This is a genomic window from Neobacillus sp. SuZ13 (assembly GCF_030123365.1).
In the GTDB taxonomy this organism is placed as follows: Bacteria; Bacillota; Bacilli; order Bacillales; family Cytobacillaceae; genus Neobacillus.
Map to the genome: position 1 here is coordinate 3,823,872 of NZ_CP126107.1, position 41,129 is coordinate 3,865,000.

Here is a 41,129-nt window from a genome sequence, read left to right on the forward strand (position 1 = left end):
AGGGCACGATGGATCGTTCTAATTGATTCATCGTCATTCCTCCCGCTGTAAAAGTCTGACATCCCCATACAACCGAGACCAAGTGCCGATACTTCAAGCCCCGATTTCCCTAACATTCTTTTCTGCATCCTTTACCATCCTCTCATGATTATCCTTCTTTGTGACAACAACGTATTTATGCTGTACATGTTTCCTTTCTTTTAACCTAGATCCCTTTATTTATGTAAGGCTTAGTCTGTATTAACATAATTATATCAACTTGAAGAATTTTCCACCAACAAAACACTATTTGGGGTTACTTTTCTTCCTCTAATTCATTATGGTCTTGGTAAAATTGGACGGCCACCCCGCCACACAAAAAAGGACTACCTCCCTTGAGCTAGTCCTCTTCCATTATTTTACAGAATCCGTTTAATTGATTCCACAACTTGGTCAATCTCGTCTTTTGTCGTATACCTTCCTAAACTAAAGCGGATGGCACCCATTCCAACTTCTTCAGAAACACCCATTTCCTTTAAAACCGGGGATAGTTCAATACTGCCGGCATGACAGGCTGATCCTGTGGAAGCAGCTAACTGAGGGATCGCATCTAACAGCGCCTGACCCACTCTTCCCACAAAACTGACATTTAAGGTATTAGGCAGGCGGTCCTTCGGATGGCCATTCAATACTACCTGATTGCCTATCTTCTCCTTTAATTGTATCCAAAAATAATCGGTTAAATCTTTTATACCACAATCTTCTACGTGTTGTTTAGCCATCTCACAGGCCTTTCCTAAGCCCACCGCTAATAAAGTATTTTCGGTACCTGCCCTAAGGCCAAACTCATGGCCCGCTCCATGGATAAGTGGTTCTAGATGGAATCCCTCTCGTATATACAACGCGCCAATTCCTTTTGGTGCATAAAGTTTATGGCCGGCAATCGTTAGCATATCCACTTTCAAATCATTCACATTCACCGGAACTTTTCCAACCGATTGGGAAGCATCCGTATGAAAAGCAAGCCCAAATTGTTGAGCTAATTCCCCTATCTCCTTTATTGGCTGCAAAGTACCAGTTTCATTATTTGAGTGCATAATTGAAATCAAAATGGTTTCTTCGGTAATTTCTTTTTTTATTGCTTCTAGTGTAACCTTCCCATCCCGATCAACGTCTACATAGGTGACCTTTGCCCCAATTTGTTCAAGAAATTTGCAAGGATTCATAATCGCAGGATGTTCAATTTTAGAAGTAATGATATGATTGCCTTTATGCCGATTTTTAAAATAATATCCTTTTAATGCCAGGTTATTGGCTTCACTGCCCCCGCTTGTAAAAATAACCTCTCTAGGAGAGCAGCCAATTAATTCAGCCACTTGTGTTCGGGCTTGAAGTAATAATTCTTTTACGGGTAACCCTGCCCAGTGTAAGGCCGACGGGTTACCATAAAATTGATCTAACAATGGCTTCATTGCCTCGGCTACTTCAGGAGAAATCGGTGTACTAGCATTGTAATCAAGATAAATTTTTTCCATCAATTGATCTATTCCTCTCCCCTTAGATAGAAACTGGAACTTTAACACAGCTGTTTATAAATTCTTTGAACACATTATTCATTTCATGGTTCGTACTCGCCATCGATTCAGGATGCCACTGAACACCAACTGTAAATGTGGTTGGATAGATATACTCCACTGCTTCAACAATCCCATCGGATGATTGAGCAACAACTCGAAGGTCATTGGCCACCTTATCAATGGCTTGATGATGGAGACTATTCACACGTACTCGTTCAGAACCGACCATTTCGAATAATTTACTATCGGTGGCGATGGTCACCCAGTGAGTATCTCTGCTTCTATCAATTTTCTGGTTGTGTTGGATTGGTTCCTTGACTTGACTTGGGATGTCCTGGATTAACGTACCACCAAGGGCAACATTTAAAATTTGAACGCCTCTGCAAATGGCAAGGATCGGAATATTGTTTTTAAGCGCATATCTCACCATCGCGATCTCTGCCACGTCTCGCTCTGGAGTAGTTGGACCTAATTGTTGATGGGGATCCTGGCCAAAAAGTTTTGGGTCAACATCCTCTCCTCCACTGAGAATAATACCATCGCATAAGGCAATCGTTTCTAATGCAATCTCAGGATTAATATAGGGAAGAACGATAGGTATTCCACCATTGGCAGCAACACTTTTATGATAATCATGGTGCACATAGACACCTTCCATATATTCGTTATGTTTTACATAGGCACCTGTAATGCCGATAACTGGTTTTTTGCTCATATTTTTTCCCCCTTAACAAGCTAACATCATTATTTTATCATAATCATTCTATAAGATTGTATTTTTGCAAAAGCTACTATTTAGAACTTCAAAAAAAATTTACATAAACTTCAATTGATCTTCATAGATTACTATGTATGGCTTATATAAAATAATATAAAGATTGTCAAAGGATGGAGATAAAATGGAGTATGTTCTTTACAATGGCAAGAAATATTTAATCCTTTATAAGTACACGTCGGGATTTTGCGAAATTAAGGAAGTCAATAGTCTACATAATATACAATTGGTTCATTCATCCGAATTAACAAATTTACATTAAAAAAGCTGAAAAAGGGTATGTACCCTTTTTCAGCTTTTTTTACTTAATTGTTGGCGACAATAGAAGAGATGATATGCCGCGAATTCCATTCTCCTTCAGAAAAAGCAATGATTGGGTACCTTTTTGGAAAAAGCATTTGTGTAATTTCATCAATGGAGCGGCCTTCTTTGTATAGATTTTCTACTTTGCCAGATAAATTCTCAAGGTAATCTAATTTTTGTATCATCCTGCTTTTTCCATCCTTAATATAACCACTATGACAACAAAACAGCGATTGAAAATTAAGACTGAGCAGTGTGCGAATGGAATTGATGATCACTGGAATAGATTCGCTATCCATAATGACCTTCGTTCTCGTTGTAACGAACAAATCTCCTGAAAATAACCGGCCGGATTCTTCATGAAAAAATGAGACATGATCCTCGGCATGCCCTGGTGTATAGATGACTTTCCATTCTTGATTGCGTGATTGAATTTTCTCCCCAAGTGGCAAGGCATCAAAGGCCGTTCGCACCCCCCAGGTAAGTTGTCGATACTTTGGATAGGGACAATGCTGATTGCAAATAGAAATACCGTTTGGATGAACAAAGATTGGCACCTGTTTATGCTTTTGGATCCATGGCGCTAAACCCGAGTGGTCTTCATGGCTATGCGTTAATGACACCAAATCAAAATCATGCTGCTCATAAATTGGAATCAATTCTGTTTCAAGGCATTGGGTCCCTGTATCAATTAGCATTCCATCAACCAAAAAAGAATAAACCGTTCCTAATTTGATACCCGAGCTTTGAACATTCCCCTCTATGCATATAACGTCCTCATTTGTAAACACGTTTACCATAATCGACAATCCTCCTTTTTTGAATTTTCTAAATAATTACTACAACTGTATCGAAAAATGAATGAATAATCAATCATATTTTCTTGAAGAAATTTACACCTACGAATGAATATTTCGCCACATTTTCTCAAATTATATGATAAAAAAGGTGGGGTTCTCATGAATAATTGGCATCTGATTTTGGCCGGAATTGTCTTGTTAGTCTTAATTGTCGGGTTAGTTGTTACATTGGGTACTGGTAGAATGGTAAGTACTAAATCGGGGGAATTTGATACTCCAATTAATGAAGGCACACAAAGACATCCTTATTTATTGAATCCAGTTTTTCTTGTCTGGATTATCGCAATGACAGCTATCATCATTTATATCATCTATCTTGGCTTTAATTACTATTGAAAAAAAATCAAGCGAAAGGACCTCGATTTTCTGGAGGTACCTTTCGCTGCTTTTGTTTTATTCTGCTGGAGCATGTTCCACGGCGATTTGGTATGCATCCAATATCGCTTCACTTTCGGAAGGATCATTAATACCAACTAAATCTTGATTCCCTTCCTCTCCTTCTATTTTCATAACGATGGTTTCATCCTCAGCCTTTAATAACGCATAGGATTCATCCTCCATATCAAACAATGCTTCAACAGCATATTCTTTAAGATTCCCTTGATTATCTTCGATCGTTATAAAATCACGTGGTTCATCACGTTTCATCGAATCTCACCTCAACATTTATTGTTCCCTTTAAAAAGAATAGGTTAGATGGAAATTTATACTTTTTACTATCAAAAGGAAATTGGGCAAACTAAAAATACTAGCCTTGAGTAAGGAGACCATTATGGCAGACAAAATTATTGAAACCATTTCACCAGAAATGCAACAAGAAATTGAACGGGTTATCATGCATATGACTTTCACGAAAAATTTTCGCTCAGCTACTGCTGAAGAGTGGTATCTTTTCTTGCCCGGCTACCAAGATCCACGATCAGGCGGGGCAGCTGGAAAAGCCATGATTCATTATAATCTATACGGAAATCGAGAAATTTTTATTAATACTACAGTGATTTTTGACGATCCTGCGCTACATAAACCTAATGCTCACCCGCTCGTCTACGCGATTGCGGATGAACTGATTAATCGGCTCGTTGGTTATGCTGACACCCTGCTTTCAGTTCATGCCGGTGAAAATTCATATGATGCTGAGTATAAACAGAAATAAATGTTTAGAACTAGAATTATGTGGCTTATAAGCGTGAACAAGTTTTGAATTTTTCGACATTATTCTATATAAACTGCTTTTCTTTCTTGTTAAAATAATAAACAAATATCAACCTTCAAAAAGAAAGAGGTTTAAGTGTGTCACATAATCAAAAAAATTCAAAAGCTTGGTTGCAGAGCTACGTCGATTCACCAGAAAAGCAGCAAAAGCTATATCGCCGGACATTGTTCATTGTCGTCATGTCACAAATTTTTGGTGGGGCTGGACTGGCTGCTGGTATTACTGTTGGTGCACTCCTTGCCCAAGATATGTTAGGGACAGATCGATATGCAGGCATTCCGGCGGCATTGTTAACGTTTGGCTCTGCTGGAGCAGCGCTGCTGATTGGTCGCGTTTCGCAACGGTTTGGCCGTCGAATTGGTCTTGCGGGAGGTTTTTTAACTGGTGGGATCGGTGCAGTTGGAGTCATTGTTTCGGCCATTACTAGTAATATCTATCTTCTCTTTGCCTCACTCCTCGTCTACGGTGCGGGATCTGCTTCAAACTTACAAGCACGCTATGCAGGAGTAGACCTAGCTAAACCTGCTCAGCGTGCGACAGCCGTTAGCATTGCCATGGTATCAACGACCTTCGGGGCTGTGGCAGGACCAAACTTGGTGGACGTCATGGGCCGATTTGCTGTCTCTATTGGTATCCCTGCACTTGCTGGTCCTTTTATTCTAGGGGCGGCAGCCTTTTTATTTGCAGGGTTAGTCCTTTTAGCTTTTCTCCGCCCAGATCCTTTAATTGTTGCCAACGCCCTTGCAGATCGTCAAGTCATAGACAAGAGTCAGCCTATTGAGAAACAATCTAGTAATTTGGCAATAAATAACCGAGGAATTATTGTCGGAGCTACCATTATGGTGTTAACGCAAATTGTCATGACCTCGATTATGACGATGACACCTGTTTACATGAAACATCATGGACATGGTCTAAGAGAGGTTGGCATGGTCATCGGCTTCCATATTGGCGCGATGTATCTTCCTTCTCTCGTCACAGGTATTCTCGTTGATAAAGTCGGTCGGACCGCAATGGCCATCGCTTCGGGTGCTACACTTCTTGCGGCAGGCATACTAGCTGCCAGCGCACCTTCAGATTCCATGCTTCTCCTTATCGTCGCCCTTTCTTTACTAGGACTTGGCTGGAATTTTGGTTTAATAAGCGGCACCGCACTGATCGTCGACTCCACTCATCCCTCAACTCGTGCCAAAACTCAAGGAACGGTAGATGTCTTAATTGCTTTAGCAGGGGCCTCTGGGGGAGCCCTATCCGGAATGGTGGTCGCACAAACAAGCTACGCAGGGCTTTCATTCGCAGGTGGAATTCTTTCCCTTATCCTTATTCCAGTGGTTATCTGGTCTCGTAGTAATCAAAAAATAAAGGAAATAAGCTGAGGAGAAGAAAAAGGATTTCTGGAAATGACATCCTATTTCTTTTTGTTATTTTGAAAAAAATATTTAAAAATTCACTATTTCACAATTAAATTTATTTTCGGAATTTTATATGTGTGGTATAGTCATAGAAAAGAAAAAATGGAGTGATAAAAATGAAACTGCAAGTCCAACGTGCTTATAATTTCAATGCAGGCCCTTCTGCATTACCCATTTCTGTTTTAGAAAAAGCTCAAGCAGAACTAATTGATTTTCGAGGTACGGGCATGTCTGTCATGGAACTTAGTCACCGCAGCAAAGCTTATGAAGAGGTACATAATCAGGCGATTGACAGCCTAAAAGAGCTTTTGTCCATTCCTGATACGCATGAAGTACTCTTCTTGCAGGGTGGGGCAAGTCTTCAGTTTTCAATGATTCCAATGAATTTTTTACAAACGGGTAAAAAAGCGGCATATGTCATGACTGGTTCTTGGTCAGAGAAAGCTTTCACCGAGGCAAAACTATTTGGTGAGGTTTACCATGCGGCTTCTACGAAAGAAGGCAACTACCGCAGCATTCCTGCACTTGATCAATTACAGTACGATTCAACCGACGCTTATGTCCATGTAACTTCAAACAATACGATTTATGGTACACAATGGAAGGACTTCCCAGACACTGGTGATGTTCCATTAATCGCAGACATGTCAAGTGATATTCTGTCTAAGCCAATTGATGTCAGTAAGTTTGCCCTTATTTATGCAGGCGCACAGAAAAACCTTGGCCCTTCAGGCGTAACCGTTGTGATTATTCGCAAGGATTTGCTAGAACAAGCCAACACAAATATCCCAACGATGTTAAATTACAGCACTCATTCTAAAAATAATTCATTGTATAACACACCGCCAACTTTCGGCATCTATATGCTTGGAGAGGTGCTAAACTGGGCGCGTGAATTGGGTGGTTTGGATGCCATTGCAAAGCTGAATGAGAAGAAAGCTAACTTGATTTATGAGACAATCGATGCAAGTAATGGTTTTTACATTGGTCATGCCACACCAGAAAGCCGTTCCCTTATGAATCTTACATTCAACTTAGCGTCAAAAGACTTAGAAAAGAAATTCCTCGAGCAAGCGAAACAGGAAGGCTTTGTCGGCGTAAACGGACACCGCTCAATTGGCGGATGCCGAGTATCAGCCTATAATGCGGTTCCAGTGGAAGCCTGCCAGGCATTCAAAGAGTTCATGATTAAATTCCAATCAGAAAATAGTTAAGATTTCTGCACTTCAAAAAGACCAGAGGAGATGTCCCCTCTGGTCTTTTTTACTATGATTATCTACCGTTAACTACTTCTTTCAATATTTCATACGAACGTTTTTGTTTTTCTGTGTCATAAATATACGATACAGCCATGAGTTCATCGACGTGATATTTCTCTTGGAATGCAGTCCACTGTTGGCGGACAGTTTCTTTACTTCCGATTAATGTCACACTCTGCTTCGTGGCAGCCATTTCTTTTTCCATCGGAGTCCAAATCTCATCCAAGCTTTCAACTGGCGGCTGCAATGGATTTTGCGTTCCACGGACAACATTTAGGAAAAATTGCTGCATTGTTGTCGATAAAAACTGGGCTTCATCATCTGTTTCAGCAGCAATAACATTTAAACAAACCATCATATATGGTTTATCCAAATATTCTGAAGGCTGGAAACGACTTCTGTAGATTGACATCGCTTCTTCCATGAATCTTGGAGCAAAATGGGATGCAAATACATATGGCAGTCCCAAGCTTGCCGCTAGATACGCGGAATCAGTCGATGATCCAAGGATATAAATCGGAATGTTCGTGTCAACACCAGGATAGGCTTTCACATAACTTTGCTGTTCTACTGGGCCAAAATAAGTAAGCAGTGCATTCACATCATCCGGGAAGGTGTAGACAGAATCATTTTTCGAACGTCTTAAGGCGCTTGCCGTCATCATATCTGTTCCAGGTGCCCGCCCAAGCCCCAAGTCGACACGATTGGGATAGATTGTGGCTAAGGTGCCAAATTGTTCTGCTACCACAAGCGGCGAATGATTTGGCAGCATGATTCCGCCAGACCCTACATGAATGGTATTTGTATGTTCTAATACATGCTTGATTAAAATCGATGTCGCTGAACTGACAAGTGTCGCTGTATTATGATGTTCTGCGATCCAATAGCGTTGATAGCCCATCGTTTCAACCGATTGTGCAAGTTCAACCATTGACTCAATCGCTTGGCTAGGAGTTTGCCCCTTCCGGATTGGAGCTAAATTTAAAACAGATACCGGTATCTGAGTAGTTGTCATTATTTTCATTCCTTTCCCTAAAGAGAATACTACTATAGTAACAATAGGAATGAAGAAATCAAAAATAAATGCTTACCTTCTTTTGTCTGTTCTAATGATTTTTCTACTGGATTAATTGACGCTAACTATCTTTACACCAAAAATTGAAAAAATTGGCATTTTAATCAGAAAACTCGCCCGCACTATGTAATAGAAAATGCATATAAAATTGTATGCTATTTAAATATAGCAATTTTATGAATTAATCCCCTGGTACAGGAGCGATTGATATTACTCTAGTACCAAGAAAAGAAAAAGGAGGTGTTTATTTTGCCAAAACCACACAAAAAGCATCAACATGTACAAGCCCAAGACAATCAATCTCAGACTGATGGACAAGACTCTCAAGCTCAAACTGAAGAAACAAACACTCAAGCTCAAACTGAAGAAGCAAACACTCAGTCCCAAAATGAAGAAGCAAACTCTCAAGCTCAAGCAGATAGTGAAGACTCTCAAGCGCAAGCTGATAGTGAAGACTCTCAAGCTCAAGCTGATAGTGAAGACTCTCAAGCTCAAGCTGATGGAGCAGACGCTCAAGCTCAAAATAATCAAGCCAATAAGAAAGGCCCTGGTTCTCCAAAGGGAAAGAAGAAAAATGACTAATTGCGAAACTGGAGAGAATAGGTAATAACTGGTGATAAGTTGGTGGCAAAAGTTTATCTTTTTGCCACCAACTTATCACCCTCCATATATCACTAGCCTTAATGGATGCCTTCTGGGATATATTTAATAATTGTTATTTATGGGGGGATTAACATTGATTGTTTTTCTATTAGGGATTTTTTTCTACATTTTCTTGGTTCCACCGACAAAGTATAGTAAGTCAGCAAAACAAGCGAGGATAAACGACGACATGAAAGGATCCCAAATAAACCTTGGGGTGGAACAAGATATTTAACCTAGAATTGATTCTCATGTTTATCATTTTTTTATCAGTAATTAGTTTAATTATTTGGCGACCTAAAGGGCTCAATGAATGGATCCCTACAGCTATTGGAGCAGCGATTACTATTTTTTTAGGAATTGTGCCTTTAGATGATATTTATAAAATCCTTGATATCGTTAGTGGAGCGTCTATTACCATTTTATCAACGATTATTATGTCTATCGTATTAGAGAGCATTGGTTTCTTTAATTGGGTTGCATTCAATTTAGTTAAAAAAGCAAAGGGTTCAGGTACTTTACTTTACATTTTTGTAAACCTAATTTGTTTTTTAACGACCATCTTTTTTAATAATGACGGAAGTATATTAATTACTACTCCGATAATAATTCATATGACAAAATACCTCAAACTTAAACCCCATCAAAAAATTCCATATTTACTCTCAGGAGCATTAATCGCAACCGCTTCCAGTGCCCCGATTGCAATTAGTAATATATCAAATTTAATTGCATTGAAAATTGTTGGGATAGATTTAAACAGCTATATAGAAATGATGTTTATACCATCTATGATTGGTATTGTCACAATTGCAAGCTTGCTTTATTTATACTATAAGAAGGCTATTCCCAAAAAGATTACACAAAACTTCACTGATCCGCTTACGGGCCAAATAAATATAAAGATTGATTGGTGGATGTTTAGGGTATGTATGGTCATTGTTGTAGCAGTAAGAGCCAGTTTCTTTATCTTAACACCATTTGGTATTCCAATGGAGTGGATTGCATTGGCAGGGGCCATTTTAATAATTATGATTAGGTGGTATAAAGCAGGAAAAGGAGTAAAAGATGTCATAAGTAAAACCCCATGGCATATACTCATTTTTGCTTTTAGTATGTATGTTTTAGTATACGGTCTTCAGAATGTTGGATTAACATCCTTTTTAGTAACATACTTTCAACCCCTAGTAGAGAGCAGTCATTTAAATGCTAGTCTAACAATGGGTATTTTATTAACGTTTTTGTCAAATTTATTTAATAATTTACCTGCTGTGATGATAGGTACATTATCACTCACTGATATGGGATTAGACCTGCATACCTTACAACTATCTTATCTGGCAAATGTTCTTGGCAGTGATATTGGTTCATTAATAACCCCTGTAGGAACTCTTGCCACCTTAATATGGATGTACATTTTAAAAAGCAATAGAATTAGATTTACGTGGGGTCAGTATATTAAAGTCGCTGTACTCGTTATACCAATTGGATTAATTACAAGCTTAGTAGCTTTATATTTCTGGAATGAATGGTTTATCTTCAAATAAGGCTCTTTTCATAAACTTTGTTGTTTTTTGGAACTTAATAAGGGTCAAAAACTTAAGTTTGCAGGCAATTTCCGCAATAGTTTTTACGGAAAGATGCCACGAACCATATAGTTATACGTGTTGATGAACTTTAACGAAAAACAACATTCTTTGCGAAAATAGCCTCCAATAGGGAATTGGCAATATGGACTTGTTCTCAAAGGGTTAGCGTCAAACTTATCCCACCTCGCTACATCTTTTGATTCCATCATTTGACTCCTCTCATTACTTTGATACTAACGTAATTCAAACCTGAGTATAATTTCAACTTTCGGGTCAGCCCAACCTCAAAAAAAAGGTCTGGCCCAGATGAACCAGGACTGACCTTTTATTCCGTAACTAATAATTTTTCCATCTCTATTATTTTTTTAAGATATTCAAATTCATTGTTTTCGAGAATATCGATTTCATTGTTAGTGGCCAATAGAATTTGATTGCGGCACTTGGATATTCTTTGAATCATCGGGTGTATCGTCAGGCTTGATAAATTTACAAAATCGTATACGTCTGTTAAACAAACCGGCAGTTTATAGCCCTTATTGCTGCTGGCAATTAACAGACCGCTATCCCGGAGCTTGGAGACGATGTTCGACCTGAAGTAATGATGATTGATTTTGTTCACCCGAATGGCATTAAGATTATCGAGAATTTCTTGCGTGTAGACATATTCATTTGGGTTTTCTCGCAGATTAAAAAGCAAAAATTTGAGAAAATCAATCCTAATTTTTTCATCCATGTCTTCACTGTTTTTATTTTTCTCCAGGTAATGAAGGGTTAAATTCACCGATTGTTGAAAAATAACCTCATCAAACTGAGAGTCCTGATTCCTAGATATGTAATCATGTAAATAATTTTTATAGTTTTGAGGCCATAAATTCATTGCGATGATTTTCTTTTTAATGATTTTATTAAAATGCGGATAATGTTCCGAGTACTGGGTTTGATCATACCCTTTCGCAATCGTCCCAGCGATTATATTAGCCAATTGGAGGAGAAGCTCTGATGAATTGTTGTTGAATCCAAAGGTGGAGTAGTTAAATAAATCTGGAATACTTTTTTCGGTGATATAGGATTTAAATTCAGTCATGAATTCTTTCGTTCCCTTTTCAACAAGAACAAGGTCAAGTTGATCAAAGGTTCGCTGTAAGTCATCATAAATCAAACGATTCATGTATTTAATGAATGTCTTTTCAAACGTGATGCCGTTATCTTCTCTAATTTTTCTTTTGTCGACGACATACGCATAGATATTAAAAGGTAAATCCTTCAGTTCATTTAATAGCTGAATTCTTTGATGAGGGTCGTCGATTCTGGCAGATTGCATTTCTTCACTTGAAAAGTATTTTTGTCGAACCTTCTCGACTTCCTGCTCTAACCATTCTTTATTAGACTCTTTTGCTAGAATAGCAACGATAATAAAGTGGGTTGATACTTTATTACTTTCAAAATCAAAACTATAATCACCTGATTCGTCAATAAACGCAAATTGGATATCGTTCATTCTCCCCACCTCACCCCAATTTCTTATATTCTTAATTCAACAAAATAGTCTCTAAAACCTTCTAAAAATTATTTTTCACCTGATAAATCTCAGGATTAAGTTGATAGCCCGCATGTACAACGGTCTTTTCCGAAAACAATCGAATAGGAAGAAGGAAATTCTTGATTCACCCGTTGGACTTCGCGGGCGAATTCTACTTCATTTTTAGGAACTTGCGATAAGGAATCCGCCTTTTTCTGCGAATCAACATGAGCTCCTGGTGGAACAAAGCTGCCCGGCTTAAGTGTCACACCACCGGTAACAATGGCTCCGGAGGCAATGAAACTGCCCTCTCCGACCCTGGCATTATAAACAATAGACTTAAAACCAATAAATACTTTTTGATCAATCTGACAAGGACCATGGATCAGCGCCCCATGGGCACAGGATACCTCGTCACCAATATAAATTGAATATTTCTTTTGGTTTACCTCCATCTGTTTGTTTTTTAAGCCGTGAAAGATTACCCCATCCTGTAAATTACAGTTGCTTCCGATGTAAAATGGCGTCCCTTCATCTGCGCGGATACTGACAAAAGGGGCGACAAACGTATTATTTCTAATCGTGACATCGCCTACTATATAAGTGAATGGACTTAAAAAGACTGTATTATTGATTTTTGGATAAATGGGTGTTGGATTTGTTGATGTTGGGGGATTTGCTCCGACAAAGTAACTATACATATTAAAAGCACCATTTATATTATTGTGATAATTCCACATAATAAATTCCCCTTTCTTAGCACTTGCCTCCATACTACATATACGTAGGATAATAAGATACATACCATATACTTGGTCATTCCGTTCAACAAAAAAGACAGTGATCCCCAAATCACTGCCCTTTCCATGTTATTCTTTTGATAGTTTTACAGATTGTTCGCCCTGCTTACCCATTTCTTTTTCTAACTGCTCCATCCGTGCATCGATCGTGCTGTGGAAAAAGGATTGGTTCACTTTTTGTTCTAATCGTTCAAGATAGTTTTCGATATCTTTAAACTTGGATGAAAATTGGTCCGAGTATGAACTTGAATCTGAAACCTGATTTATTTTGAGATTAGCCCTTGTGACATTTTCCCGACCCATTAATTCCATCCGGCGCAGATGCATATCCTTTACCTTATGTTTCATTTCATCGTGCTTTCTTTCTAATTCACTTAACTGCTCAGTGACTTGTGCAAGAGATGTCTTAAGCCGCTCTGCACGTTCAGCATATTGCTGATGCTCTGCTGAGGCAAATTGAAAGAGTTCTGTTTCACCAGCGTTTGAAGCAATCTCTGCTTGGTACTTCCTTTTTTCTGCACGTTCTGTTGCCTGAAGGTATTCTCGCGTAAATTCTTCCTTCAAACTTGCTTGACGTTCGATTAGTTTACCAACTTTCTCAGTCTCTTGCTCACACTCTTGAAGATATTGATTAAGTAAAGCAATTGGACTTTGTTTTTCCTTGATTTGACGTGCTTCATTCAAATCAGCAATAATGAGATCTTTAATTTTAGTCAATAAGTTTGCCATTTTCATTTTCCCCTTTGATTATTATTTTTTTAATTCATTCCATTGTTTATCAAAATTTTCAAATGGATCGGACTCCTTGTTCACTGGTGGCTTTTTATTTTTATGCCATTGTTTATAAACAAGAAAAAGTACATAAGCTGCACCTACCCCGATAAGTGCTGGGATATGGTGGATGGTTGCTGATAAAACAATTAAGCCGATGATGATTAACCCAATTTTCCACCCTGTACTTTCAGCCTTCAAAAACTGTTTATAAATGAAGTAAAGAATCACTAGGCTGACAATTAACCCTACCATCGGACCAATGGTTTTTAGTAAAATAAGTGCAGCAATCCCGCCTACTAACAGTAAACCAAATTTTTTCATGTTATTATCCTCCTTCGTTTCATTTCAATTGAACACTGAGCATTTCCATACTGTATCTTGATTTCATCTTACCTTTTTTCAGGGTCCTTCATAATTGCGCTTTAGCTTGATTTTTCACTAAGACTTAAGACGTAGATACGATTGGACTGCATAACAAAAAAGCCCACACTCTATTTTGACAATGCAAGTGAGTAGGAGCTCTCAGTGATTTTTGTGGAAATTTAGTACTATAGCATGGTCTTTTAAAAAAACAGAAAGGTCAAACTTTTATTTCGACAGCTATCTGGTATAATTAAAATATTACCATTCCAACCATATTATGGTGTAATACTAAAAAGCATTTACCAATAGGTAGATTCTTTTTTATATAATCTTTTTTTAGGAGGTTATCTATGTATAAAATCAAGAATAAGGAAAAGCTATTCATTTACACTGGTCCAGATGGTTCAGGCAGAAAAACGGTTGCCAAAATGGTAGCCACCGCTTTTGATATGGAGACTGTTATCTCCTACACCACTCGCTCCCCTCGTCACTATGAAACGAATGGGGAAGACTACCATTTTATTAACGAAGAAACATTCAAAAAGATGGAAGATAAACAGGAATTTCTTGAAAGTGTCGAAATCGATGGTATCCATTATGGCATTCGCGAAGAGGATATTGTTAAAGCATTCGAATCTCACAACCTCGTATACCTCACATTAAATCCCGAAGGAACCGAAAAATTAAAACAAATGTACGGTGATCGTGTCATGCGCTTTTTCATCTATGCCGACCGCGATACGGTTATTGAGCGACAAAAGGAACGACAAGATAATGATCAAGACATTGCCCGCCACATGGCCCATTATGACGAAACCATGAACTACAAAAACAGCTGTGAACATGCCTTTGAAAATTATGATTCGCCGCAGATTTCCTTTCAAGTCAGTGAAGTTATTGAAGAATTTCTCGAAAGAGGTTTTATCGTTACCGATTATTAAATAAAAATAAAGGTGTCAGGCACCGATTGGTGCCTGACACCTTTATTTTTATTTGCTTGTTAACTTTTCAAGTTCATTAAATACGGCCTCATAATCTTCTTTTTTGTCCGCTTTAAATGAGGTGTTTATGTAGGTTATTACGCCTGTTTTATCCACCACGAAGACTGAACGAATCGCTGTTCCGCCTTTTTCGTTAAATACATAGTAACTTTTACCGTTTCTTTAAACCAATCGGATAATAATGGGTACGGCAGGGTTCCCATACTAGTCGCGAAGACTCTATGGGAGTGGATATGGTCCACACTAATCCCAAGTACTTCCGCATCTAATTGCTCAAATCTCTTGTAATCCTCTTTCCAAGAGGAAATTTCCTTAATTCAGCCAGGCGTAAAGTCCATCCCATAAAAGGCAACGACGATGTTTTTCTGCCCGCGATAATCAGACAAGGATATCTTTTCCTTTGTCGTAGCCGATAAAGTAAAGTCTGGGGCTGTATCACCGATGTGCAATGACTCTTCCATGAAACTCTCCCTCCTTTTTTAGTGATTCCTGAACTCATTTATTTTCCTTTATTGCTAGCTGAATCCTGTATCGGTGTATGCTGTGGCCGCTCGGGATACGTAGCTTTTCCTTCCTCTGGACCGGTAAGGTCATTTCGTTGGTCGAGAACTTTTCCCGTATATTCGATTGGGTTATTCTTTGGCATTGTCTCACCTCCGATTGAAAACCGTAATTATCTTCGTTAGCTTTTCTTATTTGGAAATTTCAACTTCTGCTCAGCTTCACTCATGTTCGGATTACTTCTGGGCTGGCTTTTGTTCAAGGCTTTCTTTAATTCAATGGCGACGATCATCGCCTGTATTGTATTTTTGGTCCACACTGTTCCCTCCTTTTGGTTTTATTATGGACCTAAACAGAAGGTTCATTCTCTGTTCTAACGATGAGCCAAATAAAAAGAACTCTGAAAAACAAATTACCTTTGTTTCTCAAAGTTCTTGGTTAATTAATATATAAAACTACTCCTGCAATTTAACTTTTACTTTCCTTTGTCGCTTAGCCTCGCCATCTGTCTGATGATCCTTTTTATAAAAAAGGAAAGAATGAGGGCTAATAGTGACAGGATGGATACGACCATAAAGGCGACATTGGCCCCATACATATCCGGATAAGAAATCTCAGGACGCGTCTCGGCATTTTCCGCTGTCGTTGTCATAACCGTGACAAGAATGGCGGTCCCAACAGAGGTCGCGATCATTTTCATCGTATTATCCACTGCCGCTCCATGAGGGATTAATTGCTTCGGTAATTGGTTTAAGGCAGATGTTGCGACTGGCATCATAACCATTGAAAAACCAAACATCCTGATTCCATATAAGACTGTTATATAGGTCATCGTCGTCGAAGGACCTAAATTTGTAAAAGCAAACGAAGATGCTGTCATAATCGTTAAACCAATCATTACTAACCATCTTGCACCGATTTTATCAAACACTCTCCCTATAATTGGTGCCATCAATCCACTAATAAGCGCCCCAGGTAATAGTGCGATTCCTGCCTCCACTGCCGTAAATTCGCGCATCCGTCGCATAAATAGAGGGATGATCGTCTCTGCCCCTATCAGTCCCATAAAGCCAATCATTCCAATAATAATCGCAAACGGGAAAACAGAATACTTAAATACACCAAATTCAAGCATAGGATGTTTCAGTCTTAACTGTCTTGTTATAAATAGTACCAGTGACAATCCTCCGATTCCTAATGTTAAAAGCGTAGTCGGGTTTGCCCATCCATAATTTCCAGCACAAGTAAATCCATATAACAAGTCGCCGAAACCTAGTGTAGATAACAGGATAGAAATAACATCCATTTTCGGCTTTGATACTTCAGTTACATTTTTCAAAGCAAAAAAGCAACAAGAATATCAATAAGAGCAATCGGCAAAATGATAAAAAACAGGACTCTCCATGAAAATTGTGATGTTACCCATCCTGAGAGTGCCGGACCAATTGCCGGCGCAAAGGAAATGACTAAACCGACCAATCCCATTGCGGCACCACGTTTATTGACAGGAAAAATCATTAGAAATACCGTTGTCATTAACGGAAGCATAATCCCTGCCCCGCCAGATTGTATAATCCTTCCTAATAATAGTAGTTCGAAGTTAGGAGCTATTCCGCCTACAAGGGTTCCCACGGCAAAAATGCTCATTGCCGAGATAAATAGTCGCCTCGTGGTAAACCGTTCTAATAGAAAGGCACTAATCGGAATCATTATCCCATTGACTAGCATAAATACCGTCGTCAGCCACTGAGCGCTGTTAGCAGTGATATGCATTTCTTCCATAATTGGAGGTATTGCTGTGATCATTAAAGTTTGATTTAAAATAGCAATAAAAGCTCCTGCAAGCAAAAGCGCAACGATCGTTGACTGTTTATTTCTTGATATCGCCATCTATCCATCCCCCAATCCTATTTTATTTCTTTATGATGGTAAGTTTCGCTGTTAACCTAAGCAAAAAACGTACTTTTACAGATTAACCGATTTATCCAATAAGTTCCAATCAAATGCATTTTGTTTTATCCTCTATCCATTTGCGACCAGCCACAAAAAGAGCCCTTTCCCCACTATGAGGAAAGAACTCCATATTTAAGTATGTTAATTGACTCGCTTTGGACCTGCCCAGAACATTTCTCTTAACCGAAATTTTTGTAGTTTACCGGTTGCTGTTTTTGGTAATGCCTCGACGAAGTCTACCGACTTCGGTGCTTTAAAGTGAGCTAGGTGCGAACGGCAGAACTGAATGATCTCGTCTTCGGTTACCTTTGCCTCCGGCTGTAAGACGATTATCGCCTTGGGAACCTCGCCCCATTTCTCATCAGGAATCGCTATAACCGCCGTCTCTAAGACTGCTGGGTGCTTATAAAGAATCCCCTCCACTTCTGTTGAGGAAATATTTTCTCCACCTGAAATAATCAAATCTTTGGCACGGTCACGTATTTCAATAAATCCATCTGGATGTGTAACGGCTAAATCTCCTGTATGGAACCACCCATCCTTGATCGCTGCCGCAGTTGTCATTGGATCCTTGTAATAACCTGCCATGACGACGTTGCCGCGTGTAATAATTTCTCCTAATTCTTCACCGTTCCAGGCTACTTCTTCTCCGTCTTGGTGAACAACCTTGGTTTCACCATTGAAAGCAAGTTCAATCCCTTGTCTCGCCTTGATGGACGCTTGTACATCCGCCGGCATTGTATCGAATTCCTTCTTCCACTCACAATAAAGAATGAATGGAGAGGTTTCCGTTAGTCCATAGACATGGATCATATTTAAGCCAAGGATTTCTTGTGCTTTATGAATCAAAGCGTGACTGGTGGCGCCCCAGCTGTCGCCATCCGAGGGTTAGTAGTAATGTTAATTTCTTTAGCCTTTGGCTCATTAACTAGCATATTTACGACCGTCGGCGCCCCGCATAAGAGGCTGATATTCTTTTTATCAAATAATTCAAGAATAAGTGACGGGTCCACCTTTCTTAAACAAACATGGGTCCCGCCTGTCGCGGTAATTGCCCAGACACCTCCCCAGCCATTGGCATGAAACATTGGTAATGTATGAAGATATACATCATCATAGTTGACGCCTAAATGATACATGAAATTAGCTGAATTCAGATAATTCCCACGATGGGTAAGCATGACTCCCTTTGGTTTAGAAGTCGTGCCACTGGTGTAGTTCAATGTTAGCAGTTGATTTTCATCGATATCTACTTCCGGAAGTGTAAACGTTTCCAAAGTATGGTTCAGAAAAGCCTCATAATCGATACCTTTTAAGGATGTTTCCTGCCCTGGTACCGAAACAATAATGATTTGCTCAAGGGAAAGATGATGGACTATTTTTTCAATGGGTTCGCAAAATTCTTCATCGATTATTAACATTTTGGCATCACTGTGGCGAATGATATACTCCAAATCATTCGCTGATAGCCGGTAATTCAGCGGTACCATGACCGCACCAAGCTGGCAAATGCCATAAAAGCACTCCAGCATGTAATGAGTGTTGGGCGACATCACTGCGACATGATCACCTTGATTGATTCCTGCTTGATGCAATGCGGCGGACAGCTGATCGACGCGCTTTCCGAATTCCTGGTATGTAAATTCTTTGTCTCCATCGATAATGGCTGTTTTATTCGGATAATACTTGACCGCCCTTCGTTTCCAGTCTAACGGGGTTAATGGGGAAAACATTTAACCAACTCCTCTATTATTAATGAGAGTGATGGGTAATTTTTTCGCGTATTGATCCCTTTGATGTTTACATCACAAGTCTATTCTCGTCCCTAAAATAACCATTTGTCAATTGATAAATTGATTTTTCTGAATATTATTTTCCTGAATTCTTGAACAAAAAAATCGAGTGGAGATGTTCATCCCGCACTCGATGTTTTTACTTCTTAATTTTGTAATTTTTATGGTTGACTATGGTTGTTAGTGGCTCATCTTTCTCCTTTGAGAAACCATATTGGACCATAACAGAATTTTCCCTTATCCCAGAAACGACACCTTCAAGGTTCTTTCCATCCCGTTGAAAGGAAATTGTATCGCCTAACTTTGCCGTTGCCATTCCATCACCTCGACAATATAGTATCCATAATTTCTCGAAAACATACTTTTCAAATGATGGATCATTACAAAAAAACAAGCCTTTGTATGCTCAAAGGCTCCGTGGGTTATTGTAGAAACCACTAATGTGCCATCGTGCCCTCTAGGAACATTTCGTTAATGGTCTTTCTAAAACCCCATATAATATCAGATAACATATCCAGGTCAATATCAATTTCTTTAATGTCCCAATAATTTTCATTTTTACGGTGGTAGGTAAAATTTCCTTCTGGATACTTCATAATCGTAAGTGTCCCTTTTGGACTATCCGTGTTTAATGTAAGATAATATTTCGTACCATCCAGGTGAGCATATCTCTCAAAGTCATGAAGAAATCCAGTTATTTCACTAATTCTCAAAATCATCACTATTCACTCCCGATCTCTTATTCTTAAAAACAATGTGTGAAAAAGTAACGTGAGGAATGGGGATAGAACACTACACCAATAAGGTTATTGTATTGATTATAGAAGGAAAAATATGTTATTTCAACTTAAATGTTAAATATCCAAGCATTTTTTCGTGATATTGGTGTCAGGCACCACTATTTCTCAATTAACTATAAAATTTGGAATCCCATTTTTGTGTGAAAATCTGATATAGTTGTCATTATGATGGAATGGAAAGGAATTTTGCTATTATGAAATGTATTTCAATTGATCTAGATGGTACATTATTAAACTCTCAGCATGAAATTTCTGTGGAAAATGAGAAAGTTTTAAATGAATTAAAGTCCCAAGGTCACTGCCTGATTTTGAATACAGGCCGGGCTTATGCAGATGTCATTAAATTAAAAGCTGTTCAAAATATGGAGATTCCGATCTTTTGTATCAATGGGTCCGTATTATATTCAGAAAGTAGAGAACTAATGTATGAGGCTACCCTACCTATTTCAACCTATAAAACTATTTTGGAGAAACTAAAAGGACTAGACGTTGGTATACTTGTTTATACAAATTATGGAGGTTTTCCCTCAACATTGCCGCCATTACATGGAAAAAGTAAAGAGGAGCTGGATCGTCTTTTTCAAACATTTAATTATGATGAAATACTTGAAAAAGACAATCTTAAAATCTATAAACTTATTGCATTGGTCCATCCTGATCAAGTAGAAAAAATCGAAGAAGTTAAAGTCGCTTTGGCCGGCAAATTCGATATTTCTATGGCCTCTTCTTTTCCAAATAATGTGGAAATGACCTCAAGTGAAGCCCATAAGGGAAAAGCATTATTACGTTACCAGCAAATGATGAACCTTTCTTTTGAGGAAATTATTGCTTTCGGTGACGGCGGTAATGACCTCGCACAGTTTGAAGTCGCGACCACGTCTGTTGCAATGGGTAATGCCCCTTCCCAGGTTCAACAAAAAGCCGATATCATTACAAAAACTAATGATGAAGATGGATTTTCCTATGCTGTCCGTGAGCTTTTACAGTTATTGGATGCGGAAGAAAAAATACTATAATGAAAGATTTTACTTTTTCATTTGATTGTGCACAATTTGTCGGTTAATTTTCTTACGGTCTGTTAGACTTGTTCAGTCATTTAACATAGTGGAAAGCATACCCTTCTTACTAAAGGAGGGATTTTTTATGAAAAGAGAATTCGCAAATAAAACATCATCCAGATCTTCTGGTATTTTTGGACTTATTTTTTGTTTTATTGGAATTGGATTTATGTTTATCAACGTATTGATTGGATCGATTATCGTTATTCTTGCCCTCTTCATTTTTCTAATTATGTATTTCTTTGGCTATGACACCACGGTTATTTGTCATGAAAAAGGGTTTACTGTCACTATCGCGAGCCAAAGAAAAGGTACATTTGTTAATGAGTATACTTGGGAGGATGTAACGGACACCCTGTATTATGAGAAAGAATCGGCAGGTGAAAATAATACTACCACATGTTATTTCCAGGTAAAAACAGGAAACGAAATCGCCTTTAATGTATATCAGATGAAGAACTTCCATGAACTCATTGAACTATTTAACCAAAATACAGCTCACCTTGCATACTTTTGGGAAAAACCAACAGGCATGCTTAAAACAGGTTATCAAAAACAAACACGTGTTCCAAATAATTAGTAAAGGTGTCAGTCACCATGTGAATTCTTCACATGGTGACTGACACCTTTATGTTTTTAGACATTAAAGTGCATTAGGGGTGGTATGAGGAGAGCCCCCCAAATTAAGGTAATTAATGCTGCAAAGATCATGGCTAGGGATGAGAAAGTTGCTTCTTGTTTCCCGTATTCAAACGCTTTGTTTGTTCCTGCACCATGTGCGCCCATACCTAATGCAAGACCTTTAGCAATAGGTGTTTTAATGGATAGTCCTTTAATCACTGATGGACCAACAATGCTGCCAATAATTCCAGTTAAAATGACGAAAACAGTTGTCAAGGTAGGCAGACCGCCAATCTCCTTTGAAACCTCAATCGCAATCGGCGTTGTAATCGACCTTGGCAGCATCGATGTGATAAAGTCATATTTTAAGTGAAACAATTTCGACAAACCAAAAGTAGAAAAGATTGCCACTAGTGATCCGGAGGTAATACTGATAATAATCGTACCCACATATTTTTTAATAATCTTTAAGTGTTTATAAATCGGTACGGCAAACGCAACGGTTGCTGGTCCGAGTAAATGTGATAACCATTTTGTATCCTCTAGGTATTGATTGGCGGAGACATGAGCAACTGAAATCAAGATGATCAATAAAATAGGTGCCAGCAATAAGGGATGGAAAAAGAACAGGTTCCATTTGGTATGGACCTTTTTCGACAGTTTGTAGATAATAAACGTTATGGTCGTAAATAAAAACATCATCAATGTTGCTCACTCCCTTTCCCGCCCGTTATTCTTTCAGCAATCAGTGCCGTAATTCCCATAACAATTATCGTACTAATCCCTATCAAGCCCACGATTTCTGCACCCTCGACACTTAGAATTTCATCATAATTTACAATCCCGACTGCTGATGGGACAAAGAAAAGCAACAGCTCCGCTAACAGCCAATTTGCGCCTTTTTCCACCCATTCCAATTTGATTATTTTGATGTAAAGCGCGAGAAATAGAAGGCACAATCCGAACATCGAAGCAGGGATTGGAAGTGGAATTACTTCTTTCAGCGCCGCGCCTAAAAATAAGAATACATGTAGAAATAATACCTGGATGATAATCACCCCAAGTTTCATAGAAATAATCCCCTCCATAATGCAAAAAAGGAGCTAAAAGACTCCTTTTCATTCCGAAATTCATTATAGAGTAATAGTACGCTGATTTTTGTCATTCGTAAAATACATATATCGAATGAATTACATAACTGAAAGTTATAATGGATCTTTTAAAATAAAATCAATAAAAGTTCGACCAGCATTAGAAATATAGCGGTCTTTCTTCGTGATGACAGCCAGTCGCCAGAGAATATCTTCCTTCAGCTCAATGATCCTTAAATCTGGGTTAAAAGCACGGTTACAGATTGATCGAGGCAGAATCGTAATTCCTAGATTAGCAGCCACCATTTCCGTCATTAGGTCCCACTGCGAACTCTGAAACAAAATTTTCGGCTCAAACCCCACTTCAATAAACTGATTTCTCATGATTTGATTTAATGCAAATTCCTCATGATAAAAGATAAACTCCTCTTCTTTTAGTTCCTTAATGTCTACAACTTTACGCGATGCTAGACGATGATCTTTAAAGACCAACAATTTCATTTCTTCTTCAACAATGGGATAAACATCAAATTGCTTTTCATCAATTGGCAGTACCGCGACACCGAGCTCGAATTCCCCTTCCTCGACACTCTTTACCACTCTTGCGCCACCATACTCGGTAATATTTAATTCTATATTGGGAAAAGCATGATGAAACTTAGCGATTACCCTAGGAAAAAACAAACTGCCTATAATAGGGGGAAGCCCAATGGCGATCTGACCCCTAGACAGGTTCGTGATGTCATTTAAGGTGGTTTTCATTTCAGATAAGATTCCAGCCATTTTCTGCGCATATTCTAAGACAATTTTCCCTGCATCAGTCAGGTCACTTGTCTTATTGGTGCGTATAACCAAGGTCATCCCTAACTCTTCCTCTAACGCTCGGATTGACTTACTCAGGGCTGGTTGTGAGAGATGCATGCTCTCGGCCGCTTTTGTTATACTTTTATGCTTAGCCACTTCAATGAATAATTGTAATTGCCTTAATTCCAACACTTCCACCTCTGAAAATTTGATTATTTCATTTAAACACAAAAAAGACCCTCATAAGAGAGTCTTTTATTATTTAGGTTCAATTATGCTTTACGAACGTTAGTAGCTTGGGGTCCACGTTGACCTTGTTCTACTTCAAATGTAACTGCTTGACCTTCGTCTAAAGTTTTGAAACCTTCGCTTTGGATAGCTGAGAAGTGTACGAATACATCGTCTCCTGCTTCGCGTTCGATGAATCCGAAACCTTTTTCTGCATTAAACCATTTTACTTTACCTTGTTCCATTGTTGTTTCCTCCTCGTGTGCTTAGCACACATTGTGTTACTATCCTTGCTCAGTTCTTTAAGACAGAAAGTTTTGCACTTATTATCCTACAACTAACAAAAATAATTCTTCCTAAGTATAACAGGGAATTGCTAGAAATGCAAATAATTATTATAAAGAAATATTGTCTTTTAAAATTATGATACACTTTCAGTTTTGTTCTTCAAACGTAACGATGAAAAATTCTGCAGACCGACGATACTTCCTGTTAGGATAATCGTAACCAAAACCGGCATCAGCCAACCCAGTCCATTGTGATAAAAAGGCAATACGCGTTCATATAAGTTAACAATCTTCTCCAGCCAGCCGAAATATTCGATTCCAAGCAGATCGCAAAAAGTTTTAAAACCATCAATGATACTGATCATAAAGGTGACTATGGTGACAGCTGCATAAACAATCCGTGAATGATTAAACATCTTCGACAAAAATGTCAGCAGCATTAAAGCAACCGCCAATGGATATAACAACATTAATACTGGAATGGAAAAATTAATGATATTTGATAAACCAAAGTTTGCAATTACAAATGAAACGAGTGAAAAAAACAACACCCACATTTTATAACTGATCTTAGGAAGCAACGCATGGAAATATTCACCGCACGCTGTCATTAAGCCAATGCTGGTAGTCAGACAAGCAAGCAGGATAATAACTGACAACATCACCGTTCCGAACGATCCAAAATAATAGGAAGATGCCTTCCCTAAGACGGGACCTCCCGTATCAAAAAGTCCGAATGCACTTGTGCTCGTAGCCCCTAGATAGGCAACACCTACATAAATGATTCCAAGAAAAATCGTTGCAATCAACCCAGATTTAGCTGAAGCTAGTAGGATTCCTCGAGTGGTGGTAACACCCATTGATCGAATTGAATTGATAACAATAATCCCAAATACAAGTGATGCAAGAGCATCCATCGTGTTATAACCTTCCATAAACCCTTTCATAAATGCGCCATTAGCATAAGCAGCTTGTGGCGCTTCGATTGAACCAAGCGGTTTGACAATGACCATAACTAATAAGATAAAAATTAGTACAATGATCGCAGGAGAAAGAATTTTGCCGACCCGATCCACTAGCTTAGCTGGATTTAATGAAAACCACAAGGTCACAATAAAAAAGAGTAAGGTGAATACGAACAAGCCAACATGTCCATAACTCTCGCTCACAAACGGGGCAATACCGATATCATAGGCGACAGCTCCCGTCCTTGGTGCCGCGAAAAATGGTCCAATCGTCAAATAAAGAAGTGATGTAAAAATAACCCCATAAACTGGATGGACACGGCTTGCCAGTTCCTCTAAGTTCTTACTACCTGAGAAACCCATTGCGAGAATCCCTAGAAAAGGAAGCCCGATTCCAGTAATTAAGAAACCAGTAATGGCCAACCATACGTTGGAACCGGCATTCTGACCAAGTGCAGCCGGAAAAATTAAATTTCCTGCTCCGAAAAATAGGGCAAATAACATAACTCCTATAACGAAATACCTTGAAAATGGTAATTTACTTTGCATATTAGCTACTCCTACCTAGATGTTACTTTATTTATTTTTTAATATATTCCGAGAATTATATTACTATCCTTATAACTTAATATCAACCTATTTTTGAGATTAATTAGATAATTTCGACAGGAATTAAATAATATTTTTATATCATTTTTACTATTATTTCATAATCTTCAAAAGATACCAATCTGTTCCAACCAACAGATAAATACTATTTCAATATAATTGACACTTGCAATTTTAATAATAAAAAAGACCTTTATCCTTTGGGCAAAGGCCTTTTTTTATACCTCTTACAATTATGAAGTTTCTATAATAAACTTTTGAATCAACTTTTGTCCAGATTCATTTTCAGTATATAAAAATGATACTTGTTTGCCTTCCTTCAATAGCGGTAATTGCTTGATGGCCCCCTCCGTTAACTGAAAGGCTACCTTTTTGCCTTCGATATCGATTTCAATTGTATGGGGATCCATTTGACCAACGAGCACACCGTTCCCTTTGCTAAACGAATTTTTAACAATTAAGTCGGTCACAACTTTGGCTTCCTCTTCTTTTGCTGTTAAGAATACCTCGATTTTATAGCGGCCAGTAGGAAGATCTGAAATCCTAAATTCCTTAGCTATCTCTTGATTACTTCCTAACTCTAGTATCTTAATCGCTTGCGTTGCCATGACCTCATCCGAATATTGTTTGACTTTCATCCCTTGTAAATCATAAACAATATAATCTGCCTCTATCCCGTTAGGAAACGTTAGAATCTGGGACTTGTCTGAAAGATTTTTAACATTGTACTTAATAATCGTTGAATTGTTCTCAGTCTTCGTTTCGATTGTAGCGTGAAATTTAGCAGCAATCTCATTCTGTTCTGGAACCTCAGTTTTGGTACCTTCTGCGCTTCCCTTTTGTGCAGACTCTGTTTCACACCCTGTTAAAAGGCCAATCACCAATGTTGAACATAGAATAGGTAACCATTTAATGTTTCTCATTTTTCCTCCCCTTTTCCAAAAGAGAATTTGTTGGTCTTAGACATATAGTCGCCGAAAAGAAGAACATAGTTACATCTTTTTTAATTAATTAAATTCGACAAAATCGACTTAAACAAAAAAATTGCCATAAATATAGGAAAACCTCCTACAAATACGGCAACTTTTTTAGGATATGTGTTTTATTTCGACTTCAATTCCTCTAACAAAGGAAAGAGTTCTTCCAAATGTTTAATCTCAAAAGTAGGAATAACTTCATTTCTCGCTTTGTCATGTCGATTAATCCAGACTGTCTTGATTCCTGCACGATTTGCCCCTAGAATATCGGTCATGAGATTATCTCCCACCATAATGACATCATCCTTATCAACCGACAATAACTCAAGTGCGTGTTCAAAAATGGTCGGGTCCGGTTTCCCTCTGCCAAAATCCCCTGAGATAACAATGTGATCAAAATAAGGAACAAGTTCCGGTGTGATCTCTAATTTTGTTTTTTGAAGATCCGGTGAACCATTGGTTAACAATAGCAGTTGATAATTTCCCTTTAACCTATCGAGAATCTTAAAAGATTCTTCATAAACAAATGGTAATTTCCTGCGTTCCTGTGGAAAACGTTCCGCGAGCTCCAAGCCAAAATCAGCGTCGTCTACTCCCATTGCTTTCAACCCAGCTGTCCAAGCATCTTTCCGGTAGACAGGCACCATTTCCTTCATCTTTCTAAAATCATCTTGATCATCTAAAAAGTTCCCCCATAGTCCTTCAAACGGATTTATGCCAATCATTTGCGTGAAAGGGTAAAATTCATATCCGGCATAAATGCTTCTCGCAGCTTCGCGAACGGCCTCTTCTAGTTGATCCGCATTAACCCCATACCGCTCCTCTGCCACTTTACACGTAGCAACAAAAGCTTCCTTTACACTTTTTTGATCCCAAAGCAGTGTATCATCTAAATCAAAGAAAATCGCTTTAACCATTGTTATCTTCCCCTTGTCCAAGATATATTTTACTAGTTTACCATTTTACAAAATAAAAATATATGATTCTGAATCTTTTATTATTTTAAAAGGGAAGAATTCCGATTTTTAGGATGAAATTGTTAATACATTGTTTTTAGATGTTAAATCGTGAAGGGCTGGGTCCACGGTAACATTATTTCCAACAACTATTAAATGTACGTCTGGATCCTTTGAAACAAGGATGACGCCACTCTTAATCACTGTTTGGCTGCCGATGACAGCATTTTCAATCCAAGAGTTCTCTTCAACGATGGTATTTGGCAAGATGACAGTGTTCTTGATTCGCGCCCCCTTTCCAACCTTCACCCCGCTAAACACAACAGACTTTTCGATTGTGCCGTATATTTCACAGCCTTCACTTAGTAAACTTTGCTGAGCCTTTGCGGATTTATCCAAATATAAGGGATCCGCATTATTTTCGACAGTATGGATTTTCCACTCCGAATTTTGCAGAAAAATGTTGGTCTCCTTATTTAAAAGATCTAAATTAGCATCCCAAAAACTCCGGACCGTCCCTACATCTTTCCAATAGTTGTTGAAATAATAGGCATAGAGCCCTCGTCCATCACACAGCATTGAAGGAATGATATCCTTGCCAAAGTCTCGATTTGTAAATTCTTTTTGCTCCTCCTGGAGCAAGTACTCTTTTAAAACAGGCCATTTGAAAAGATAAATACCCATTGATGCTAAATTCGTCGTCGGATGTTCCGGTTTTTCTTCAAAATCGATAATTTTATAACTCTCTTTCTCCATTTTTATGAGTCCAAAGCGGCCGGCGTCTTCCCACGGAACTTCAACGACAGCAATAGTACAATCCGCGTTCGTTTCTATATGCTGTTCAAGCATTATAGAATAATCCATTTTATAGATTTGGTCTGCCGATAAAATGAGAACATGCTCTGGCATTTGCTGCTCAATAAACTCAATATTTTGAAAGACAGCATGCGAAGTCCCTTCATACCATTCTACTCCGGAGCTATTGCGTTGAAACGGTGGCAAAATCGTCAAACCCCCATATCGATTATATAAGTTCCAATAGCTGCAATGACCAAGATGCGAATGCAGCACATAGGGTCTGTATTGCGTTAAAATACCTACAGTCTCAATTCCAGAATTCATACAGTTACTTAAGGCAAAATCAATGATGCGGTACTTCCCACCAAAGGGGACTGCTGGTTTAACAAGTGACTTTGTCAGCAGGTTTAACCTTGTACCTTTCCCGCCAGCCAATAACAAAGCAATCCATTTTTGTTTTTTCATTGTTACCCTCCTCGTAAAATTTTGTTCCTTAAATGCACGTCTATAACATCTTCCTCTACTTTTATTATCTCCGTTTTCTTCCATTTTTCCGTTGAACCTGTTACAGCTTTGTGAAAGTGACCAGCTTTTTTATCGACACAAAAAGCACGCAACCTCTAATATTAGCTAGTATTGTCGAAATTTTAGTAACTGAATTTTTTCCATAACAAAAAAACTGCCATTTCTTGCCGATTATCTCGATAATGAAAGGCAGTTCTTTTAATATTTGCACTTAATTTAGGATTCTTTTCTCTCCTTCAATCGCTTTGATTGGATCGATATTTTGGGTAAATTCCAGTGTACCGATATAGTTTCCGTTCTCATCACGGACCGCAAAGTAGCGAATATAAACATATTTATCCTTGAACTTAATCCAAAAATCTTCACAGTCCTTTTTGCGAGACTTAAAGTCTGCCAACAGCTCCTCTACAACATGGACACTTCTTGGCGGATGACAGTTTTGGACAGTTCGGCCAATGACGGCTTTCGTCCGAGCGAAAATTCTTTCTTTCCCGTGTGAGAAATATCGGACCACATCATCCTGATCAATAAACGTGATATCAACCGGTAAATGGTTTAATAACAACTCCAGCTGCTTTAAGGAAAGAATCCCTGTTTCCAACTTAATATACCCTTCAGAAATGGCCTTTTTTTCTATGGCTTTTCTCTCCGGCTTCCAAACCTCAGCAGAATCGATCAGGCAAAAACCAATTTCATCACTTTCATGGGCTATTTTGACCCATTCATCTTCCGTAAAATTATTTAAGGCCATCGGGAATAGTATGTTTTCTTCCTTATAAATCATTCCTTTTACTTCCTGAATGACATAATTTAAAACGGCAATAACTGCTTGCTGGTCGCCATGATAATTGGCAAGTTTCTGCCTGCAATCCTTAATCGCGTCCCGAATGAAATCATCAATTCTCCACATGTTGGTGGTCGGGCCGAAAATCCCGTACTTTTCTAAATAAGGGAAAATCAAATTTTCTTTACGGCTATAATGCTTTTCAATATCCAGCAAAAGATTGATATCTTCCATTAGACGATAAATATTATCTGTAGAATCTTCTTTCATAAATTCCCTAAAATGGACTTGAAGCTTCATAGTTAACAGTTTATCAATTTCTTGATTCTCGAGCTTAAAAGTATGAACGGGATGCCCAGGCTGATCTTCTGGGCTTCCGTTTTGTGGTGTATCTTCCTCAATCGCTCCTTGAAAAATAGCCGAATGCTGTTGATAGGTATGCTGAAATTCTTCGGCAGAAATACTTCCCTCTTCGACAAAATCATGTTGGAGCTGGGTAATTTCATCGATGGTTATTTTTCCGATCAAGGCATCAAAGTGTGCTTTAACCTCGTCCAAGTTTCGGCCTTGATGAAGATCGACAAACAGTTGTTTTAATTTACTTAAGCGTTCTGTATTTGATTTAGTCAGTTGTTCACGATTATTAATGATTTCACTCATAATAGGATTCTCCTTCACTGCGGCAAAATACTTTTGATATTTGTTTTCATTAGTAACTTACCACTTCAGAAAATCCTTGTTAGTGATTAACATCATTAGTAACAATTTAATTGTGAAAACTTTAAGAACGAACTTTTGACAGCATAATTATTTCGTGTTATATTTATTTCGAATTAGAGATAAATTAATTCAAGATAATATTCCTTATATTTATAGAAGATACTAATACAATAAATGTAAATTTCAGAGGGAAATGGGAGGAATTTCAATGAATGGATTAAAAGGTATACATCACGTAACCGCGATTACAAGCAGTGCGGAAAAAAACTATGAATTTTTCACCAATGTCTTAGGGATGCGCTTAGTCAAGAAAACTGTTAACCAAGATGATATTCAAACTTACCATTTATTCTTTGCTGATGATGTTGGCAGCGCCGGGACCGATATGACCTTTTTCGATTTTCCTGGGATTCCGAAAGGCGTTCACGGGACCAACGAAATTTCAAAAACGTCCTTCCGCGTCCCAAGTGATGCGGCGATCGACTATTGGGTGAAACGTTTTGATCGTTTAGAGATAAAACATACAGGGATTAAAGAACAATTCGGTAAAAAGACCCTGTCGTTTGTGGATTTTGATGACCAGCATTATCAATTAATTTCAGATGAAAATAATAAAGGGGTTGCAGCTGGTACCCCGTGGCAAAAAGGCCCTATTCCTATAGACTATGCGATTACAGGATTAGGCCCGATTTTTGTTCGTGTCGCAAATTTTGATTACTTTAAAGAAATGATGGAAAAAGTCCTTCTCTTTAAAGAAATAGCAAATGAAGGATCGTTTCATTTATTTGAGGTGGGTGAAGGCGGAAATGGTGCACAAGTGGTTGTCGAGTATAATGCGATCCTCCCTCAAGCACGCCAAGGCTTCGGGACAGTCCATCATGCGGCTTTCCGTGTCGAAGATCGGTCTGTTTTAGAAGAATGGATTGGACATATGGAAAGCTTCGGCTTCCAAACGTCAGGGTTCGTCGATCGTTTCTTCTTCGGTTCTTTATATGCGAGAGTGGCACCACAAATACTATTTGAGTTTGCAACCGACGGTCCAGGATTTATGGGAGATGAGCCTTACGAAACACTAGGCGAAAAATTATCTTTACCGCCGTTCTTAGAATCCAAACGAGAACAAATTGAAAGTATGGTTCGTCCAATTGATACCACCAGAAGTACCAAAGAATTCATTAAAGAATAGCACAAAGAGCGAGGCCGTAATAAATAAGAGTTAGTAATTATACTAAAACTTAATAATAATCACCTTAAACAGCCTTTTTCTGAATGAAGAAGGCTGTTTTCTATTCCATCACTTTATAAAAATATAGAGCAAAATATATAACAAATACGATTACTATTTGTTATGACATTACCAAAATATACTATAATAATGACCTCATTTACTACAACAACGAAAAATACTAACTGGTATAGGATGAGCAAGTTACTGCTGATTCATATCATAGCATTTTTTAAAATGAAATAGATTCGCGTTGTGAACAATCTCCGTAATATATTTCATAGTAATCTTCACTGCCTCCTGAAACTCGTAGCTTTTGCGATTATTGAGGATATTTGTAAACATCCCCTGCCATATTAAAATGGTTAATTCATTAATCGCATCAACGTTTTCCTCTTTAATATATCCCTCCCTTAGAGCAATTTCTAAAAAGGATCGCCCCCGTTTAGATACATTCCGTTCAAAAAGAATAATCTTTAACTCCTCAGGAATGTTAATCAAATCAGCAGGATAGATTTTATAATATTCCTCAAGGAGCTTCTCGGGTTGATCCCCTAAATCCATAATAAATACTGCATGAAAAATCTGTGGCTGTCTAAAAGAGTGAATACAAAAACATTCCCAAGCCAACAAGTACTTTTCAATGGGATCTTTTCCTTTCTCAATATAAACAGCTACCTCATCTGTGTAGGATTTTAAGAATTTCATGGAAGCGAAAAAGATCAGATGGGAGATCTCAGAAAAATAGTTATAAATGGTTGCACTATTATAACCTGCTTTATCGGCCACTTTCCTGATTGTTATATTCTCTAAACCTTCTTCTTCGATAATTTCAGCTGTAGCGTCCACAAAGTATTTCCACATGCGGCTCAATTGTATTTCCTTTTTTTTCATTGCTTACTCCTTACATATTTTATATCAATATAAGTATTTCGGTCTTAGGCGAAGTAAGATCTAAAAAAGATGATAGAAAAATTATACCAAACTATTGTCTCGGAAGCCCCAAAAAAGACCTGCAATTGAACGGGCTCAAAATGAAAAACTGGCGGAAAACAAAACGTTTATCGCCAGTTTCTTTTCATTTTAGGGGCTCCTTCTAACCAGCTTTCTTTTCTTTCATTTCTTTCCTTTGAAGGGCAATCTCGTTTCGTTTTTCTTTCGTTACTCTTTGCCAGATGACCGCGGTAATCAACCCAACGATCGTCAAGCCTAATAAAATGGCAAATAATACCTTATATCCTGTTGTGCCACCCCAGTGGTCCAAACAAGCCCCGGCAATGATTGGCATAAAGATTTCCCCGCTGTACCCGATGATCATTAATGGCATCGCGACAGTTCCTGTTGTTTCAACTGGATAGTCTCCTTCCACCAATATCGCGAAGTGCGTCGCCTGTAGTGCATACATGGATACATAAACAACGGCGATAAAGACTAACAGCATTAAGATCATAGAAGGCTTTCCAGGCAAAAGAATGAGAGCGGCTAAACCGGCTGCCAATAAACTATAGGCAATGATGACCATATTCGAAATCCCAATTCGGTCACCGATAATGCCAGAGGTGAAACTTCCGACTGGGCGGCAGTATTGTGAAAAGTAACCCAGTGCAGCTGCAATGATGGTGGATGCACCAAAGGCTGCCGTTGCATATGGGGTAATATAATAGAAACTATTGATCATTGCATAAGACGTCAAAATAAGAACGGCTGCCAGCCAGGTTGTTGGCATTTTTAGAATCTTCCAAAGTACATCCCAATTAAATTTTGTATGATCTTTTTCGTTTGCTTGAACACTGCTGTTGTTTTGCTCAGGATCCTTATATATGAACATAATGATCATCCCTAAAAGAATACAAAACACGGAATAGAAGATAATCACAGTGGACAATGCCAGCTTGTCACTCAGTTGCTTTGAAACAAAGGCGAAGAGTCCTAATACCAAAGCAGATTCGACGACTTTGGCAGCACCGCGTCCGCCTTCAAAAAAGCCGAATGCTTTTCCTTGTTCATTTTCATTTGCTAATGACCGGACGGCTTTAATTAACGCTACCCAAAAGGTCATGATGGATGTTATTCCCCAAGCTCCATATATTAAGAGCAATACAGAGTAAGGGGGATACAATAGTAAAGTAAAGCCTAGAGCCCCTGTCACGATTAAGGAGAGCGTCAATAAGTGTTTCGTTTTCCAGCGATCTGCCACATACCCTGCAAAAATATAGGAAATCAAACAAGCAATTCCAAATACACTTCCGAGCGAACCCATTTGTGTATTGGTTAAGTGAAAGTCCTTTAGAAATACATCATAATAATAATTCCGGAAATATGGCAATGTATAAATCATTTCACCTGCAATGATTAAAATGATTAAAGTAGGTATATTTTTCTTAAGTCTTCCTTCCATCTCTTATCCCCCAATCGCGGGATTTTTAAAGTCCCACGCGTTTAATTTTTTGGTCCCACTTCTTCTGAAATGCCGGTTCGTCGTTTTCTTTTACATCCATTTCGCCCACGATGATAAAGTTTTCACCATCAGAAGTTTGCGTAACGGTTATGTTAGCGTCAATCCACCAGCCCTCGCGGCCAATTCTCATTTTTTGATAAATAGTATATTTTGCGGAAAGAGGATCAACGTTAGATAATGTCAACTCCCGCTTCAAATTGTGTTCAACTGTCACATCAATTTCGTCAAAGCGATAAACCCCTTCGCCAAATACCCCGCCGACGCCATCCGTTATGCAAGTCCATGTATCGGTGACAAGATCGTATGAAATCGAACGATCGACTTTGCCCTCTGAAAGTATGGTGATCGGAGTTAATGGCGCGCTCTCCGGACTCATATTCGGTCCCGCTGTCTGGCTGCCTTTAAAGATTGGCAATGAAAACTTAGCGGTCTCCAGATTCAATGTAAGTGTTGCATCCTCCGGCATGGTCCAAAACATTGGCCAAAAAGTGGTGGCAATCGATAAACGCACCCGGTGCCCGGCTTTAAATTTATGTCCGCAGCAGTCGAGATTCACATAGGCATTTACTTTCTCATCAACGGCCAGCAAGTCTACCCGATCATGTCCATTTAAATGGGTTAAATTCATTACACCATAGGAAACCCGGGTAACGGCTCCGTCCGGTGCAACATCTGAAACTTGAGCAAAGAGCATTGCTTTGGGTTTGTCACTCGATAATTGTACTTCAAATCTCGGGTAGCCTACTATTTCTAATGGGTTTTCTAGATTATCACTTTCAAATACCATCGCCATTCCATCATCTAATCGCTGGTCTGATGGACTTTCCCCAAGTACTCCTGCACCCATCCATTCACCTGATAAAAGACCGTGATTTAAAGGTGTTTTTAATAACACTTTTTCTTCTTTTTCATTTCTTGCTTCCAGCAATTTTCCATGAGTCAATTGATAAGTTTTCGTGAGAACTTCAGTGGATGGCCATGAATCTAGTCCAACCCACTCTCCTTTACTAACCGGTTTAATAGAAGAAGGAGGCATGCTTTCCTCAAGCCATACATCGATCATTGGTCCATCAATGCAATCGTTTTCGATTCCTTTTAGCCAATGATCCCACCATTTAACAGCCTCTTGTAAAAAGCCCATCGCAGGTCCCGGAACTCCATCCTGTGGATAAACATGTGCCCAAGGACCGATGATCCCTTTCCTAGGAACCGATAGCCCTTTCATTAAACTGAATACAGTATTGGTATAAGAGTCTTCCCAGCCATCGATGGCAAGAACGGGTACTTCAATGTCATCATAGTTTTCACAAACTGAACCATGCTTCCAATAGGCATCTCTCGTTTGATGCTCCATCCACTGCGCCATCCATAACGGCATATTTTCTAGTCGTTCCAGCCATTTTTCCCGCCAGCTGTCACCAACAATATGAGGATCAAGCGGACGCACCTGATAGGCCAGCATAATGTTTCCCCACCAGAAGTTATCGTTTAACAGACAGCCGCCTTTATAGTGGATATCATTGTTATATCGATCATCGGTAAATCCAAGGGTAATAATTGCTTTTAAATTTTTGTGTCTTCTGGCTGCGACTTGAAGGGAATTAAAGCCTCCCCAAGATTTACCCATCATCCCGATGTTTCCATCACACCAAGGTTGATTTGAAATCCATTCTATTACTTCCAGGGCATCATCTTGTTCTTGTTCTAAGTATTCATCCATTAGCAGACCATCGGATTCCCCCGAACCTCTCATATCCACTCTGACTGCTGCATAACCATGTCCCGCAAAATAACCATGCATCGGTTCATCTCTTGTTCTTGTACCGTCTGTTTTTCGGTAAGGAATGTACTCTAAAATGGCCGGTACTTTTTCACCTTCCGGAACTTCAGGCAGCCAGATCCGACTGGAGAGTCTCGTACCGTCTTTTAAAACAATCCAAGTGTTTTCAATCACTTGATACGCATAAGGAAAATTGGTGATAATTTCTCTTTCTTTACTTTCCGTTGACATTTTAACATCCCTTTCTTCCTCTTCTCTGTAAAGAGGTTAACATAACAAGAATCACTTTAAAGTACCTTCCAAAAACTTTAATCGTTGTTAAAAAAATAATCAAAACCATTTTATAATCATGATTATAAAAATTAATATGATTAGTATAGCATCTGAAAATATGTTGCACAACTCAAAATTTTCAAAAAAATCAATTTTGCTTTGGAATACAGTGAGTATAACCCCCGGTCGCCATTGATAGCACCAGAAGTACCAAAGAATTCATTAAAGAATAAAACAAAGAGCGAGGCTATGATGCCCCGCTCTTTGTTCATTTAAAAGCTTATGAAATTGTTTCTTTTTTCATTTCTTTTTCTAATTGTGCGACGCGCACATCAATTGTACTGCGGTAAAAGGAGCTGTTCACTTGCTGCTCTAAGCGGTCAAGATAGTTTTCGATTTCCTTGAACTTTGAGTAAGATTTATCAGAGTATGAATGGGAATCGAGCACTTGGTTGATTTGGAGATTCGCGCGGGTCACATTTTCACGGCCCATTAATTCCAAACGGCGAAGGTGCATGTCTTTTACCTTATGCTTCATTTCCTCATATTTTTTTTCTAAATCACTTAGCTGCCCATTAACATGTTCTAAGGATGTAAGTAGACGATTCGCTCGTTCGGTATATTGCTGCTGCTCTGCAGCCGCGAACTGATATAACTCAGTTTCCCCTGCTTTTGATGCAACTTCGGCTTGGTATGTTCTTTTTTCAGCTAGTTCGGCTGCTTGCTGGTATTCTCTTTGAAATTCAGACTTCAAGGTATACTGTCGTTCCAACAGTTTTCGTACCTTTTCGGTTTCCTGTTCACATTGGCGAAGGTATTGATTAAGAAGAGCGATTGGATTTTTCTTCTCCTTGTGATCAATCACCTCGTGTAAATCTGCTGTAATCGTGTTTTTAATTCTTGTAAATAAGTTTGTCATCTTATTCTCTCCTTTTTTCAAATGGTTTTATTTTTTTAATTCATTCCATTGCTTTTCAAAATTAATGAATGGGTCTGATTCTTCCTTTTCAAAAATCTCCTTGCTGCTATTCCATTTTTTGTAGACTAGGTACAGCACATAGGTAGCTGCAACACCAATGATGGCAGGAATATTGTGGAGAGAAGCAATTAGGACAATCCCCCCGATAATCGCTAAGCCAATTTTCCAACCGGTTGATTCTGTTTTTAGGAACTTTTTGTAGATAAAATATAACAGCACTGCACTTACAATCAGACCTAGCATCGGACCAATTGTTGAGAGCAGGACGATTGCTGAAATCCCACCTGCTAAAAGTAAGCCAAATTTTTTCATTTCGTTTTCCTCCTTTGTTTATCTTGATATCATCTTACCTTTTTTCCTTAGTAATCATAATTGCGCCTTAGCTTGATTTTTAACTCGGTCCCAAGACGTAGAAAGAGTCAGTCCATTACAACTGTATGTTGTGAAGGACTGACCCGTATTAATTAATATTCATCTTTATTAATAAGCCTTTTTCCATTCCAAAACCATTTATCCTCTTTTAGATAGACCCCGCCAAGCCACCAATCACGTTCATAAAATTCAAAGGGCCTTATTAGTCCATATAAAACCTCTAAACCATTGGAAGTTAACCTAAGTTTGGCTATCGGTTCTGGGTTTTGATAGTCAGGAAGTGGATTATCACATTCCAACAATGGGTAGGGCCCTTTCATCAGTTCGTTTAGCAAAGCCGCAAAATAAAGATCACTAATACCATCGTTACTTCTTTTTTGAGTAATGGATTGGAACAATTCAGTAAAGGAGCAAGTATTTCTATCAAGATATTTAATCACGAAGGTTTCTACCTCATTTAGACCTGTATGTATTGAAGGAAAGAAGCTTAAATGAGATTGTAATGCCTGTTTTAAAAAAGGTAATTTTTGTTTTGAAGCAGCAATCCATGTTTCAATCTCCACGGGATTCTTTGAGGTATATGCCTTCCAGCCCGTAATTGCTTCTTTCATTTGCTCATCTGAAATAAGTTGTTTCTTTTTATGAAAAAGTTCTTCCAATTGATGTGAGGCTAATTGCCCAAGGCCATAAAATGGCTCTTCCCCTTCATACTCATTAATGGTCACCATTGATAAGTTCTTCATGTCTTTTTTTGATAGTTCGTTGAGTAAATACATTAACATCGTTTGATCATAACGATCGTGCTCAAACCAAAGAATAATTTCAGTTTCCTTTGGAATCTCAGAAAGTGATTGATTTTGATCTTTACAATTCTGGATGAATAAATCTGCTGGAATCGCTAACTTTTTTTCAAAAAAATGGGCACGCCAGCTGATCCAATTTTCACCGGAAATTTCATGGGAGAGTGGACCAAAATCATACATTTCCCGCCAAACCAGAACATCACCTGGAAGATTTCCAATCTTATTACCCACCATATCCCCATTCACAATATGTATCATATCCATACCTCCACAGTTACAAGCATAAAACAATTTTAGCATGGAAATGCATATTTCCTTCTAATATATGAATGGACTTGTAGGTTGCTAAGAAGGGATTGCATATTAGTGATAGCATATGCATATCGTTTTAAGACGGAAAAAGGAGTGATGTAATGCTTAGTATCGAAGCAAACAAGAAAATTGAGAGTATTGCCCATCCAAAGGTCCAAAACATCGTGAGGACTTGTGTGGAACAAGGATGTCAATTCAAGCCACATCCAAGTAATCCTAACTTAGTTAATTTATTTGACCCTGTCCGTAGGAAAAATATCATTGGGGATATTAATCTTTTAAGTGAAAGAGGCTATTTTACTCTGGAAGTAGAAGATGGGCGATTCAAGACCTTCCGAAACGAAGTGATGGGATTGGATATCGATCGTGATGATTTTGAATACAAGGTATTACGACGATTGAAGCGATAATTTCATTATGTAAAGATGCGTAAAGGACAATGAAATATAACTCATTGCCCTTTTTTACTTATATGAGGAAAAAGCATGAAAAACAAAAAAGACAACCTTTTTCAGATTGTCCTTTTCGTGCCTGGCAACGTCCTACTCTCACAGGGACGCGTGTCCCAACTACCATCGGCGCTGAGAAGCTTAACTTCCGTGTTCGGTATGGGAACGGGTGTGACCTTCTCGCCATTGCTGCCAGACTATTTAATTGAGGTTTCATTCCCTCAAAACTAGATAATGCAGAAGAAGTGGTAAACTCGAATTCACCTTAAAATTAGGATAAGTCCTCGAACGATTAGTATCAGTCAGCTCCACATGTTACCACGCTTCCACCTCTGACCTATCAACCTGATCATCTTTCAGGGTTCTTACTAGCTTGCGCTATGGGAAATCTCATCTTGAGGGGGGCTTCATGCTTAGATGCTTTCAGCACTTATCCCGTCCGCACATAGCTACCCAGCGATGCTCTTGGCAGAACAACTGGTACACCAGCGGTGCGTCCATCCCGGTCCTCTCGTACTAAGGACAGCTCCTCTCAAATTTCCTGCGCCCACGACGGATAGGGACCGAACTGTCTCACGACGTTCTGAACCCAGCTCGCGTACCGCTTTAATGGGCGAACAGCCCAACCCTTGGGACCGACTACAGCCCCAGGATGCGATGAGCCGACATCGAGGTGCCAAACCTCCCCGTCGATGTGGACTCTTGGGGGAGATAAGCCTGTTATCCCCGGGGTAGCTTTTATCCGTTGAGCGATGGCCCTTCCATGCGGAACCACCGGATCACTAAGCCCGACTTTCGTCCCTGCTCGACTTGTAGGTCTCGCAGTCAAGCTCCCTTGTGCCTTTACACTCTGCGAATGATTTCCAACCATTCTGAGGGAACCTTTGGGCGCCTCCGTTACTTTTTAGGAGGCGACCGCCCCAGTCAAACTGCCCACCTGACACTGTCTCCCACCCCGATCAGGGGTGCGGGTTAGAATTTCAATACAGCCAGGGTAGTATCCCACCGACGCCTCCACCGAAGCTAGCGCTCCGGCTTCTCAGGCTCCTACCTATCCTGTACAAGCTGTACCAAAATTCAATATCAGGCTACAGTAAAGCTCCACGGGGTCTTTCCGTCCTGTCGCGGGTAACCTGCATCTTCACAGGTACTATAATTTCACCGAGTCTCTCGTTGAGACAGTGCCCAGATCGTTACGCCTTTCGTGCGGGTCGGAACTTACCCGACAAGGAATTTCGCTACCTTAGGACCGTTATAGTTACGGCCGCCGTTTACTGGGGCTTCGATTCAGAGCTTCGCTTGCGCTAACCCCTCCTCTTAACCTTCCAGCACCGGGCAGGCGTCAGCCCCTATACTTCGCCTTGCGGCTTCGCAGAGACCTGTGTTTTTGCTAAACAGTCGCCTGGGCCTATTCACTGCGGCTCTTCGAGGCTATTCACCTCAAAAAGCACCCCTTCTCCCGAAGTTACGGGGTCATTTTGCCGAGTTCCTTAACGAGAGTTCTCTCGCTCACCTTAGGATTCTCTCCTCGCCTACCTGTGTCGGTTTGCGGTACGGGCACCTTTTATCTCGCTAGAGGCTTTTCTTGGCAGTGTGGAATCAGGAACTTCGGTACTAAATTTCCCTCGCTATCACAGCTCAGCCTTCGCGAGAGGCGGATTTGCCTACCTCTCAGCCTAACTGCTTAGACGCGCATATCCAACAGCGCGCTTACCCTATCCTCCTGCGTCCCCCCATTGCTCAAACGATAAAGAGGTGGTACAGGAATATCAACCTGTTATCCATCGCCTACGCCTTTCGGCCTCGGCTTAGGTCCCGACTAACCCTGAGCGGACGAGCCTTCCTCAGGAAACCTTAGGCATTCGGT

The 41,129-nt window shown here is 39.1% G+C and carries 41 protein-coding genes, 2 rRNA genes and 2 pseudogenes (2 of these 45 cut by a window edge); 11 read left to right on the forward strand and 34 right to left on the reverse strand.

The window, feature by feature from the left end; translation table 11 throughout:
- The 4 genes from QNH17_RS18695 to QNH17_RS18710 all read right to left on the reverse strand — a co-directional run.
- On the reverse strand, positions 1-128 hold the 5' end (the start) of the coding sequence (locus QNH17_RS18695; RefSeq protein ID WP_283874275.1) for an aldo/keto reductase. Its footprint begins 859 nt before the window's first position; only the first 128 of its 987 coding nucleotides appear in the window; it begins with the start codon at positions 126-128; its stop codon lies off the left edge, out of view.
- 270 nt (positions 129-398) lie between these two features.
- Positions 399-1,514, reverse strand: a complete 1,116-nt coding sequence (locus QNH17_RS18700) for a cysteine desulfurase family protein (protein WP_283879541.1) — start codon at positions 1,512-1,514, stop codon at positions 399-401.
- Positions 1,515-1,536: 22 nt separating this feature from the next.
- On the reverse strand, positions 1,537-2,271 hold the full coding sequence (locus QNH17_RS18705) for a gamma-glutamyl-gamma-aminobutyrate hydrolase family protein (RefSeq protein ID WP_283874277.1): 735 nt from the start codon (positions 2,269-2,271) through the stop codon (positions 1,537-1,539).
- 365 nt (positions 2,272-2,636) lie between these two features.
- Positions 2,637-3,434: an MBL fold metallo-hydrolase gene (locus QNH17_RS18710; protein WP_283874279.1), complete on the reverse strand. Its 798-nt coding sequence runs from the start codon at positions 3,432-3,434 to the stop codon at positions 2,637-2,639.
- 159 nt (positions 3,435-3,593) lie between these two features.
- On the opposite strand from QNH17_RS18710, the gene QNH17_RS18715 reads away from it, so the two are divergent.
- The gene (locus QNH17_RS18715; RefSeq protein ID WP_035446489.1) at positions 3,594-3,830 is read left to right on the forward strand and encodes a hypothetical protein; all 237 of its coding nucleotides are present in this window, start codon (positions 3,594-3,596) and stop codon (positions 3,828-3,830) included.
- A gap of 57 nt (positions 3,831-3,887) precedes the next feature.
- Here QNH17_RS18715 and QNH17_RS18720 read toward each other — a convergent pair whose 3' ends face one another.
- Positions 3,888-4,142, reverse strand: a complete 255-nt coding sequence (locus tag QNH17_RS18720) for a DUF1292 domain-containing protein (protein WP_283874283.1) — start codon at positions 4,140-4,142, stop codon at positions 3,888-3,890.
- A gap of 160 nt (positions 4,143-4,302) precedes the next feature.
- Here QNH17_RS18720 and QNH17_RS18725 point away from each other — a divergent pair, with 160 nt between their 5' ends.
- The 3 genes from QNH17_RS18725 to serC all read left to right on the forward strand — a co-directional run bounded on the left by QNH17_RS18725 (position 4,303) and on the right by serC (position 7,333).
- Entirely contained in the window at positions 4,303-4,647 is a 345-nt protein-coding gene (locus tag QNH17_RS18725) for a hypothetical protein (RefSeq protein ID WP_481858631.1), read from the forward strand.
- A gap of 137 nt (positions 4,648-4,784) precedes the next feature.
- Positions 4,785-6,083, forward strand: a complete 1,299-nt coding sequence (locus QNH17_RS18730) for an MFS transporter (RefSeq protein ID WP_283874287.1) — start codon at positions 4,785-4,787, stop codon at positions 6,081-6,083.
- Positions 6,084-6,235: 152 nt separating this feature from the next.
- Positions 6,236-7,333 (forward strand): 3-phosphoserine/phosphohydroxythreonine transaminase, encoded by a 1,098-nt coding sequence (gene serC / locus QNH17_RS18735; protein ID WP_283874288.1) that lies wholly within the window; start codon positions 6,236-6,238, stop codon positions 7,331-7,333.
- A gap of 58 nt (positions 7,334-7,391) precedes the next feature.
- Here the strand turns inward: serC and QNH17_RS18740 are convergent, their stop codons facing one another.
- Positions 7,392-8,393 carry an LLM class flavin-dependent oxidoreductase gene (locus QNH17_RS18740; protein ID WP_283874289.1) on the reverse strand — a complete coding sequence of 334 codons (1,002 nt, stop codon included), beginning with the start codon at positions 8,391-8,393 and terminating at the stop codon, positions 7,392-7,394.
- Between the two features lie 309 nt (positions 8,394-8,702).
- Here QNH17_RS18740 and QNH17_RS18745 point away from each other — a divergent pair, with 309 nt between their 5' ends.
- Both QNH17_RS18745 and QNH17_RS18750 read left to right on the forward strand, forming a co-directional pair.
- Positions 8,703-9,035, forward strand: coding sequence for a hypothetical protein (locus QNH17_RS18745; RefSeq protein ID WP_283874291.1), 333 nt, complete (start codon positions 8,703-8,705; stop codon positions 9,033-9,035).
- 311 nt (positions 9,036-9,346) lie between these two features.
- Positions 9,347-10,642 carry an arsenic transporter gene (locus QNH17_RS18750; RefSeq protein WP_283874293.1) on the forward strand — a complete coding sequence of 432 codons (1,296 nt, stop codon included), beginning with the start codon at positions 9,347-9,349 and terminating at the stop codon, positions 10,640-10,642.
- Between the two features lie 367 nt (positions 10,643-11,009).
- Here QNH17_RS18750 and QNH17_RS18755 read toward each other — a convergent pair whose 3' ends face one another.
- The 4 genes from QNH17_RS18755 to QNH17_RS18770 form a co-directional block, all read right to left on the reverse strand.
- Positions 11,010-12,182 (reverse strand): DUF3800 domain-containing protein, encoded by a 1,173-nt coding sequence (locus QNH17_RS18755; RefSeq protein ID WP_283874295.1) that lies wholly within the window; start codon positions 12,180-12,182, stop codon positions 11,010-11,012.
- 95 nt (positions 12,183-12,277) lie between these two features.
- Complete coding sequence (locus tag QNH17_RS18760) at positions 12,278-12,943, reverse strand: LbetaH domain-containing protein (RefSeq protein WP_283874297.1); 666 nt, start codon at positions 12,941-12,943, stop codon at positions 12,278-12,280.
- A gap of 129 nt (positions 12,944-13,072) precedes the next feature.
- The gene (locus QNH17_RS18765) at positions 13,073-13,732 is read right to left on the reverse strand and encodes a PspA/IM30 family protein (RefSeq protein ID WP_283874299.1); all 660 of its coding nucleotides are present in this window, start codon (positions 13,730-13,732) and stop codon (positions 13,073-13,075) included.
- A 21-nt stretch (positions 13,733-13,753) separates the two neighbouring features.
- The gene (locus tag QNH17_RS18770; protein WP_283874301.1) at positions 13,754-14,098 is read right to left on the reverse strand and encodes a lmo0954 family membrane protein; all 345 of its coding nucleotides are present in this window, start codon (positions 14,096-14,098) and stop codon (positions 13,754-13,756) included.
- A 392-nt stretch (positions 14,099-14,490) separates the two neighbouring features.
- Between QNH17_RS18770 and QNH17_RS18775 the strand changes: the two genes are divergently transcribed.
- Positions 14,491-15,081: a guanylate kinase gene (locus QNH17_RS18775; RefSeq protein ID WP_283874303.1), complete on the forward strand. Its 591-nt coding sequence runs from the start codon at positions 14,491-14,493 to the stop codon at positions 15,079-15,081.
- Between the two features lie 137 nt (positions 15,082-15,218).
- Here QNH17_RS18775 and QNH17_RS18780 read toward each other — a convergent pair whose 3' ends face one another.
- From QNH17_RS18780 to QNH17_RS18810, 7 genes and pseudogenes are all read right to left on the reverse strand, one after another.
- Positions 15,219-15,602 (reverse strand): redoxin domain-containing protein, encoded by a 384-nt coding sequence (locus QNH17_RS18780; RefSeq protein WP_283874305.1) that lies wholly within the window; start codon positions 15,600-15,602, stop codon positions 15,219-15,221.
- A 38-nt stretch (positions 15,603-15,640) separates the two neighbouring features.
- Positions 15,641-15,787 carry a hypothetical protein gene (locus tag QNH17_RS18785; RefSeq protein ID WP_283874307.1) on the reverse strand — a complete coding sequence of 49 codons (147 nt, stop codon included), beginning with the start codon at positions 15,785-15,787 and terminating at the stop codon, positions 15,641-15,643.
- A 36-nt stretch (positions 15,788-15,823) separates the two neighbouring features.
- Positions 15,824-15,961, reverse strand: a complete 138-nt coding sequence (locus QNH17_RS18790) for a hypothetical protein (RefSeq protein WP_283874310.1) — start codon at positions 15,959-15,961, stop codon at positions 15,824-15,826.
- A 156-nt stretch (positions 15,962-16,117) separates the two neighbouring features.
- A pseudogene (locus QNH17_RS18795) lies at positions 16,118-17,532 on the reverse strand (DHA2 family efflux MFS transporter permease subunit).
- Between the two features lie 204 nt (positions 17,533-17,736).
- A pseudogene (locus tag QNH17_RS18800) lies at positions 17,737-19,328 on the reverse strand (long-chain-fatty-acid--CoA ligase).
- A 199-nt stretch (positions 19,329-19,527) separates the two neighbouring features.
- The gene (locus QNH17_RS18805; RefSeq protein ID WP_251463215.1) at positions 19,528-19,704 is read right to left on the reverse strand and encodes a DUF2187 family protein; all 177 of its coding nucleotides are present in this window, start codon (positions 19,702-19,704) and stop codon (positions 19,528-19,530) included.
- A gap of 121 nt (positions 19,705-19,825) precedes the next feature.
- Positions 19,826-20,107 (reverse strand): hypothetical protein, encoded by a 282-nt coding sequence (locus QNH17_RS18810; protein WP_283874318.1) that lies wholly within the window; start codon positions 20,105-20,107, stop codon positions 19,826-19,828.
- Between the two features lie 275 nt (positions 20,108-20,382).
- On the opposite strand from QNH17_RS18810, the gene QNH17_RS18815 reads away from it, so the two are divergent.
- Both QNH17_RS18815 and QNH17_RS18820 read left to right on the forward strand, forming a co-directional pair.
- Positions 20,383-21,204 (forward strand): HAD family hydrolase, encoded by an 822-nt coding sequence (locus QNH17_RS18815; RefSeq protein WP_283874320.1) that lies wholly within the window; start codon positions 20,383-20,385, stop codon positions 21,202-21,204.
- 127 nt (positions 21,205-21,331) lie between these two features.
- Positions 21,332-21,826, forward strand: coding sequence for a hypothetical protein (locus QNH17_RS18820; RefSeq protein WP_283874322.1), 495 nt, complete (start codon positions 21,332-21,334; stop codon positions 21,824-21,826).
- A gap of 56 nt (positions 21,827-21,882) precedes the next feature.
- Here QNH17_RS18820 and QNH17_RS18825 read toward each other — a convergent pair whose 3' ends face one another.
- The 9 genes from QNH17_RS18825 to QNH17_RS18865 all read right to left on the reverse strand — a co-directional run bounded on the left by QNH17_RS18825 (position 21,883) and on the right by QNH17_RS18865 (position 30,551).
- Entirely contained in the window at positions 21,883-22,569 is a 687-nt protein-coding gene (locus tag QNH17_RS18825) for an LrgB family protein (RefSeq protein WP_283879542.1), read from the reverse strand.
- Positions 22,569-22,937, reverse strand: a complete 369-nt coding sequence (locus QNH17_RS18830; RefSeq protein ID WP_283874324.1) for a CidA/LrgA family protein — start codon at positions 22,935-22,937, stop codon at positions 22,569-22,571. Before QNH17_RS18830 ends, QNH17_RS18825 begins: the two co-directional genes overlap by 1 nt.
- Before the next feature lie 135 nt (positions 22,938-23,072).
- Entirely contained in the window at positions 23,073-23,951 is an 879-nt protein-coding gene (locus QNH17_RS18835; RefSeq protein ID WP_481858534.1) for a LysR family transcriptional regulator, read from the reverse strand.
- An 83-nt stretch (positions 23,952-24,034) separates the two neighbouring features.
- Positions 24,035-24,235 carry a cold-shock protein gene (locus QNH17_RS18840; protein WP_026568674.1) on the reverse strand — a complete coding sequence of 67 codons (201 nt, stop codon included), beginning with the start codon at positions 24,233-24,235 and terminating at the stop codon, positions 24,035-24,037.
- A 176-nt stretch (positions 24,236-24,411) separates the two neighbouring features.
- The gene (gene brnQ / locus QNH17_RS18845; protein ID WP_283874326.1) at positions 24,412-25,791 is read right to left on the reverse strand and encodes a branched-chain amino acid transport system II carrier protein; all 1,380 of its coding nucleotides are present in this window, start codon (positions 25,789-25,791) and stop codon (positions 24,412-24,414) included.
- Between the two features lie 293 nt (positions 25,792-26,084).
- Complete coding sequence (locus tag QNH17_RS18850; RefSeq protein ID WP_283874329.1) at positions 26,085-26,774, reverse strand: BsuPI-related putative proteinase inhibitor; 690 nt, start codon at positions 26,772-26,774, stop codon at positions 26,085-26,087.
- A 179-nt stretch (positions 26,775-26,953) separates the two neighbouring features.
- Entirely contained in the window at positions 26,954-27,745 is a 792-nt protein-coding gene (locus QNH17_RS18855) for an HAD family hydrolase (RefSeq protein WP_283874331.1), read from the reverse strand.
- Positions 27,746-27,853: 108 nt separating this feature from the next.
- The gene (locus QNH17_RS18860; protein ID WP_283874333.1) at positions 27,854-29,047 is read right to left on the reverse strand and encodes a glucose-1-phosphate adenylyltransferase; all 1,194 of its coding nucleotides are present in this window, start codon (positions 29,045-29,047) and stop codon (positions 27,854-27,856) included.
- Between the two features lie 271 nt (positions 29,048-29,318).
- The gene (locus QNH17_RS18865) at positions 29,319-30,551 is read right to left on the reverse strand and encodes a DUF438 domain-containing protein (protein WP_283874335.1); all 1,233 of its coding nucleotides are present in this window, start codon (positions 30,549-30,551) and stop codon (positions 29,319-29,321) included.
- A gap of 268 nt (positions 30,552-30,819) precedes the next feature.
- Between QNH17_RS18865 and QNH17_RS18870 the strand changes: the two genes are divergently transcribed.
- Complete coding sequence (locus QNH17_RS18870) at positions 30,820-31,797, forward strand: ring-cleaving dioxygenase (RefSeq protein WP_283874337.1); 978 nt, start codon at positions 30,820-30,822, stop codon at positions 31,795-31,797.
- A 243-nt stretch (positions 31,798-32,040) separates the two neighbouring features.
- Here QNH17_RS18870 and QNH17_RS18875 read toward each other — a convergent pair whose 3' ends face one another.
- From QNH17_RS18875 to QNH17_RS18900, 6 genes are all read right to left on the reverse strand, one after another.
- Positions 32,041-32,730, reverse strand: a complete 690-nt coding sequence (locus QNH17_RS18875; RefSeq protein ID WP_283874338.1) for a TetR family transcriptional regulator — start codon at positions 32,728-32,730, stop codon at positions 32,041-32,043.
- Positions 32,731-32,932: 202 nt separating this feature from the next.
- Positions 32,933-34,234 (reverse strand): MFS transporter, encoded by a 1,302-nt coding sequence (locus QNH17_RS18880; RefSeq protein ID WP_283874340.1) that lies wholly within the window; start codon positions 34,232-34,234, stop codon positions 32,933-32,935.
- A gap of 25 nt (positions 34,235-34,259) precedes the next feature.
- Positions 34,260-36,305 carry a CocE/NonD family hydrolase gene (locus QNH17_RS18885; RefSeq protein ID WP_283874341.1) on the reverse strand — a complete coding sequence of 682 codons (2,046 nt, stop codon included), beginning with the start codon at positions 36,303-36,305 and terminating at the stop codon, positions 34,260-34,262.
- A gap of 322 nt (positions 36,306-36,627) precedes the next feature.
- Complete coding sequence (locus QNH17_RS18890; protein WP_283874343.1) at positions 36,628-37,266, reverse strand: PspA/IM30 family protein; 639 nt, start codon at positions 37,264-37,266, stop codon at positions 36,628-36,630.
- A gap of 27 nt (positions 37,267-37,293) precedes the next feature.
- Entirely contained in the window at positions 37,294-37,638 is a 345-nt protein-coding gene (locus tag QNH17_RS18895; RefSeq protein ID WP_283874344.1) for a lmo0954 family membrane protein, read from the reverse strand.
- A gap of 152 nt (positions 37,639-37,790) precedes the next feature.
- The gene (locus QNH17_RS18900) at positions 37,791-38,759 is read right to left on the reverse strand and encodes a DUF1835 domain-containing protein (RefSeq protein WP_283874345.1); all 969 of its coding nucleotides are present in this window, start codon (positions 38,757-38,759) and stop codon (positions 37,791-37,793) included.
- Between the two features lie 155 nt (positions 38,760-38,914).
- Between QNH17_RS18900 and QNH17_RS18905 the strand changes: the two genes are divergently transcribed.
- A complete protein-coding gene (locus QNH17_RS18905) occupies positions 38,915-39,223 on the forward strand; it encodes a hypothetical protein (RefSeq protein ID WP_283874346.1) in 309 nt (102 codons plus the stop codon).
- 119 nt (positions 39,224-39,342) lie between these two features.
- On the opposite strand, the gene rrf is transcribed toward QNH17_RS18905, so the two are convergent.
- Positions 39,343-39,459, reverse strand: a 5S ribosomal RNA gene (gene rrf, locus QNH17_RS18910).
- A gap of 75 nt (positions 39,460-39,534) precedes the next feature.
- A 23S ribosomal RNA gene (locus tag QNH17_RS18915) occupies positions 39,535-41,129 on the reverse strand (it continues 1,340 nt past the right edge of the window).

What these genes read in the sequence shown, in the direction of transcription:
- QNH17_RS18700 (WP_283879541.1), bottom strand. Translation starts at nt 1,514, where the DNA reads ATGGAAAAAATTTATCTTGATTACAATGCTAGTACACCGATTTCTCCT.
- QNH17_RS18705 (WP_283874277.1), bottom strand. Translation starts at nt 2,271, where the DNA reads ATGAGCAAAAAACCAGTTATCGGCATTACAGGTGCCTATGTAAAACAT.
- QNH17_RS18710 (WP_283874279.1), bottom strand. Translation starts at nt 3,434, where the DNA reads ATGGTAAACGTGTTTACAAATGAGGACGTTATATGCATAGAGGGGAAT.
- QNH17_RS18715 (WP_035446489.1), top strand. Translation starts at nt 3,594, where the DNA reads ATGAATAATTGGCATCTGATTTTGGCCGGAATTGTCTTGTTAGTCTTA.
- QNH17_RS18720 (WP_283874283.1), bottom strand. Translation starts at nt 4,142, where the DNA reads ATGAAACGTGATGAACCACGTGATTTTATAACGATCGAAGATAATCAA.
- QNH17_RS18725 (WP_481858631.1), top strand. Translation starts at nt 4,303, where the DNA reads ATGCAACAAGAAATTGAACGGGTTATCATGCATATGACTTTCACGAAA.
- serC (WP_283874288.1), top strand. Translation starts at nt 6,236, where the DNA reads ATGAAACTGCAAGTCCAACGTGCTTATAATTTCAATGCAGGCCCTTCT.
- QNH17_RS18740 (WP_283874289.1), bottom strand. Translation starts at nt 8,393, where the DNA reads ATGACAACTACTCAGATACCGGTATCTGTTTTAAATTTAGCTCCAATC.
- QNH17_RS18750 (WP_283874293.1), top strand. Translation starts at nt 9,347, where the DNA reads ATGTTTATCATTTTTTTATCAGTAATTAGTTTAATTATTTGGCGACCT.
- QNH17_RS18755 (WP_283874295.1), bottom strand. Translation starts at nt 12,182, where the DNA reads ATGAACGATATCCAATTTGCGTTTATTGACGAATCAGGTGATTATAGT.
- QNH17_RS18760 (WP_283874297.1), bottom strand. Translation starts at nt 12,943, where the DNA reads ATGTGGAATTATCACAATAATATAAATGGTGCTTTTAATATGTATAGT.
- QNH17_RS18765 (WP_283874299.1), bottom strand. Translation starts at nt 13,732, where the DNA reads ATGGCAAACTTATTGACTAAAATTAAAGATCTCATTATTGCTGATTTG.
- QNH17_RS18770 (WP_283874301.1), bottom strand. Translation starts at nt 14,098, where the DNA reads ATGAAAAAATTTGGTTTACTGTTAGTAGGCGGGATTGCTGCACTTATT.
- QNH17_RS18775 (WP_283874303.1), top strand. Translation starts at nt 14,491, where the DNA reads ATGTATAAAATCAAGAATAAGGAAAAGCTATTCATTTACACTGGTCCA.
- QNH17_RS18785 (WP_283874307.1), bottom strand. Translation starts at nt 15,787, where the DNA reads ATGCCAAAGAATAACCCAATCGAATATACGGGAAAAGTTCTCGACCAA.
- QNH17_RS18805 (WP_251463215.1), bottom strand. Translation starts at nt 19,704, where the DNA reads ATGGCAACGGCAAAGTTAGGCGATACAATTTCCTTTCAACGGGATGGA.
- QNH17_RS18810 (WP_283874318.1), bottom strand. Translation starts at nt 20,107, where the DNA reads ATGATTTTGAGAATTAGTGAAATAACTGGATTTCTTCATGACTTTGAG.
- QNH17_RS18815 (WP_283874320.1), top strand. Translation starts at nt 20,383, where the DNA reads ATGAAATGTATTTCAATTGATCTAGATGGTACATTATTAAACTCTCAG.
- QNH17_RS18820 (WP_283874322.1), top strand. Translation starts at nt 21,332, where the DNA reads ATGAAAAGAGAATTCGCAAATAAAACATCATCCAGATCTTCTGGTATT.
- QNH17_RS18825 (WP_283879542.1), bottom strand. Translation starts at nt 22,569, where the DNA reads ATGATGTTTTTATTTACGACCATAACGTTTATTATCTACAAACTGTCG.
- QNH17_RS18830 (WP_283874324.1), bottom strand. Translation starts at nt 22,937, where the DNA reads ATGAAACTTGGGGTGATTATCATCCAGGTATTATTTCTACATGTATTC.
- QNH17_RS18840 (WP_026568674.1), bottom strand. Translation starts at nt 24,235, where the DNA reads ATGGAACAAGGTAAAGTAAAATGGTTTAATGCAGAAAAAGGTTTCGGA.
- brnQ (WP_283874326.1), bottom strand. Translation starts at nt 25,791, where the DNA reads ATGCAAAGTAAATTACCATTTTCAAGGTATTTCGTTATAGGAGTTATG.
- QNH17_RS18850 (WP_283874329.1), bottom strand. Translation starts at nt 26,774, where the DNA reads ATGAGAAACATTAAATGGTTACCTATTCTATGTTCAACATTGGTGATT.
- QNH17_RS18855 (WP_283874331.1), bottom strand. Translation starts at nt 27,745, where the DNA reads ATGGTTAAAGCGATTTTCTTTGATTTAGATGATACACTGCTTTGGGAT.
- QNH17_RS18860 (WP_283874333.1), bottom strand. Translation starts at nt 29,047, where the DNA reads ATGAAAAAACAAAAATGGATTGCTTTGTTATTGGCTGGCGGGAAAGGT.
- QNH17_RS18865 (WP_283874335.1), bottom strand. Translation starts at nt 30,551, where the DNA reads ATGAGTGAAATCATTAATAATCGTGAACAACTGACTAAATCAAATACA.
- QNH17_RS18870 (WP_283874337.1), top strand. Translation starts at nt 30,820, where the DNA reads ATGAATGGATTAAAAGGTATACATCACGTAACCGCGATTACAAGCAGT.
- QNH17_RS18875 (WP_283874338.1), bottom strand. Translation starts at nt 32,730, where the DNA reads ATGAAAAAAAAGGAAATACAATTGAGCCGCATGTGGAAATACTTTGTG.
- QNH17_RS18880 (WP_283874340.1), bottom strand. Translation starts at nt 34,234, where the DNA reads ATGGAAGGAAGACTTAAGAAAAATATACCTACTTTAATCATTTTAATC.
- QNH17_RS18885 (WP_283874341.1), bottom strand. Translation starts at nt 36,305, where the DNA reads ATGTCAACGGAAAGTAAAGAAAGAGAAATTATCACCAATTTTCCTTAT.
- QNH17_RS18890 (WP_283874343.1), bottom strand. Translation starts at nt 37,266, where the DNA reads ATGACAAACTTATTTACAAGAATTAAAAACACGATTACAGCAGATTTA.
- QNH17_RS18895 (WP_283874344.1), bottom strand. Translation starts at nt 37,638, where the DNA reads ATGAAAAAATTTGGCTTACTTTTAGCAGGTGGGATTTCAGCAATCGTC.
- QNH17_RS18900 (WP_283874345.1), bottom strand. Translation starts at nt 38,759, where the DNA reads ATGATACATATTGTGAATGGGGATATGGTGGGTAATAAGATTGGAAAT.
- QNH17_RS18905 (WP_283874346.1), top strand. Translation starts at nt 38,915, where the DNA reads ATGCTTAGTATCGAAGCAAACAAGAAAATTGAGAGTATTGCCCATCCA.